The organism is Stenotrophomonas sp. TWI1151, assembly GCF_039673135.1.
Lineage (GTDB): Bacteria > Pseudomonadota > Gammaproteobacteria > Xanthomonadales > Xanthomonadaceae > Stenotrophomonas.
The window spans coordinates 57,672-114,072 of sequence record NZ_JBDJLA010000014.1 but is presented as its reverse complement, the minus strand read 5'-3'; the positions used below and the strand labels follow the sequence as shown (position 1 = coordinate 114,072).

Genomic DNA, 56,401 nt, shown 5'->3' with positions numbered 1-56,401 from the left:
AGCAGGCGCGGCGTGAACCTCGCCCATCGGCGCACGCCGGGGCCTTGTGCGGGGCGGGGGGCAATGCCATATCGTGGGGTGATGCCGCTGCAGCGGCCCCGTTGTCTGGAGATGCCTGTGACCCCCACCAACCCCCTGCTCGATTTTTCCGGCCTGCCGCGTTTCGATGCGATCCAGCCTGAGCACATCGCCCCGGCGATCGATGCCCTGCTGGCCGAGGCCGAGGCGGCGGTAAGGACCGCCGAGACCGTCACCCCGCTGACCTGGGCGACCTTCGCCGATCCGCTGGATGACGCCACCGAGCGCCTGTGGCGTGCGTGGGGGCAGGTGGGCCACCTGCAGGCTGTGGTGAATACCCCGGCACTGCGCGAGGCCTACAACGCCAACCTGCCCAAGGTGACGCGCTTTGGCAGCGCACTGGGCCAGAACCTGGCGCTTTACCAGCAGTACCGTGCCCTGGCCGCCGCGCCGGAAGCGGCGCAGTACGCTCCGGCACGCCGCAAGGTGCTGGAGAACGCCCTGCGTGATTTCCGCCTGGGCGGTGCTGAACTCGATGACGCCGGCAAGGCGCGCTACCGCGCGATCCGCGAAGAACTGTCCGCGCTCTCGGCGACGTTCTCGCAGAATGTGCTCGATGCGACCGATGCCTGGTCGCTGCATGTGGAAGACCGCGCCGAACTGGCTGGCCTGCCGGACGATGTGATCGCCGCTGCCCGCACGGCCGCAGAGAAGGATGGCCTGAACGGCTGGAAGCTGACGCTGCAGATGCCGTGCTATATCCCGGTGCAGACCTACGCCGAGCATCGCCCGCTGCGTGAGGCGCTGTATCGCGCCAACGCGGTCCGCGCCTCCGAATTCGGCGATGCCGCGCTGGACAACAGCGGCAACATCGATCGCGTGTTGGCCCTGCGTGCGGAGCTGGCGGCGCTGCTGGGCTTTGCCAACTACGCCGAGTATTCGATCGCCACCAAGATGGCCGAAGATGCGCCGCAGGTGCTGGGCTTCCTGCGCGATCTGGCCGCGCGTGCCAAACCGTATGCACAGCGCGACCGTGCCGAGCTGGAGGCCTTCGCGCGCGACGAACTGGGCCTGACCGCGCTGGACGCGTGGGACCTGGCCTTCGCGGCGGAGAAGCTGAAGCAGGCGCGCTACAGCTATTCCGAGCAGGACGTGAAGCAGTACTTCACCGAGCCGAAGGTGTTGGACGGCCTGTTCAGCGTGATCCGCAGCCTGTACGGGCTGGAGGTGCAGCCGGACAGCGCGCCGGTGTGGCACCCGGACGTGCGCTTCTTCCGGGTGGTCGATGCGCAGGGCGCGCTGGTGGGTCAGTTCTATCTGGACCTGTACGCGCGCGAAGGCAAGCGCGGTGGCGCGTGGATGGACGATTGCCGCAACCGCCGCGAGACCGCTGCCGGTGTGCAGACGCCGCTGGTGTACCTGGTCTGCAACTTCGGCAAGGGCGCCGCGGGGCAGCCGGCGACCTTCAGCCATAGCGATGTGACCACGCTGTTCCATGAAATGGGGCATGGGCTGCATCAGTTGCTGACCCGCATCGGCGAGCTTGGCGTGGCCGGCATCAACGGCGTGGAGTGGGACGCGGTGGAACTGCCAAGCCAGTTCATGGAGAACTTCTGCTGGGAATGGGAGCGCGTGCAGGCGATGACCGCACACGTAACCACAGGCGAGCCGCTGCCGCGTGCGCTGTTTGACCGCATGCTGGCGGCACGCAATTTCCAGAGCGGCATGTTCACCGTGCGCCAGCTGGAGTTCGCCCTGTTCGACATGCAGCTGCACAGCGATTTCGACCCGACCCAGGACAGCGTGCAGGCCCTGCTGGAGCGCGTGCGCGATGAGGTGGCGGTCAACCGGCCGCCGGCCTGGAATCGCTTCCCCAATCAGTTCAGCCACATTTTTGCTGGTGGCTATGCGGCGGGCTACTACAGCTACAAGTGGGCTGAAGTGCTCAGCGCCGATGCCTATGCCGCGTTCGAGGAAGCGCCGGACAAGGTGACCGAAACCGGTCAGCGGTTCCGCGATGAAGTGTTGTCGCGCGGCGGCAGCCGGAGTGCGGCAGAGAACTTCGCCGCGTTCCGTGGCCGCGCGCCGACCGTGGACGCGTTGCTGCGACACAACGGGATGGTGTGACCCCGGTTACGGTAGTGCCGGCCGCTGGCCGGCTCTGCATCCTGCCGCCAGGGGCGGAGTGTCATGCAACGTGAGGCGCCGGCCAGCGGCCGGCACTACCCGGCAGCGTGATCGGACCGGACGCGGCTCATTCGGCGTAGATCATCTTGCGGGTCATGCCGCCGTCGACGATGTGGTCCTGGCCGGTGATGAAACCGGCCAGGTCCGAGAGCAGGAAAACCGCCAGCGCGCCGATGTCCGGCGGCTGGCCAACCCGGCCGACCGGATGCTGCGCCTGATCGCGGCGCGAGAGCTTGGGCATGCGCCGGCGTGACGGTGCCTGCCAGGCATCGGTGGTGATCCAGCCGGGGCTGATGCTGTTGACCCGCACCGCCGGCCCTTCGCTCAACGCGAGTGCATGGGTGAAGGCGACCAGCCCGCCCTTGGCCGCGGCATAGGCTTCACTGTCCGGTTCGGACTGCCAGGCACGCGTCGAGGCGATGTTGAGGATGGCCCCGGCGTGTTCGCGCAGGGCGGGCAGGGCGTGTTTGCTGCACAGGAAGGCGCCATGCAGGCTGGAGAGGCGGCGTTGCCACTCGGCCAGCGGCATCTCCGCCAACGGCGTGCCATGGGCACTGGCGATGCCGGCATTGTTGACCAGGCCATCCATGCGGCCAAAGCGCTTCATCGTCGCCTTCATCAGCGCCTGCACACTGCGCTCGCTGGCCACATCCGCGCGCTGGAACGCCGCGCGCTCCGGCAGCGCCCATTCGGTCAAACAGGCCTTGCCGGCATCGGCATCCAGGTCGGCAATCATCACGCTGCCGCCGGCGCCGAGCACCGCCTGCGCGATGCCACGGCCCACCCCCTGCGCACCGCCGGTGATCACCACCACGCGATCGCGCAGCGGCTGTGCCGACCAGTCGAGGATGGACGGTGTCAGTGACACGGCGGCATGTCGTTGCGGCCCAGCAGGCGCGTCCAGCCTTCAATGCCGAGCTTGTCCAGCGTTTCGATGTTGCGCTCCACGATCACATCCGGATCCGGGAACGCGGCGACCGCCCGCTCGACGCTGTCTTCGCGCAGCAGGTGCAGGGTCGGGTAGGGCGCACGGTTGGTGTAGTTGCTCACGTCATCCGGCGCCGCGCCGGCGAACTGGTACTGCGGATGGAAGCTGGCCACCTGCAGGATGCCCTGCAGATCCAGTGCTTCGATCGCCGCATCGGCGTTGTCGAGGAAATCGTTGTAATCCAGGAAATCGGTCAGCACGTCCGGATGCACGATCAACGTGGTGTCGATCTGTTCGGCCGGCGTATCGCGCAGCAGGATCAGCTCTTCGGCCAGTTCCTCCACCAGCGCTTCCGGGGTGGTCGCATCGCTGAGCACGAACCGCACCTGATCCTTCACGTACACCGCTTTGGCGAACGGGCACAGGTTCAGGCCGATGACGATCTGCTCCAGCCATTTCCGGGTCTCGGCAATGGGGTCGTGGGTGGCAGTGAGGGAAGCATCGTTCATGGCGGGCGGTGTCGCTGGCTGGGCTGTTGATTGTACGGCGCGGCGGTGAAGCGGGCGGGTGATCGGCTCCACTGTCCATTAACTGGACACCGACCATGCTGATAAACCCTTATCCGGCAATCACTTGCAGTGATCGGGCCAACGGCCAATAGGCAGTGGTCCGCCGCAGGTATCCAATGGCCGGGTACACGACGCAAGGAGTTATCAGAGATGGCAACACACGCATTCCTGCCGACGGCCACGTGGTCCGGCAAGCTGTTCGAGGGTCAGTGGAGCCCGGGTGCCGGCACCCAGGATGTGGTCGAACCGGCCACCGGCGAACGCCTGGGCGAGATCGCGATGGCCGACCCGGCGCAGATCTCGCGCGCCGCCGCCACCGCCGCCAAGGCGCAGCGCGACTGGGCCAGCGCCCCGTATGACACCCGCGCGCAGGTCCTGCGCCGTGCCGCGCAGCTGGCCGAAGAGCACAACGACGAGATCGTGCAGTGGCTGGTTCGCGAAAGTGGCTCCACCCAGCTCAAGGCCGGCTTCGAGGCCAAGGTGAACACCAAGGCGTTGCATGAAGCGGCGGCATTGCCCTCGCGCAGCATCGGTGAAGTGCTGCCGTCCGAACCGGGCCGTCTGAATCTGGCGCGCCGCCGACCGCTCGGCGTGGTCGGCGTGATCGCGCCGTTCAACTTCCCGCTGTATCTGGCCATGCGCGCAGTCGCCCCGGCACTGGCGCTGGGCAATGCGGTGGTGCTCAAGCCCGATCCGCGCACCGCCGTGTGCGGTGGCTTCGTGATCGCACGCCTGTTCGAACTGGCTGGGCTGCCGGCCGGCCTGCTGCACGTGCTGCCCGGTGATGGCGCGGCCGGTGCGGCGCTGACCAGCGACCCGAACATCGCGATGATCCAGTTCACCGGCTCCACCGGTGCCGGGCGCAAGGTCGGTGAAGCGGCGGGCAAACACCTGAAGAAGGTGTCGCTGGAACTGGGCGGCAAGAACGCGCTGATCGTGCTCGACGATGCGGACATGGAGCTGGCCATCGCCAATACGGCGTGGGGCGTCTACCTGCACCAGGGCCAGATCTGCATGGCCACCGGCCGCGTGCTGGTCCAGCGCAGCATCCATGCGCGTTTCCTGGAAAAGCTGGTGGCCAAGGCGAAATCGCTCAAGGTCGGCAATCCGGCCGACGGCGAGGTGGCGATCGGGCCGTTGATCAATGCCCAGCAGCGTGACCACGCCGCGCGCATCGTCGCCGAGGCACAAGCCGCGGGCGCGACCCTGGCGACCGGTGGTGGCTACCAGGATCTGTTCTTCGAGCCGACCGTGCTCAGCGATGTGAGCCGCGACAACCCGGCGTTCCACGAAGAGATATTCGCGCCGGTCGCGGTAGTGGTGCCGTTCGATACCGATGATGAGGCGGTGGAGCTGGCCAACGACAGCGAATACGGCCTGTCGATGGCGATCGTATCCAGCAACGTGGGCCGCGCGCTGAAGCTGGGCGAACGGCTGCGCACCGGCCTGCTGCACATCAACGACCAGACGGTGAACGATGAGGTGATCAATCCGTTCGGTGGCGTGGGCGCCTCCGGCAACGGCACCAGCATCGGTGGCCCGTCCAACATCGACGAGTTCACCCAGTGGCAGTGGATGACCGTCAAGGGCGAAGCGCCCGCGTACCCGATCTGATCCAGGAGACCCTCATGACCGCAACAGCAGAACTGCGCGACATCACCGTGGCCGTGGTGCGCGAAAAAGAACAGCCCTTCACCATCGAGAAGGCGCGCATCCGTGGCCCGCAGGACGATGAGGTGCTGGTCCGCGTGGTCGCCACCGGCCTGTGCCATACCGATCTGATCGTGCGTGACCAGTACTACCCCGTGCCGCTGCCGGCCGTGCTCGGCCATGAAGGCGCGGGCATCGTCGAAGCGCTCGGCCCGGGCGTGAAAGATCTCAAGGTTGGCGACCATGTCGTGTTGACCTACGGCGCCTGCGGCCACTGCAATCCCTGCAGCGGCGGCCACGGCGCCTACTGCAAGGACTTCTTCGGCCTGAACTTCGGTGGCGGTGCGCTGGATGGCTCCACCGTGATCCAGGATCCGGACGGCAACCCGCTGCACGATCACTTCTTCGCGCAGTCCTCGTTCGCCACCTACGCACTGAGCCGCGAGAACAACGCGATCAAGGTGCCCGACGATGCGCCGATCGAACTGCTCGGCCCGCTGGGCTGCGGCATCCAGACCGGTGCCGGTGCGGTGATCAACTCGCTCAAGGTGACCGCCGGCAGCAGCTTCGCCAGCTTCGGCGCGGGCGCGGTGGGCCTGAGCGCGGTGATGGCCGCACGCGTGGCCGGTGCGACCACCATCATCGCCATCGATGTGGTGACGTCGCGGCTGGAACTGGCCAAGGAGCTGGGGGCCACGCACGTGATCAACAGCCGCGAGGTCGATGTGGTGGAAGCGGTGCGCGGGATCACCGGCGGCGGCGCGAACTTCGCACTGGAATCCACCGGTCGTCCGGAGGTGCTGGCGCAGGGCATCGAGGCCCTCGGCGGGTTGGGGATGATTGGCGTGGTCGGCGCGCCGAAGCTGGGCACCAAGGCCGAGTTCGACGTCAACAACCTGCTGCTCGGCGGGCGCAGCATCCGCGGCATCGTCGAAGGCGACAGCGTGCCCAAGGTGTTCATTCCGCAGCTGGTGCAGCTGTACCAGCAGGGCCGCTTCCCGTTCGACAAGCTGGTCAAGTTCTACCCGCTGGACCAGATCAACCAGGCCGCCGAGGACAGCACCCGCGGTGTCACCCTCAAGCCGATCCTGACCATCGGCGGGTGAAACGGTCCGTCGCAGGCCTGCATGCCTGCGACGACGTACCAGTCAGCTTTGCGGGAGTAGGCTGTCGGTCCGAGGTGGAGATCGACCGATGGCCGCGATGGTTCTGGAACAGCAGCAGGTATTGGCCGCCGCCCGTCAGCGTTTCGCCGAGGGCGGCGCGCTGATGGACAGCGTGGTCAGCCCGCCGGTGCAGCGCTCCTGGGAGCGCTCGCGCCAGGCCGGCGTACAGCCGCGGCAGGAGCCGTACTACGCGCCCCTTGCCGCTGCGGCCACGCGCCTCGACGACCCTGCCGACCGCCGCCTCGCACGCTGTGTGCGCGAGGACATGGACCACCTCTGGGCCGCCTTCGGCGGCCGCCAGTGGACCCTGTTCTGCGTCAACGCCGAGGGCCTGGTCATCGCCCAGCGCGAACATGGCCTGGCCGACGTCCCGGTACTGCGTCCGATCCAGATCGGTCGCCGCCTGCGCGAAATCGACATCGGCACCACCGCACCGGCCTGCAGCCTGGCCGAAGACGCGCCCGCCCTGGTGCGCGGCAATGAGCACTATCTCGACCGCTTCGCCACCGTGTTCTGCCTGAGCGTGCCGCTGCATGGGCTGGATGGCGAAGTGCTGGGTGCACTGGACATCACCGGCACTGGCGAGCGCGATGCCGAGCTGTTGCACGGCTACTTCCGCCAGGCCGCGCTGTCGGCCGAGAACCGCCTCATGCAGGACCACCGCCCCTGCCACCTGCTGGCGGTGCAACACGACACCCGATGGCTGCACTCGCCCCTGCAGGGCCTGCTGGCCATCGAAGAAGACGGCCAGGTGCGTGCCGCCAACCGCGTCGCCCGCCGCCTGTTCGGACTGCCGCGTCGCGGCCACTTGCCCGTTCTCACCCTGGACGGCCTGTTCGCCGGCGCCAGTACCCACCAGCGCCGCCGCCTGCTGCAGAGCGGCCCCGCCCACCGCGTCCGCCTGGATGACGACACCGCCGTTCACGTGCAGTACCTGCGCGGACCACTCGCACCGCATGCCAGCGTGAAACTCGACGCGCCGCGCGCCAACGCTGCACCTGCATCGCTGCGGACACACACCACACAGCACGTACGCGACGCCGTGGCCGCGCATCAAGGAAACGTCAGCGCCGCCGCACGCCAGCTCGGTATCTCACGCACCACGCTGTACAAGCTGATTCGCGCGTAACGAGCAGCATCCGGCGGCATACGCCGCGCGCGGAAGGGCTTCTCTTCGATCCTTTGCAACGAGGTTGCCGGCCAGCGGCCGGCACTACCGAGGGGACATCGCCTGATTGCCGGCCAGCGGCCGGCACTACCGAGGGGGCATCGCCTAATTGCCGGCCAGCGGCCGGCACTACCGAGGGGGCATCGCCTGATTGCCGGCCAGCGGCCGGCACTACCGCTTTGCTCGCCCATCCGCCGAGGAAGCGTCGGGCGGCGGGTAGGGCCGGGCCTTGCCTGGACCATGAGCGGCATGGATGCCGCGACATGAGCCCCCATGGATGGGTTCACGGCGGGTCCGGGCAAGGCCTGGCCCTACCCGCCGCAGCCCTCGCCAGTGAATCGCCAGCCTTTAGCGATGAGCTGCCAACGCCAAAGACAACGAAAGCCCATCAGCAACAAACAGCGGCGCCCTTCGCTGGCGCGGCTCGCTACAGCCCTTCGGCCAAGATCAATCGCGGAAATTATCGAACTGCAGCGGCACCTCGAACGTCTCCTTCCGCAACAGCGCCATCGCATCCTGCAGATCATCGCGCTTCTTGCCCGTCACCCGCAGCTTGTCGCCGTTGATCTGGCTGTCCACCTTCAACTTGGCCTCCTTGATCGTCGCCGCGATCTTCTTGGCCACCTTCTGCTCGATCCCCTGCTTCACGGTGATCTTCTGCCGTGCACCGGCCAGATTGGTTTCGATATCACCGAACTCCAGGCACGCCGCATCGATCTTCCGTGCCGTCAACCGCTGACGCAGGATGTCCGTCATCTGCTGCAGCTGGAAATCGCTCGGCGCGGACTGACTGATCACGCTGTCTTCCAGCACGTACTTGGCGTCCACCCCCTTGAAATCGAAACGCGTGGACAGCTCGCGGTTGGCCTGGTCGACCGCGTTGGTCAGCTCGTGGGTGTCGACTTCGGAAACAACGTCAAAAGAGGGCATGGGCAAACTCCAACGGGTGAATGTCCCCATTCTATCAAGCCACCATGGACGGGCCGGCCAAGCCGGCGATAATGGGCCATGAACACGCAGAAATCCCCCACCCGCGCCGTCGCCTGGATGCTGATGGCCGTCGCCTGCTTTTCGCTGATGGATGCCGGCATGAAGCAGCTGTCGGCCAGCTATCCCACCCTGCAGGTCACCTTCCTGCGCGGTGCGGCCTCGCTGCCGTTCGTACTGGTCTGGGTGCTGGCCACCGCCGGCCCGCGTTCGCTGGTGCCCAGGCGATGGGTCCTGCACCTGCTGCGCGGCGTGCTCGGCATGGTGATGATCGGCTGCTTCGTCTACGCCCTGCGCAGCCTGCCACTGTCCACCGCCTACACCATCTACTTCGTCGCCCCGCTGCTGATCGCCGCGCTCTCGGTGCCGCTGCTCGGCGAGCACGTGGGCCCGCGCCGCTGGATCGCCATCGGCATCGGCCTGGTCGGGGTACTGGTCGTGCTGCGCCCCGGCGTCGGCGGGATCATTTCCTTCCCGGGCCTGATGGTGCTGCTGGCCGCCACCGCCTATGCGCTGGCCGCGATCACGGTCAGCATGCTGACCCGCACCGACACCCCGCAGTCGATGGTGGTGTGGTTCCTGGTGATCATGGCTGTCGGCGCCGGCCTGCTGGCGATCCCGGACTGGCAGCCGCTGCAACTGGGCCATGCCGCGCTGATCGCCGGCATGGGCCTGGCCGGGGCAGGGGGGCAGGTCGCCCTGACCCGTGCTTTCCAGCTGGGGGAGGCCTCGATGATCGCGCCGCTGGAGTACACCGGGCTGGTCTGGGTGATCGGCTGGGACCTGCTGTTCTGGGGCGTGCTGCCCGACCAGGTGACCTGGCTGGGCGCGGCGATCATCGTCGCCTCGGGCCTGTACCTGCTGCACCGTGAGCGGGTGCGCCGGGTCCAGCCGCCCCGGCCGCTGGACCACCCCTGAGCCCGGCCGGCCCCCCCTGGCCGGCCGGATCACGGTCTCTTAGAACCAAACGGAATATCATTCCGCGCAACCGCACGGGCCAGGGCCGCCCCGCGCTGGTAGGCTGCACGCCCCCTCCCGTCGATGCCCGGTTGACCGCGAAGTGATCGAGTTCCAGCGCCTGCACAAATCCTATGCCGTCGGCGGCCGCGCGATTGCCGCGCTGCAGCCGCTGGACCTGACCATCGAGGCCGGCGAAGTGTTCGGCATCATCGGCCATTCCGGCGCGGGCAAATCGACCCTGATCCGGCTGATCAACCGGCTCGAGGAGCCGACCGGCGGCCGGCTGCTGATCAATGGCGAGGATGTCACCGCGCTCGATGCCGAAGGCCTGCGCGTGCTGCGCCGGAAGATCGGCATGATCTTCCAGCACTTCAACCTGCTCTCGTCGCGCACCGTGGCCGCCAACGTCGCCTTCCCGCTGGAGCTGGCCGGGACCCCGCGCGCGGAGATCGACGCGCGCGTGGACGAACTGCTGCATACCGTCGGCCTGGAAGCGCACGCCAACAAATACCCGGCGCAGCTGTCCGGCGGCCAGAAGCAGCGCGTGGGCATCGCCCGCGCCCTGGCGACCCGCCCGCAGATCCTGCTGTGCGATGAAGCCACCAGCGCGCTGGACCCGCAGACCACCGCTTCGGTGCTGAAGCTGCTGGGCAAGATCAACCGCGAGCTGGGCCTGACCATCGTGCTGATCACCCACGAGATGGACGTGATCCGCCGGGTCTGCGACCGCGTTGCCGTGCTCGATGCCGGCCACCTGGTCGAGACCGGTCCGGTCACCGAGGTATTCCTGCACCCGCAGCACCCGACCACGCGCCGCTTCGTGAGCGAATCGGAGCAGGTGGACGAGGGCGAGCTGCACAAGGATTTCGAGGCGGTCGCCGGGCGCATCGTGCGCCTGACCTTCCTCGGCGCCGACACCTACGAACCGCTGCTGGGGCGCATCGCCCGCGAGACCGGCGTGGACTACAACATCCTGTCCGGCCGTATCGACCGGATCAAGGACACCCCGTATGGCCAGTTGACCGTGTCGCTGGTCGGCGGCGACGTGCAGGCCGCGCAGGCGGGGTTCGTTGCCGCCGGTGTCCACCTTGAGGAGCTGCGCCGATGATCCTGGCCACTGCAGGCGGGTTCTTCCGCCATCTCGACGCCGGCAAATGGGCCGATATCGGCCAGGCCACGCTGGATACCCTGCTGATGCTCGGCGGCTCACTTCCGCTGACGCTGCTGATCGGCCTGCCGCTGGGCGTGCTGCTGTTCCTGACCGGCTCGCCGCAGCTGCACCGCAAGCCGGTGCTGTATGGCGCGCTCGCGCTGCTGGTGAACCTGCTGCGTTCGGTGCCCTTCATCATCCTGATGATCGTGCTGATCCCGCTCACGCTGTGGATGATGGGTACCTCGCTGGGCGTGCGCGGTGCGATCGTGCCGCTGGTGATCGGTGCGGCGCCGTTCTATGCGCGCCTGGTCGAAACCGCGCTGCGCGAAGTGGACCGTGGCGTGATCGAAGCGACCCAGGCGATGGGCGCCACCACCTGGCAGCTGGTCACCCGGGTGCTGCTGCCCGAAGCGCGGCCGGGCCTGATTGCCGGCGCCACGGTCACCGTGATCGCGCTGATCGGCTTCACCGCGATGGGCGGCGCGATCGGCTCGGGCGGCCTGGGCGACCTGGCCTTCCGCGATGGCTACCAGCGCTCGCACACCGACGTGGCCCTGGTCACCGTGGTGCTGCTGTTGGTGCTGGTGCAGATCCTGCAGATGATCGGCGACCGCCTGGTCTCGCACTACAGCCGGAAATAACCGGTAGGTACCGACCGTTGGTCGGTACGCCACGCTTACCGGACGTTCGGCACTTCAAAGCCCAGCCGGTCCACCTGCTCGGGGTGCTGCGGCACGCGCTTGAGCTTGTCGGTATTGACCCCGTAATCGTCACGCAGGCGGGTGGCGAGCTCCTTGTAGAGCTCTTTGTCCATGTCCGGCTGGCGCGCGAAGATCCAGGCCATCTCGCGGCCCGGGTAGCCCAGCATCGCCCATGAATAATCCGGCGCGACTTCCAGCACACGGGTGTGGGTCGGCACGATCTTGTAGAACCAGGTGCGCCAGTTGTGGTTGCCGCTCTTCTCGTCCACCGAGGCGCGGACGGTCAGTTCCTGCTGCGGCTCGGAGAAGCCATCGCGGTAGCGGTAGGTGATGGACACTTTCTGGTCGCCGCGCAGGCGGAACTGATTGACGCTGGCGACATGGCCACGCTCGATCGGGTTCGGCACGCGGCCGATCACATACCAGGTGCCCATGAACCGCTGCAGGTCGATCGGCGCATTGGCGCTGTCGACCGCGACCGGGGTCGGCGCGGGTTCCGGTTTGGTCTCATGGCGGAACGCACAGGCTGACAGCAATGCCAGCGAGGAGACCAACAGGACAGCGCGAAGCGGGCGGTTCGAAGACATGCGGCAGGTGGCTCCAGTGGCTGGCAGGGGCATGGTGGGTGGGACAGCGGAGAACGTCAATGGCGGCGCAGCGGTTGCGTGACCGATTCATGCAACCGCTCGCCGGACATCCCTTCTGTCGCCTCCCCGTACAAGGTCGCAGCCCTTGAGATGGCGGCGCGGCAAGGTGACGCATCACTTTCGCACGGAGCTGTGTCATGACCCTGTCGTCTTCCCCGCGTTCGTCCGACCGTCCCGATCCCCGCGTGCTGCGTTGCGTCAGGCAGGCCGTCCTTGCCGGGGTGGCCCTGGTCCTGGTCTGGCCCGCCGCGCGGGGGCATAGCGAGTGGATCGGCTGGCTACCGATGTGGCTGATCGGCATGCCGCTGATGGCCTGGTGGAGCCTGCTTCGCTTCCGCCTGCCGCTGGCCGGCCTGCTCAACCGCACCGCCCGCCGCCGCCGCGGGCCGCAGGCCCGGCGCCGGCGGCGCCCGTTGGAGCGTCCGGCGCGACCTGACCTTCGACACGTGAGCCGCGGCCAGCCGGTGTGATAGCGTCCCAAGGCTATGAACGCTTGGAGCTGCAATGTCACGATTCGCTTCCGCCTGCCTGGTGGCAGGTCTGATCTCCGCCGGTGCGGCGGGAACCGCCATGGCCGCTGACGCCCCCGCGGACCCGTACGCCTGGCTTGAAGACGTCACCGGCGACAAGCCGCTGGCGTGGGTCAAGGAACAGAACGCCAAGTCCGAAGGCCGTCTGGCTGCGACGCCGGCGTTCAAGCAGATGGAGACCAGCATCCGCGAGGTGCTCGATTCCGATGCCAAGATTCCCGGCGTGCAGAAAATCGGTGACTACTACTACAACTTCTGGAAGGACAAGCAGCACGAGCGCGGCCTGTGGCGCCGCACCACGCTGGCCGAGTACCGCAAGGCCTCGCCGCAGTGGGAAACCGTGCTGGATCTGGATGCACTGAACAAGGCCGAGGGCGAGAACTGGGTGTGGCACGGCGCTGACTGCCTGCGCCCGGATTACTCGCGCTGCCTGATCGCGCTGTCGCGCGGCGGCGCCGATGCCGATGTCACCCGCGAGTTCGACCTGGCCAACAAGACCTGGATCAAGGACGGCTTCTTCCGCCCCGAATCCAAGGGTGGCCTGAACTGGATCGACCGCGACACGGTGTTCGTCTACACCGATTTCGGCACCGGCACGATGACCACCTCCGGGTATCCGCGCGTGGCCAAGCTGTGGAAGCGCGGCACCCCGATGGCCTCGGCTTCGATGGTGTACGAGGGCAAGCCCGATGACATGTACATCGCGGCCATGCACGACGATACCCCCGGTTACGAGCGCAACCTGGTCAGCCGCACGCTGGCCTTCTACAACAACGAAATCTTCCTGCGCGCCGATGATGGCACGCTGACCAAGATCGATGCGCCGAACTCGGCCGAGAAGGGCCTGCGCAAACAGTGGCTGACCCTGGAGCTGCGTGAGCCATGGACCGTGGGCGGCAAGACCTACGCCGCCGGTTCGCTGCTGGCCACCAAGCTGGACGATTACCTCGCCGGCAAGCGTGTTTTCGACGTGCTGTTCGCGCCGACCGACACCACCTCGCTGGCCGGCACCAGCTGGACGAAGAACCACCTGATCCTGAACGTGCTGGACGACGTCAAAAGCCGCCTGAGCGTGCTGACGCCGGGCGACGGCGGCTGGAAGACGACGGCCTTCACCGGCGCGCCGTCGTTCGGCACCGTGGCCGTCAGTGCGGTCGATGCCGATGACAGCGATGCGGTGTGGATGACCGTCACCGATTACCTGACCCCGACCACCCTGGCCATTGCCGAGATCGGCAAGCAGCCTGAGGTGCTCAAGACCATGCCGACGTTCTTCAACGCCGATGGCAAGGTGATCGAGCAGCACTTCGCCACCAGCAAGGATGGCACCCGGGTGCCGTACTTCGTGGTGCACCGCAAAGACATGAAGCTGGATGGCTCCAATCCGACCCTGCTGTACGGCTACGGTGGCTTCGAGATCTCGCTGACCCCGTCGTACTCGGGCGGCATGGGCCGCGCGTGGCTGGAGAAGGGCGGTGTATACGTGGTCGCCAACATCCGTGGCGGTGGCGAGTACGGCCCGCGCTGGCACCAGGCGGCGTTGAAGCAGAACCGCCACAAGGCCTATGAAGACATGGCCGCGGTCGCCCGCGACCTGGTGAGCCGCAAGATCACCTCGGCCAGGCACCTGGGCGTGCAGGGCGGCAGCAACGGTGGTCTGCTTACCGGCAACATGCTCACCCAGTACCCGGAGCTGTTCGGGGCGGTGGTGGTGCAGGTGCCGCTGCTGGACATGAAGCGTTACAGCCACCTGTTGGCCGGCGCGTCGTGGATGGCCGAATACGGCAATCCGGATACGGCCGATTGGGAATTCATCAAGACCTTCTCGCCGTACCACCTGTTCGACGCCAGCAAGACCTACCCGCCGGTGCTGTTCACCACCTCCACCCGCGATGACCGTGTGCATCCGGCCCATGCCCGCAAGATGGCGGCCAAGATGATCGACGCCGGCAAGGACGTGACCTACTACGAGAACATCGAAGGCGGTCACGGCGGCGCGGCGAACAACGCGCAGGCCGCGCATATGTCGGCGTTGGCCTACAGCTTCCTGTGGGAGCAGCTCTCCAAGTAAGCTCGGGGTGCTCGACGGCCAGGGGCGGTCGAGCAGCCGGCAGGGAGTGAGCCTGCCGCGGACGTTATAGCCCCCTGGCGTAGACTCCGGGTGGTGGGGCGTCAGGTTGGCTCCACCCCATTTTGAGCGCCACGCAGCGATGCGTGGCGTTTTTTTTATGGGCGGCTCAGCGCACCCATGTCTCCAGTCCGCGCGCGATCCGGCGCACCGCGTCTTCCAGGCGCGGCACGTCCTGCGTGTAGGCCAGGCGCACATGCTCGTTCGCACGGTGGTGCCCGAAGTCCAGGCCCGGCGTGAACGCCACATGCTCGGTCTCCAGGAAATGCGCGCAGAACGCCTGCGCATCATCGGTGAACGCACTCACGTCGGCGTACAGATAGAACGCGCCTTCCGGTTCCACTTCGATGCAGAAACCGAGCGCGCGCAGTGCCGGCAGCAGGTAATCGCGACGCTCGCGGAACGCCGCACGACGCTGCTCGAAGATCGCGATCGATTCCGGCTCGAAACAGGCCAGCGCCGCATGCTGGGCGATGCTCGAGGCGCTGATGTACAGATTCTGCGCCAGCTTCTCCAGCTCCCGCACCGCCTGCGGTGGCGCGACCAGCCAACCCAGGCGCCAGCCGGTCATCCCGTAGTACTTCGAGAAGCTGTTGAGCACGAAGGCTTCGTCATCCACCTGCAGCACGCTGGCCGCGTCCATGCCGTAGGTAAGGCCGTGGTAGATCTCATCCACCACCAGGTGCCCGCCGCGCGCCTTCAACGACTGCGACAGCGCTGCCAGCTGCGCCGCCGAGAGCACGGTGCCGGTCGGGTTGGCCGGGGAGGCGACCAGCGCACCAACACTGTCGGCGTTCCACTGCTGTGCCACCAGGTCCGGCGTCAGCTGGTAGGCCGTCTCCGGGCCGACCGGCACCAGCTGCGCGGCGCCTTCCACCAGCCGCAGGAAGTGCCGGTTGCACGGATAGCCCGGATCGGCCAGCAACCAATGCCTGCCCGGGTCCACCAGCAGGCTGCTGGCCAGCAACAAGGCACCTGAGCCGCCTGGGGTCACCAGGATGCGCTCCGGATCGATCTGCACCTGGTAGCGATCCTGGTAGAAGCCTGCAATCGCCTCGCGCAGCGCGGGCAGGCCGCGGGCCGCGGTGTAGCGCGTGTGGCCGGCCGCCAGCGCGGCCTGGCCGGCGCGCACGATCGGAGCGGCGGTGGTGAAGTCCGGCTCGCCGATCTCCAGGTGGATCACATCGTGGCCAGCCTGCTCCAGCGCCTGCGCGCGGGCCAGTAGCGACATCACGTGGAAGGGTTCGATGTCCTGGCTGCGGCGGCTGTAGCCGGTGCCGGTCGGGGGCGTGCGGGAAGTATCCATGGCCTGATGATAGGCGCAGTGACCAACGACAGGCTTGCTGCTGGCCCACCCGCCAGCACAGACTGCACGGACACGGACGCCATTGCATTCCCCCGCCAGGAGCCTTATCTCGTGAAACCCGCCCTTTGTTTACTGGTTGCCAGCCTCATGACCTCCAACGTGCACGCCGCCCCCGCGCTGACCCCGCCCGACGCCGAGAAGCACCCGCACACGGTGAAGGCTCCCTTTGGCGCGACCCGCAGCGACGATTACTACTGGCTGCGCGACGACAAGCGCGAAGACACGAAGATGCTGGCCTACCTGAATGCGGAGAACGCCTACACCGACCAGGTGGTGGCCCCGCTCAAGCCGCTGGAAGACACCCTGTACAAGGAGATCGTCGCCCGCATCAAGCAGGACGATGCCAGCGTGCCCTCGCGTGACCGCGGTTACTGGTATTACACCCGCTTCGAAACCGGCAAGGACTACCCGATCCAGGCGCGCCGCAAGGGCAGCATGGAGGCGCCGGAAGAAATCCTGCTCGACATCAACACGATGGCCGAGGGCAAGGGCTACTTCAACGTGGGCGATGCCGATGTCAGCCAGGACAACCACCTGCTGGCCTGGGCCGAAGACGACGTCGGCCGCCGCCAGTACGTGATCCGCTTCAAGGACCTGCGCACCGGTGAGGTGCTGCCGGATCGCATCGAGAACGTCTCGCCCAATGTGGTCTGGGCCGATGACAACCGCACCCTGTTCTATGTCGAGAATGATCCGGAAACCCTGCTCACCGTGCGCGTCAAGAAGCACGTGCTGGGCACCCCGGCCAGCAGCGACGTGCTCGTGTATGAAGAGAAGGACGACAGCTTCTACATGGGCGTTGGCCGCACCCGCGATGATCGTTTCCTGACCATCGAGCTGCACAGCACGGTGAGCTCGGAAACGCGCTACGCCCCGGCTGCCGACCCGCAGGCGTTCAAGGTACTGGCGCCGCGTGCGCGCGATGTGGAATACGACGCCGACCACTTCAACGGCCGTTGGGTGATCCGCACCAACGCGGCGGACGCGAAGAACTTCAAGATCGTCACCGCGCCCAGCGATGCCACCGCGCGCAGCCAATGGAAAGACTGGGTCGCGCACGATGACGCCGTGCTGATCGAAGGCTTCGAACTGTTCGACGGCTTCACCGCGATCGCCGAGCGCTCCAATGGCCTGGAACGCGTGCGCCTGCTGTTCCCGGATGGCCGCCAGGATTACGTCAAGGCGGATGAGCCCGCCTACTCGATGGGGTTGGCTGCCAACAGCGAGCACGACACCCCGTGGCTGCGTTACGCCTACAACTCGCTGACCACGCCGACCACCACCTACGAGCTCAATACCGTCACCGGTGAACGCCGCCAGCTCAAGCAGCAGCCGGTGATCGGCTATGACCCGTCGCAGTACACCACCGAGCGCGTGTGGGTGACGGCCCGCGATGGCGTCAAGGTGCCGGTGTCGCTGGTCTACCGCAACGGTTTCAAGAAGGACGGCACCGGCGCGCTGTACCAGTACGCCTACGGCAGCTACGGCATGTCGATGGATCCGGGCTTCAACCAGACCGTGGTCAGCCTGCTCGATCGCGGCGTGGTGTATGCCATCGCCCACATCCGCGGCGGCCAGGAAATGGGCCGTGCGTGGTATGAGGACGGCAAGCTGCTCAAGAAGCAGAACACGTTCAACGATTTCGTCGATGTCACCCGCGAGCTGGTCCGCCAGGGCTATGCCGCCAAGGATCGCGTCGCCGCCTCCGGTGGCAGCGCCGGTGGTCTGCTGATGGGCGCGGTGGCCAACCAGGCGCCGCAGGACTATCGCGTGATGGTCGCCCAGGTGCCGTTCGTCGATGTGGTCACCACCATGCTCGACGCCAGCATCCCGCTGACCACCAACGAGTATGACGAGTGGGGCAACCCGGAGCAGCGCGAGTATTACGACTACATGCTCACGTACTCGCCCTACGACAACGTCAGCAGGCAGGCGTACCCGGCCCTGTTCGTCGGCACCGGCCTGTGGGATTCGCAGGTGCAGTACTGGGAGCCGGCCAAGTGGGTGGCCAAGCTGCGCGATGACAACACCGGCCACTTCCCGATCGTGTTCCGTACCAACATGGAAGCCGGCCACGGCGGCAAATCCGGCCGCTTCCAGCGTTACCACGAGCTGGCCGAGTCGTATGCGTTCGTGCTCGACCAGCTCGGCGTGACCACCTCCCGGTAATGCCGGCCGGCGGCCGGTCACCTCGGTTGGCCGGCGATTTCCGTTGACCGACGACCTCGTGTCGTCGGCCAATGCAGTGAGGCCGCCATGCGGCGGCCCGTCCGGGTCGCTATGCTGGCACCATGTCCCGGCCCGAACGCCCTGTGGTTTCCGAAGCGCCGGCTGTCCGGCGACGGGTGCGTTTTCGCTGGGCGTGGTGGCTGCTGGCCTATGTCAGCTTGGGCACCGGCATCGTGGGCATTTTCGTGCCGGGCCTGCCCACCACCGTGTTCATCCTGATCTCGGCCTGGGCCGCCTCGCGCGGGTCCGAGCGCCTGCACAACCGCCTGCTGGCGCACCCGCAGTTCGGCCCGGCGATCCGCAACTGGCAGGCGCATGGCGCGGTCAGCCGCCGCGGGAAATGGATGGCGACCCTGACCATGGCGGTGTGCGCGGGCATCATGCTGTGGTGCGTGCCGATCGCCTGGGTGAAGTGGCTCTCCATCGGCAGCATGACCTGCGTGGCGCTGTGGCTGTGGTGTCGGCCGCTGCCGCCGGAGGATGGGCTCCGGTAGTGGCCGCCGCGGGGCGGCACGACCAGGGTGCCTCCAAGGGCGTGATTTTTAGCGCTGCCCGTTCATCCAGCCGGCACCCAAGCGCCCAAACACCGCGGCTATACTCGGAGGATGAAGACATCCCCCCGTACCCTCATCTCCCTGACGCTGGCCGCCTCGGCGCTGCTGGTGCTGTCGGCCTGTGGCAACAAGGGCCCGCTGGTCCTGCCGCAGAAGCCGGTCCCGGTCGAAGAACAGCTGGTTGAACCGGCCGCCGACGACGCCACGCCGCCGGCCGCCGATGCCGATACCGATTCCCCGGTGGTTCCCGATCCCGTTGAAGCGCCGGCGCTGAAGGCCAATGACGGGAATGAGTAAGTCGAACACCTCCGCGGCGCTGCGCTTCACCAAGATGCATGGCGCCGGCAATGATTTCGTGGTGTTGGACCTGCGCGATGGCAGCGCACCGCCGGATGCTGCGCTGGCCGCGCGGCTGGCCGATCGCCACACCGGCGTGGGGTGCGACCAGATCCTGACCATCGAGCCGCCCAAGGCGGAAGGCTCGGTCGCCTCGTATCGGATCTGGAATGCCGATGGCAGCCGTTCCGAGCAATGTGGCAACGGTGCGCGCTGCGTGGCGGCCTGGCTGGTGCGTGATGGCGCGGCTACCGGCAGCACCTTCGCGATCGATAGCCCGGTCACCACCCATGCAGTCGAACGGCTGGGCGAAGACCAGTACGCCGTGGCCATGGGCGTGCCGCGTTTCGAGCCGGAGAACGTGCCGCTGATCGGCTTCGCCCGCGCCCGCGAGGAATACCTGCTGCCGCTGCAGGGCGACACGGTGCGCTTCGGCGCGGTCTCGATGGGCAACCCGCATGCCGTGATCGAAGTGGGCCTGGTCGATGCCGCGCCGGTCGAACGTTTGGGGCCGCTGCTGCAGCAGCACGCCTCGTTCCCGAAATCGGTCAACGTCGGTTTCGTGCAGGTGCTCAGTCCGCAGCATGCGCGCCTGCGCGTGTATGAGCGCGGCGCCGGCGAAACCCTGGCCTGCGGCAGTGGCGCGTGCGCCGCGGCTGTAGTGATGATGCAGCGCGGCCGCCTGCAGCGCGATGCCACGATGTCGCTGCCCGGCGGTGACCTGCGCATCCGCTGGCCGGCCGATGATGCACAGATCGTGATGTCCGGACCCGCAGCCTTCGTCTTTGATGGGGAGTGGAACGCATGAGCGAGACCGCCGAGAAAATCGGGTCGCACGAAGTAGCCGCCTGGCTGCGTCGGCATCCGACCTTCCTGAAGCAGTTCCCGGATCTGGCCCTGACCCTGGTGGTGCCGCGCGATGACGGCCCCACCGCGTCACTGGCCAGCTACCAGCTGGAGGTGCTGCGCGACAAGAACCGTGAGCTGTCGCGACGGCTGGCCGATCTGGCCGCCAACGCACAGATCAACGAGCGCTTGGCCGTGCGCACGCACCAGCTGACCCTGGCACTGATGAAACAGGACTCGGCGGCGGACACCCTGCGGGCGATGGCCGCCTCGCTGGAAGAGGATTTCGCCGGGGATCTGGTGCGGCTGATCGTGCTGCATCCGGTTTCCGGGCTGGAACAGGCGCCGTGGCTGCAGGTGATCGAGGAGAGCAGCCCGCTGCTGGGTGTGTTCCGCGATTGCCTCAAGGACGGCGAACCGATCTGCGGCCGCCTGCAGCCGGAAAAGAGCACCGTGCTGTACGCCGGGCGCGCCGAGGAAGTGCAGTCCAGCGCGCTGCTGCCGCTGCCGGGTGTCGGCCTGATCGCGGTCGGCAGCCACGACGGCAATCGGTTCTACCCGGGCATGGGCACGCTGTTCCTGCGCATGATGGGCGAATCGCTGGTTGTAGCGCTGCAGCGCTTCGCCTCGCCCTGACGTTCCTTCGAGGGGAGTCGCCGTGAGTACCGCGCAGGACTTCCTGTCGCACCTGCAGGTGGAGCGCCGCATGTCGGCGCACACGCTGGATGCCTACCGTCGCGACCTGGACGCACTCGCGGCGTGGGCTGAGGGGCAGGGTGCGGTGATCGACACGCTCGACAGTGCGCAGCTGCGCCAGTTCATTGCTGCCGAACACCGCCGTGGGCTGTCACCGACGTCGCTGCAGCGCCGACTCTCTGCCTGCCGCAGTTTTTATGCCTGGTTGCTCAAGCACCATCGCATCGAGGCCAATCCCGCGACCGGCCTGAAAGCACCCAAGGCACCACGCAAACTGCCGCAGGTGCTCGACGCCGATGAAGCCGTGCAGCTGGTGGAACTGCCCACCGATGCACCGCTCGGCCTGCGCGATCGCGCGCTGCTGGAGCTGTTCTATTCCTCCGGGCTGCGCCTGAGCGAACTGTGCGCGCTGATCTGGCGCGACCTGGATTTCGACACCGGGCTGGTCAACGTACTGGGCAAGGGCAACCGCGAGCGCCGCGTGCCGTTCGGTTCGCATGCACGCACCGCGCTGCAGGGCTGGCGCGCCGACAGCGGCGGCGCGGCAACCGCACCGGTATTTCCCGGGCGCAAGGGCGGGCCCATCACCCAGCGCGCCGTGCAGATCCGCATCCGCCAGCTCGCCCAGCGCCAGGGCCTGTTCAAGCACGTGCACCCGCATATGCTGCGGCACAGCTTCGCCAGCCACATCCTGGAGTCCTCCGGTGATCTGCGCGGTGTGCAGGAGTTGCTTGGGCATGCCGATATCGCCACCACACAGATCTATACCCATCTGGATTTCCAGCATCTGGCCAAGGTCTACGACGCTGCGCACCCGCGTGCCAAGCGGCGCAAGAGCGGCAACGAAAGCTGAATCGATCCGCTGCGGCGTCCGGGCGCAGGGCAGGACGGGTTGAAGCGTCGGGCAGAGACCCCACCTCAGTCTTTGTCACCCCGGAGGCTCCATGGACCCCAGTCAGAACCCCAACGTATTTCATGCCACCACCATCATCTCGGTGCGGCGCAACGGGCATGTCGCCGTCGCCGGCGATGGTCAGGTCACGCTCGGCCACACGGTGATGAAGGGCAACGCCCGCAAGGTGCGCCGTCTGGGTCGGGAGGGCCAGGTGCTGGCCGGTTTCGCCGGTGCCGCCGCCGATGCCTTCACCCTGTTCGAGCTGTTCGAGGCCAAGCTGGAAAAGCACGGTCAGCTGCAGCGCGCCGCAGTGGAACTGGCCAAGGATTGGCGCACCGAGCGCCGCCTGGGCAAGCTCGAAGCGCTGCTCGCCGTCGCCGACAAGGACACCTCGCTGATCATCAGCGGCACCGGTGATGTGATCGAGCCGGAAGACGGCATCATCGCGATCGGTTCCGGTGGCTCCTATGCCCTGTCTGCCGCCCGCGCGCTGATGGCACATACCGAACTGGATGCCCGCACGATCGCCACCGAGTCGATCAACATCGCCGGTGACATCTGCATCTACACCAATCGCAACGTGGTGGTCGAAGAGCTTTGACACGGAGGGTCAACGCTCGGTAGCGCCACGCCATGCGTGGCTGCGGTATCCGGTCAGCCACGCATGGCGTGGCTCTACATCAGCGTTACGTCGCTGCCAGGCAGGCCGGTGATACGTCATTCCACCCCATATCCTCGTGAGCACACCCATGCCGCACAAGATTGAAGTTTCTTCCGCCACCATGACCCCGCGCGAGATCGTGCAGGAACTGGACCGGCACATCGTCGGCCAGCACGACGCCAAGCGCGCGGTCGCCATCGCGCTGCGCAACCGCTGGCGCCGCATGCAGCTGCCGGCCGAGCTGCGCAACGAAGTCATGCCCAAGAACATCCTGATGATCGGCCCGACCGGCGTCGGCAAGACCGAGATCGCGCGTCGCCTGGCCACGCTGGCCAATGCGCCGTTCGTCAAGGTTGAAGCCACTCGGTTTACCGAGGTCGGCTATGTCGGCAAGGACGTGGAGCAGATCATCCGCGACCTGGCCGACACCGCGGTCAAGCTGTATCGCGAGCAGGCCAAGGTCCGCGTGCGCACCCAGGCCGAAGAGCGCGCCGAAGACCGCATCCTGGATGCATTGCTGCCGCGCCGCAGCACCGGTATCGGTTTCGATGCCGAAGCCGCGCGCAACGAACCGTCCGCACAGGACAACGAGACCCGCATCAAGTTCCGCCGCATGCTGCGCAACGGTGAACTGGACGAGCGCGAGATCGAACTGGAAGTCTCGGCCAATGTCAGCATGGACATCATGACCCCGCCAGGCATGGAGGAAATGGGGCAGCAGCTGCGCCAGATGTTCTCCAGCATGGGCGGTGCGAAGGCGCAGAAGCGCACGCTGTCGATCAAGGCCGCGCGTCCGCTGCTGATCGAGGAAGAGGCCGGCAAGCTGGTCAACGAAGACGATATCCGCAGCGCGGCGATCGAAGCCTGCGAGCAGCACGGCATCGTGTTCATCGATGAGATCGACAAGGTCGCCAAGCGCGGTGACAACGTCGGCGGCGGCGATGTGTCGCGCGAAGGCGTCCAGCGCGATCTGCTGCCGCTGGTGGAAGGCTCCAACGTGTCCACCAAGTACGGCACCATCAAGACCGACCACATCCTGTTCATCGCCTCCGGTGCGTTCCACCTGGCCAAGCCCAGCGATCTGATCCCGGAACTGCAGGGTCGTTTCCCGATCCGCGTGGAACTGGGCGCGCTGAGCAAGCAGGACTTCGTGCGCATCCTGACCGAGCCGAAGGCCGCGCTGACCAAGCAGTACGAAGCGCTGCTGCAGACTGAAGGCGTCTCGATGAAGTTCACGGTCGATGCGGTGGACCGCTTGGCCGAGATCGCCTTCCAGGTGAACGAGCGCCAGGAAAACATCGGCGCGCGCCGCCTGCACACGGTGCTGGAGCGCTTGCTGGATACGCTGAGCTATGAAGCCCCGGACCGCGATGGCGAGACCATCAGCATCGACCAGGCTTACGTCGACGCGCACCTGGGTGAGCTGGTGCAGGATCCGGACTTGAGCCGCTACATCCTGTAACGGCACGCAACGATCGGGTGGTAGGAAGAACGGCGGCACTTCGGTGTCGCCGTTTTTTTCTCAGGCGTCGTCGTCGGTTGGCAGGGCGGTCGGCGGTGCGCCCGGGGTGAATACACCCGGCTGCACGAATGCGCTGAGGATCGCATCCAGCGTCTGCGCGCCATCGCGCTGGATCTCGAACAGCTCCGGTTCCAGCATCGCGCTATACAGCACCCCGGTCAGGCTGGTGCTCACGATGCGTGCCACCGTGTCCACGTCCACCCCCTCGCGCAGCTGCCCCAACTCGCGCGCGCGCTGGAACGCGGCCGCGAAGATACCCAGCTCCTCGCGCGATGCCTCCAGCTGCAGCACCTGCATCGCCTGGCTTTCCACCGACAGATCATTGCGCAGCATGATTTCCATCATGTTGCGCAGGCGTTCGTCTTCGGCCAGCTCCCGGAAGGAGACCAGCAGTGCCGAGCGCAGGTCCAGGATCGGTGTAGTGCGCTTGGCCGAGGTGGTGCGTCGCAGCCGCTCGATGAACGGGACGCGCTCGCGATCGATCATCGCGGTCAGCACTTCGGTCTTGTTCTTGAAATGCCAGTACACCGCGCCGCGGGTGAATCCGGCGCGCGCCCCGATCATCGCCAGGCTGGTGCCGGCGACCCCGTATTCATGGAAACAGACCTGGGCCGCATCGAGGATGCCCTCGCGGGTGGCCTGCGCCTCTTCTTTGGTTTTTCTGGCCATTGCGCTGTGCAGTTGCTGGATGAAACCGGCCTGAATTGTACCGCTTTACAAACAAACATGCATGTATGTATATTTGCGCCCCACTGATCCTCAGCGAGGACTGCCTGCGCATGCCGGCGGGTCTCGTTTCGGATATTTGCCGTCATTTGCTGCCTGTTTGTCGTCATTCTTCGCTTTTATCGGAAGTTTGGCTGCAGGCGCGCCCTTTTCCGTCTGCGAGCCCCTACCGCCATGTCCAGAACCCCGTACCGTCTTCTCGCGCTGTCCCTCGCGATCGCCCTGACCGTGTCTGCCTGTGGCGGTGGTGAGCAGGAGGGTCCGCAGGGCGGCCCCGGCCAGGTGACCGTGGCCACCCTGAAAGCCGAACAGGTCGGGCTGACCCGCGAGCTGCCGGGCCGCACCAATGCCTTCCTGGTGGCCGAAGTGCGCCCGCAGGTCAACGGCATCGTGGCCAAGCGGTTGTTCACCGAAGGCGGCCTGGTCACTGCCGGGCAGCCGCTGTATCAGCTCGATGACGCCAGCTATCGCGCCCAGGCCAACAGCGCCCGTGCCCAGCTGGCGCGCGCCGAAGCCACCGCCAATGCCGCACGCCTGAGCGCCAAGCGCATCGGCGAGCTGGCCAAGGTCGAGGCGGTCAGCACCCAGGACAACGAAAACGCGATCGCCGCGCTGAAGCAGGCCGAAGCCGATGTCGGCGCCGCGCGTGCCTCGCTGGACGCGGCCAACGTGACGCTGGGGTATGCGCGCATCACCGCGCCGATCAGCGGCCGCATCGGCAAGTCCTCGGTTACCCAGGGCGCGCTGGTCAGTGCCGGTCAGGCCGAAGCGCTGGCCACCGTGCAGCAGTTGAACCCGATCTATGTCGATCTGACCCAGTCCGCCAGCGAGCTGCTGCAGCTGCGCCGCGAACTGGCCAGCGGCCGCCTGCAGGACAACCAGACCCTGCCGGTGACGATCCTGCTCGATGACGGCACCGAGTTCGACCACAAGGGCACGCTGGAATTCTCCGAAGTCAGCGTGGATCCGACCACCGGCAGCTACGCGCTGCGGGTCAAGGTCGAGAACCCGGACCAGGTGCTGATGCCGGGCATGTACGTGCGTGCGCAGGTGGGCAGCGGCGTGCGCGACAACGCGATCCTGGTGCCGATGCAGGGCATCGCCCGCGATCCCAAGGGCGATACCAGCGCCATGGTGGTCGGCAAGGACGACAAGGTCGAAGTGCGGCAGGTCAAGGTCAGCCGTTCGCTCGGCGACAAGTGGCTGGTCGAAGACGGGTTGAAGGCGGGTGACAAGGTCATCGTCGAAGGCCTGCAGAAGATCCAGCCGGGCATGCCCGTGCAGGCCACCGAAATGGGCGCGGCCCCGGCCAAGCCGGCCGCCGCGCCGGCGGCTCCCGCCGCCCAGCAGTAACCGGAGAATTCCATGGCACGTTTCTTCATTGATCGCCCCATCTTCGCGTGGGTGATTGCGATCATCATCATGCTCGCCGGCGGCCTGGCGGTGCTCAAGCTGCCGGTGTCGATGTATCCGGAAGTGGCACCGCCGGCCGTCGAGATCAGCGCCAGCTACCCGGGTGCATCGGCCAAGGTGGTCGAGGACTCGGTGACGCAGATCATCGAGCAGAACATGAAAGGCCTGGATGGCCTCATCTACTTCTCGTCCAACAGCTCGGCCAACGGCCAGGCGACCATCACCCTCACCTTCGAGAGCGGGACCAACCCGGATATCGCGCAGGTGCAAGTGCAGAACAAGCTGCAGCTGGCCATGCCGCTGCTGCCGCAGGAAGTGCAGCGCCAGGGCATCAACGTCGCGAAGTCGAGCAGTGGCTTCCTGCAGGTGCTCGGCTTCGTCTCTGAAGACGGCAGCATGGATGCCAACGACATCTCCGATTACGTCGGCTCCAACATCGTCGATCCGCTGAGCCGCGTGCCAGGCGTGGGCAACATCCAGGTGTTCGGTGGCAAGTACGCCATGCGTATCTGGCTGGACCCCAACAAGCTGCACACCTACAAGCTGTCCACTGCCGAAGTGATCGCCGCGATCACCGCGCAGAACGCGCAGGTCGCCATCGGTCAGCTCGGCGGCGCGCCGTCGATCAAAGGCCAGCAGCTCAACGCGACCATCAACGCGCAGGACCGCCTGCAGACGCCGGAGCAGTTCCGCAACATCATCGTGCGCAGCGCGCAGGACGGTGCTGAACTGCGCCTCTCAGATGTTGCCCGCGTCGAGTTGGGTGCGGAGTCGTACGACTTCGTGACCCGTTACAACGGCAAGCCGTCATCGGGTATCGCGATCACGCTGGCGACCGGCGCCAATGCGCTGGACACCGCCAATGGCGTGCGTGCGGCGCTGGATGAGATGGAGCCGAACTTCCCGGCCGGCCTGAAGGCCGTGGTGCCGTATGACACCACGCCGTTCGTGCAGGTCTCGATCAAGGGCGTCATCAAGACCCTGATCGAAGCCATCGTGCTGGTGTTCCTGGTGATGTACCTGTTCCTGCAGAACTTCCGCGCGACCCTGATCCCCACGATCGCGGTGCCGGTGGTGCTGCTGGGCACGTTCGGCATCCTGGCCGCGCTGGGCTTCTCGGTGAACATGTTGACCATGTTCGCGATGGTGCTGGCGATCGGCCTGCTGGTCGATGACGCGATCGTGGTGGTGGAGAACGTCGAGCGGATCATGTCCGAAGAGGGCCTGTCACCGCTGGAAGCGACACGCAAATCGATGACCCAGATCACCGGCGCACTGGTCGGCATCGGCCTGGTGCTGTCGGCGGTGTTCGTGCCGATGGCCTTCATGAGCGGCGCCACCGGCGTCATCTACCGCCAGTTCTCGGCCACGATCGTCTCGGCGATGGCGCTGTCGGTGCTGGTCGCGATCGTACTGACCCCGGCGCTGTGCGCCACCATGCTCAAGCCGCTCAAGAAGGGCGAGCACCACGTGGCCCACAAGGGCTGGTCGGGGCGTTTCTTCAACGCGTTCAACCGCGGTTTCGACCGTTCCAGCAATGGCTATCAGCGTGGCGTGCGCGGCATTCTCGGCCGTCCGTGGCGTTTCATGGGCGTGTTCGCCGCGCTGGCGCTGGTGATGGGCCTGCTGTTCATGCGCCTGCCCAGCTCGTTCCTGCCCAACGAAGACCAGGGCATCCTGATGGCGCTGGTGCAGACCCCGGTCGGGGCCACCCAGGAGCGCACCCTGGAATCGATCGACAAGCTCGAAAAGCACTTCATGGAGAACGAGGCCGACGCGATCGAGTCGATCTTCTCGGTGCAGGGCTTCAGCTTCGCCGGCATGGGCCAGAACGCGGGCATGGCCTTCGTCAAGCTCAAGGACTGGAAGGACCGTGATGCCGATCAGGGTGCGATGCCGGTGACCGGTCGCGCGATGGCGGCGCTGGGCGGGATCAAGGATGCCTTCATCTTCGCCTTCCCGCCGCCGGCGATGCCGGAACTGGGTATCGGCTCGGGTTACACCTTCTTCCTGAAGGACACCAGCGGAGCTGGTCACCAGGCGCTGCTGGACGCACGCAACCAGCTGCTCGGCATGGCAGGGCAGAGCAAGCTGCTGGCCAACGTGCGCCCCAACGGCCAGGAAGACACCCCGCAGCTGCGCATCGACATCGACGTCGGCAAGGCCAGTGCGCTGGGCCTGTCGCTGGAGGCGGTCAACACCACGCTCGCTGCGGCCTGGGGCAGCAGCTACATCGATGACTTCATCGACCGTGGCCGGGTCAAGCGCGTGTACGTGCAGTCCGATGCGCCGTTCCGCATGAACCCGGAAGACTTCAACCTGTGGTCGGTCAAGAACACCGCCGGTGAGATGGTGCCGTTCTCGGCCTTCGCCAGCCAGCGCTGGGACTACGGTTCGCCGCGCCTGGAGCGCTACAACGGTGTGTCCGCCATGGAAATCCAGGGTGAGCCGGCACCGGGCGTGGCCTCGGGCGATGCGATGAACGAAGTGGAGAAGCTCGCCAAGCAGTTGCCGGCCGGTTTTGACATCGAGTGGACCGCGCTGTCCTACCAGGAGCGCCAGGCCGGTTCGCAGACGCCGCTGCTGTACACGCTGTCGCTGCTGATCGTGTTCCTGTGCCTGGCCGCGCTGTATGAAAGCTGGAGCGTGCCGACCTCGGTGCTGCTGGTGGCCCCGCTGGGCATCCTCGGCGCGGTGCTGGCCAACACCATGCGTGGCATGGAGCGCGATATCTACTTCCAGGTGGCGATGCTGACCACGGTCGGTTTGACCAGTAAGAACGCGATCCTGATCGTGGAGTTCGCCAAGGAAAACCTGGAGAAGGGCGCCGGCCTGATCGAGGCGACGATGCACGCCGTGCGTGACCGTCTGCGCCCGATCATCATGACTTCGCTGGCCTTCGGCCTGGGCGTGCTGCCGCTGGCGATCGCCTCCGGTGCCGGTTCCGGCGCACAGCAGGCCATCGGTACCGGCGTGCTGGGGGGCATGGTGGTCGGCACGCTGCTGGGCGTGTTCTTCATCCCGCTGTTCTTCGTGGTGGTGCAGCGCGTGTTCAATCGCAAGAAGTACGGCAAGAACGCCGGAGGTTCCGATGCGTAAGCCCTTGATGGCCAGCCTGGCGCTGGCCGTGAGCCTGGTGGTGTCCGGCTGCTCGACGCTGGAGCCGCGCAGCACCGAAGTCGCCCCGGCGATTCCCGCGCAGTGGCCGGGCACGGCCACCGCAGGGGCGGTGACCACCGCACCGATGGAGGTGGCCGACATCGGCTGGCGCGATTTCTTCGTCGATCCGCGCCTGCAGACGGTGATCACCCACGCCCTGGAGAACAACCGCGACCTGCGCGTGGCCGTGCTCAATGTCGAGCGTGCCCGGGCGCAGTACCGCATCCAGCGCGCTGACCGCGTGCCGGCGGTCGGTGTGCAGGGGCAGATGACCCGCAGTGGCGGCGATGCCCCGGTGACCGAGCAGTTCAGTGCCAACCTCGGCGTGGTCGAGTTCGAACTGGATCTGTTCGGCCGCGTGCGCAACCTCAGCCAGGCGGCGCTGCAGCAGTACTTCGCAGAAGCGGCCAACCGCCGCAGTGCGCAGCTGTCGCTGGTGGCCGAGGTGGCCAATGCGTGGCTGACCCTGGGCGCGGACAACGAGCAGCTGCGGATCGCGCAGGCGACGTTGGCGACCTATGAGGATTCGCTGCGCCTGACCGAGGCCCGCCGTCAGCTCGGTGGCGCCTCGGCGCTGGAACTGAGCCAGACCCGTACCCTGGTGGAAACCGCGCGCACCGATGTGGCGCGCTTTGCCGGGCAGGTCGCGCAGGATCGCAACGCGCTGGTGCTGCTGGCCGGTGGGCCGATCGATGCCTCGCTGCTGCCGCAGGCGGAGGTGACCGAGGTCGCCAGCGTGCGGCCGCTGCCGGCCGGGATGCCGGGCGATGTGCTTCTGCAGCGGCCGGACGTGATGGCGGCCGAGCACGTGTTGCTCTCGGCCAACGCCAACATCGGTGCGGCGCGCGCGGCGTTCTTCCCGTCGATCAGCCTGACCGGCAACATCGGGTCGGCCTCGTCGGAGCTGTCGGGGCTGTTCGACGGCGGCACGCGCGTGTGGAGCTTCATTCCCAAGCTCAACCTGCCCATCTTCCAGGGCGGCAAGCTGCGCGCCAATCTGGGCATGGCCACGGCGGATCGCGATATCGCGCTGGCGCAGTATGAGAAGGCGATCCAGGTCGGTTTCCGCGAGGCGGCCGATGCACTGGCGCTCAACGAGAGTCTGGATGCGCAGTTGTCGTCGCAGCAGGCGCTGGTGGCGGCGGCGGAGCAGGCGCAGCGGTTGTCGCAGGCACGCTATGACGCCGGCCTGGACAGCTTCCTGACCCTGCTGGATGCACGCCGTACGGCGTACACCGCACGGCAGTCGCTGGTCAGCACGCAGCTGGCCCGGCAATCCAATCAGGTCGCGTTGTACAAGGTGCTCGGCGGCGGTTGGCACGAGCGCGGGTGAATGATCCACGCGGGTGCGGCCACGTTGCCGCACCTGCGCCGCTCAGGGATCGTCTGCCCGGCCATCGCCGTGGCAGCGGCGCGCGCGATCCAATGCGCTGCCTGCTTCGCGGGCCATCCGTTCGTATTCGCGGCGGATTTCTTCCAGGCGCTCTTCGTCCAGCTCTTCGAGATCGAGCAGTTCGTTGTTGGCCTCTTTCGTCGCGCGGATCAGCTCATCGAGCTTGATCTGGATCGCAGCGGTATCCGCGTTCTGGCTGTGCTGGATCAGGAACACCATCAGGAAGGTGATGATGGTGGTGCCGGTGTTGATCACCAGCTGCCAGGTGTCGTTGAACCGGAAGATCGGGCCGCTCAAGGCCCAGATGACCACGATCGTCACCGCCGCCAGGAAGGTCCACGGCGTTCCTGCCGCATAGGACGCCTTCTTGGCGACAAGATTGAAGAGACTGCGCAGTTTCATGAGGCACGACAGGTAGGAGCCGAGGTGCCTGCATCATTGGTGGGGCGCCGTGCAGGCGCTGTGCAGCCGGCGCAGGTCAGACGCGGGCATGCAGCCGCGGGCGCGATGCCTGGTCCTGGCGACCGGCGAGGTAAACGTGTTCCCAGCACTGGTCAACGAACTGACGGGCCTGGTCTTCGGACAGGCGCGGCATGATCTGCAGCGCGTAATGAGTCTGGAACATTTCATCGCGCTCCTCATCACTGGCACGCGGTTGCGTGATCAGCGAATCGCAGGCGAATTTGATCCACGGCACGTAATGGCCGAATGAGCCCGTCCCGAGGTTGCCGTCGGCGTGACGCTGGCGCCAGTAGCTGACTTCGGCGTCGACATCGATGACGGCAGGGATGGAGATCTGGGCGGAGGACATGGTCACTTCAATATGGGAAGAAGGGAATCTGGATGATGGCGTAGGGCGCGGTGCATGTGATGTCATGGCGATGTGGAGCCGGTGTGGCGGCGTTCGCCCCGTTGTTCGCCCAGCAGATGCGCGTGGTGGACCACCCCCAGGCGTTCGGCCAGCGTCGCCAGCCGGTTGCAGACGGCGACGCGATGATGAGGATGGGACCGCGTCAACTCTTCCTGGATGGCCTGGTAGGCATCCCAGAAAGGCGCGGCGTTTTGGTGGCGTGCGTAGTGCACCTGCAGTCTTTCCCACGCGTCCATCAACGCAGGTTCGACGGAGGAGGTGCGGCGGGTTTGGGCATGCATGACGTCTCCTCGACGATGGTGCCCCCTGTGCAACCACCTTAAGACGTTCATGCAGCGCGGTTGTTAGTGCGGCGTGTTCGCGATGTCCCACGGCGGTGTGCGGCGCGTGAGGGTGTCACGTGCATACACCCATGGCACAGGGCATTGCGTGCCGCCTTGCTCACTGAAGCATTCAGAACGTTGCAGCACCCGCGCGCTGCGTATTGGCATCACGCGGGCAGGTTCCGCGCGCATCCGCGCGGAACGGTGGTGTTTCTTATTCGCCGATGTCTTCGTTCCAGACCTCGGGATGGGCGCTGATGAAGCCGCCAAGCAGGTCGATGCATGCCTGGCTCTGCATGTCGATCACCTTGACCCCGTTCTCGCGCAGCCACTCGATGCCGCCCTGGAAGGTGACCGACTCGCCCACCACCACGGTGCCGATGTTGAACTGGCGCACCAGCCCGCTGCAGTACCAGCACGGGGCCAGGGTGGTGACCATGATGGTGTCCTGGTAGCGGCGCTGGCGGCCGGCCTTGCGGAAGGCATCGGTTTCGCCGTGCACCGAGGGGTCGCCTTCCTGGACGCGGCGGTTGTGGCCGCAGCCGAGCAGGCGGCCGTCGTTGTGGTACAGCGCGGCGCCGATCGGGATGCCGCCTTCGGCCAGGCCCTGGCGGGCTTCGGCGATGGCGGTTTCGAGCAGGGCGGCGTAGTCGGGGGTGGTGATCATGCGCAATCCAGGAACGTGAAGGCCCCCATGATAGTGGGCGGCCTGCCGCAACGGCGCCGGCGGTGCGATAATCGTCCCCATGAGCGAATCCCCCTACAAGACTGGCACCACCCATTTCGGCTTCCGCGATGTCGCTGCGAAGGACAAGCAGAAGCTGGTGGGCGAAGTGTTCACCTCGGTCGCGCGCAGCTACGACCTGATGAACGATCTGATGAGCCTGGGCATCCACCGGGCGTGGAAGCGCTACTACGTGGCCACCGCGCAGGTGAAGCCGGGCGACCGCGTGCTGGATCTGGCCGGCGGCACCGGCGATATCGCCGCGCTGATCAAGGAGCGGGTGGGTGACGAGGGTGAAGTGGTGCTGGGCGATATCAACGCCGGCATGCTCTCCGTCGGCCGTGACCGGCTGACCAACCGCGGCCTGGTCGCGGGCCTGAACTACGTGCAGTGCAACGCCGAGGCGCTGCCGTTCCCGGATGCGAGCTTCGATCTGGTCACGATCGCCTTCGGGCTGCGCAACGTCACCGACAAGGAAGCCGGCCTGCGCGAGATGCATCGCGTGCTCAAGGTGGGCGGCCAGGCGCGCGTGCTGGAGTTCTCGGAAGTCACCGCCGACTGGTTCAAGCCGATCTACGATTTCCACTCGTTCAAGATCCTGCCCACGCTGGGCCAGCTGTTCGCGCGTGATGGCGACAGCTACCAGTACCTGGCCGAGAGCATCCGCAAGCATCCGCCGCAGGAGCAGCTCAAAACCATGATGGCCGAGGCCGGTTTCGAGCGCTGCCATTACAAGAACCTGACTGGCGGCATCGTTTCGATTCACTCCGGCTACAAACTTTGAGACAGAGGTCCGGTTCCCGCTGAGGGAGCTCGGCCACACTGCAGGCAGGCTGTCGAAGAGGGCCTGCCATGCGTCTGTACCGCGGGCTTGCCCGTGTGTTTCCCCGCTCGTTCACCGCCAAGCTGATGGCGGTGGTCTTCCTTGGCCTGCACGTGCCGCTGCTGGTCCTGCTGGTGTGGATGGCCGCCACCGGCCATTACGCGCGCGGCGTGATGTGGACCGTGGTCGGCGTGGTCCTGCTGGCCACGCTGCTCGGCACGGCGATCGCGATGATGGCGCTGTACCGCCTGATGGCGCCGCTGCGCCAGGCCGCCGATGCGCTGGAGGCCTACTACGACGAGCAGCGCCTGCCGCATCTGCCCGATTTGGGCCACGATGAGATCGGCCGGCTGCTGCGCAGCATCAACCGCAACCTGCATGGCGTGGACGCCGGCCTGCGTGACCTGCGTCGCAGTGTGCTGCTCGATCCGCTCACCCAGGCCCTGAACCGGCGCGGCTGCGAGCAGGCGCTGGCCGATTCCGCCGCCTGGGCCAGCGAGAAGGCCCGTCCGCTGACCCTGTTCGTGGTCGATCTGGACAACCTCAAGCCGATCAACGACGCCCACGGCCATCTGGCCGGCGACCAGGTGCTGGTGCGGCTGGTGGAGACCGCGCGACAGTGGCTGCGCGGCCCGGACTGGATCGGGCGCTGGGGCGGCGATGAGTTCCTGCTGGCCGTACACGCCGATGCCAACGAGGCCGGCGAGCGGGTGACGCGTTGGCTGGCGCAGCTGGCCGCGCCCGCGCGTGCCGGCGACCCGCCGGTACGCGCCAGCGCCGGCGCGGCCGCGTATCGCCCCGGCGATGACCTGCGCGAGGCCTACCGGCGTGCCGATGCGGCGATGTACCGGGCCAAGTACGCCGGGGGCGGGCGCCTGTTGCGCGCCGAGGACTGAATGCGCGAACCGCCACGCATGGCCTGCGCGGGCGTCGGGGACAGGGGGTAAACTGGTCGTTTCACCCTGATCGGTCCCGTTCATGCGATCTCCGTTCCTGTTGATTCCCCTGGCCGTCGCCCTGGCGTCCGGCTGTTCCAAAGAACCGGCGGCTCCGACCGTCGATCCCACTGCCACCGCCCCGGCGAGCACTGCCATGAAAGCCGACAGCCGCAGCCACGATGAAAGTTCGTACGCCGAGCCGGACAAGGTCGTCGTCAAGGACATCGCGCTGGACCTGAAGCTGGATTTCGACAGCAAGCAGATCGGCGGCACCGCGACCTACACGCTGGAGTGGAAGGACAAGGCCGCCAAGCAGCTGGTGCTGGACACCCGCGAGCTGACCGTGGAGAAGGTTGAGGCGATCGCCGCCGACGGCAAGGCTGCACCGCTGCCGTTCGTGCTGGCACCGGCCGACAAGGTGTTCGGCAGCAAGCTGAGCATCGAGACGCCGGATCAGCCGGCCAAGGTCGTGATCACCTATCACACCGCACCGACCGCCTCGGGCCTGCAGTGGCTGGAGCCGTCGATGACCGAGGGCAAGAAGCTGCCCTTCATGTTCAGCCAGTCCCAGGCCATCCACGCCCGTTCCTGGGTGCCGCTGCAGGACACGCCGAGCGTGCGCTTCACCTACAGCGCGCATGTCACCTCGCGCCCGGACGTGATGGTGCTGATGAGCGCCGACAACGATCCCAAGGCCGCGCGTGATGGTGATTACACCTTCAAGATGCCGCAGCCGATCCCGTCCTACCTGCTGGCCATCGCCGCCGGCGACCTGGTGTTCGAGCCGATCTCCGGCCGCTCCGGCGTGTGGGCCGAACCGACCATGGTCGGCAAGGCCGCCAAGGAGTTCGAAGACACCGAGAAGATGATCGGCGCTGCCGAGAAGCTCTACGGCGAATACCGTTGGGGCCGCTACGACATGCTGGTGCTGCCGCCGTCGTTCCCGTTCGGTGGCATGGAAAACCCGCGCCTGACCTTCGCTACCCCGACCGTGATCGTCGGCGACAAGTCGCTGGTCTCGCTGGTGGCCCACGAACTGGCACACAGCTGGTCGGGCAACCTGGTGACCAACGCCAGCTGGAAGGACATCTGGCTCAACGAGGGCTTCACCACCTACGTGCAGGGCCGCATCACCGAGGCGCTGTACGGCCAGGAAATGGCCGAGATGGAGCGCGAGATCGACCAGAACGATCTGCTCGCCGAAGTGAAGGACATGAGCGCGGCCGACCAGGCCCTCGCCCTGCCGCCGCTGAGCGAGCGTGACCCGGACGAGGCATTGAGCCAGGTCGCCTACGTCAAGGGCGCCTGGTTCCTGCAGTTCCTGGAACAGCGCTTCGGCCGCGAAACCTTCGATCCGTTCCTGCGGGGCTGGTTCGATGACCATGCCTTCCAGAGCGCGAACACCGACCAGTTCGTCGAGTACCTGAAGAAGAACCTGCTGTCCAAGAAGCCCGGCGCCGTCAGCGACGCCGAGCTGAAGGCATGGCTGGACGAGCCGGGCATTCCGTCGTTCGCGACCAAGGCCCGCTCGCGCAACTTCTCCATCGTCGATACCGCCCGCATCGCCTGGCAGGGCAGCAACACGCTGCCCAACGCGCAGATCACCGGCGAGTGGGGCACCCAGGAATGGGTGCACTTCATCGACGGCCTGGGCAAGACCCTGCCGGTGGAGAAGCTGGCCGCGCTGGACAAGGCCTACCACTTCACCGGTACCGCCAACGGCGAGATCGCGATGCGCTGGTATCCGTTGACGATCCGCAGCGGCTACAGCGAAGCGAACGAAGCCGCCGGTGCGTTCATCGAGCGCGTCGGCCGTCGCAAGCTGATCATGCCGATCTACGCCGAACTGGTGAAGACACCGGAAGGCCTGGCCTTCGCCAAGGCCGCCTTCGCCAAGGCCAAGCCGGGCTACCACCCGATCACCACGGGCTCGGTGCAGGACATGCTGGACAAGGCCGAGGCGGGCACGGCCAAGCCGTAATCGCCAGACGCATCGGTTGAACGAAAAACGGCGGGGAAACCCGCCGTTTTTTTATGCCTGGGCGCCGGCGCTCACACCGCGCGGACCGCCAGGAACATGTCCACGCAGTCGTGCATCACCTGCTGCTGCTGTGCCGGCGTGAGCGGTGGCTGGCCGAAGGTGATCTGCGGCCAGAACGCAAAGGCCTTGAGCATCGCCTGCAACTGGTGCGCGGCGTCGGCCGGCGGCATGTCCGTGCGCAGCCGGCCATCGGCCTGGGCCGCGCGGATCCAGCCGGTCAGGCCTTCTTCCTTCTCGGCCAGCTTGTCCATCATCGCGCGCGCGCGCTCGGGGGCATGGACCAGTTCGGCCATCGCGACCCGGGACAGATCGATGAAGCCTGGGTCGTCGAGCAGGTGCATCTTGCGCGCCGCGAACAGCAACAGTTGATCGCGCAGCGGCCGTGCCGGGTCGTAGGGCACGACAGCCAGCGCCTGGCTGGCCTCGAACAGCTGCCACAGGATGGCGGTGAACAACTCGTCCTTGCTGGCGAAGTGGTTGTACACGGTGCGCTTGGACACCTCGGCCGTGGCCGCGATGCGATCCATGCTGGTGCCGGCAAAGCCGAATTCGCGGAACTCTGCCACCGCGGCGCGGAGGATGGCCTCGCGTTTACGGTCGGTGAGGCGGCTGGGACGGTCGGGGGCGCTCATGCGGATTATTTTACACCGTTCAGTTTACTTTTCGGAAAAGGCAAGTAAACTCGCCGGTGTACTTTCCAGGGCAAGCCCCGCATGAAACGTCGCCTGCCTCGATTCCTCCTCCTTCTGACGGTGTTGATCGCCATGTCCATTGGCCTGTTGACCTGCGGTGCCCGCCCGGCGGCCGCCTATGACCAGTCGCCGCAATTCGGCGACGGGCACTTCCACAATCCCGCAGGCAAGAGCGCGCTGGGCTTCGTCGGCACGCTGGGCGTGATGTGGAAAATGCTGTTCGAAAAGCCCGCCGACGCCACTCCGCTGGCCCCGATTCCGGTGCAGGCGCTGAGCCGCCAGGCCCTGCTCGACGCGCCCGACGACAGCCTGTGGCGACTGGGTCACTCGACGATGCTGATGAAGCTGGACGGCCATTTCTGGCTGACCGACCCGGTCTTCGCCGAACGTGCCTCGCCGATGTCGTTCATGGGCCCCAAGCGCTTCCATGCGCCGCCGCTCACCATCGACGAACTGCCGCCCATCACCGGCGTGATCATCTCCCACGACCACTACGATCACCTCGACCACGATGCCATCCTCGCGCTCGCGCCCAAGGTGCAGCACTTCGTCACCGCGCTCGGCGTTGGCGACCGCCTGATCGGGTGGGGCGTACCGGCCGCGAAGGTCGTGCAGCTGGACTGGTGGCAGGACACCCGCGTGGAGGGCCTGAAAATCGTCGCGACCCCGGCCCAGCACTTCTCCGGCCGCACCCTCGCCGACGGCAACCGCACGCTGTGGGCGTCGTGGGTGATCGACACCGGGCGTACCCGGATCTTCTTCAGCGGCGACACCGGCTACTTCGACGGCTTTGCCCGCATCGGCGAGCGCTACGGCCCGTTCGACCTGACCATGATCGAGACCGGTGCCTACGATGCGCAGTGGCCGGATGTGCACATGCAGCCCGAACAGAGCCTGCAGGCGCATCTGGACGTGCGTGGCAAGGTAATGATGCCGATCCACAACGGTACCTTCGACCTCGCGTTGCATCCGTGGACCGAACCGTTCGAACGCATCACCGCGCTGGCGCAGGAACAGGGCGTGGCGCTGACTGCGCCGCACATGGGCGAACGCCTGGATATCCGCACGCCGGCACCGTCGACCCAGTGGTGGCGCGAAGGACAGCCGACAACGAAGTGAGATCGGCACCGTGCGGCTCCGCACCGGCATGACGCGCTTGGCGATAAAGTAGGCTCAGGCGCCCGGCGCGTCATCGTCCAACACGGAGCACGCAATGAAACGACTGATCCTGGTAGCGGCCTGCGCCTTCGCGCTGGCGGCCTGCAGCAACCCCGAGGCCGAGCGCCAGGCGCAGGAAGCCGCCGCGGCTGCCGCCAAGGCGCAGCAGGAAGAAAAGGCCGAAGGCGTAGCCAAGCAGTACGACATGGCGGTCGCCGCGCAGGATTGGGAGCGTGCCCGCATCCACGGTGGCTCGCTGCTGGACCAGTACAAGGACACCGACGTCGCCGCCCGGATCGAACCGGGCTATGCCGAGGTCAAGGCCAAGGCCGAGGCCGCGCGCGAGACGCGCCGTCTGCAGGCCCTGTGGCAGTACAACCAGATCCCGGTGGGCACCAAGGGCATCCAGTCCTCGGCGCAGATCTACAGCAAGGAGCGCGTGGACGTGGATGGCAGCGGTGCCAAGCCGGTGCAGCTCGTGTTCCGCGATCATCCCGAATGGAAGCGCCATGCGTACCTCGTGCTGCAGGCCGGCGATTTCCGCTGCCCGAAGTGCCAGGTCAAGGTGACCGTCGACGATGGCAAGCCGGTGTCCATGGCCGCCTGGCGGCCGGATACAGATGAAGCGATCGCGATGTTCATCACCGACCAGAAAGCGCTGTGGAACCTGGCGCGCAAGGCCAAGGTGATCAGCATCGAGTTCCCGGTCAAGGCCGGTGGCACGCGCACGGCCGTGTTCGAAACCGGTGGTGTGGATGCCAGCCGCATGCCGCAGTGGTGGAAGTGAGCGGCCTGCCGGCGATCCGTCACTGGGTGTTCGACATGGACGGTACGCTGACCGTGGCGGTACACGATTTCCAGCGCATCAAACGTGACCTTGCGATTCCCCCGGACGACGACATCCTCACCCATCTGGCCGCGCTGCCGGCCGAGGAGGCCGCGGCCAAGCATGCGTGGTTGCTCGCACACGAACGTGCGCTGGCCGGGGCGGCGCAGCCCGCCCCCGGCGCCGTCGCCCTGATCCGCGCGCTGCACGCCGCGGGCTGCCGGCTGGGCATCCTGACCCGCAACGCACGCGAACTCGCCGAGGTGACCCTGCAGGCGATCGGTGTCGGGGACGTGTTCGCCCGAGAGGACATCATCGGCCGCGACGAAGCCGAGCCCAAACCGTCACCGGCGGGCCTGCGCTATTTCGTTGAGCGTTGGCAGGTGGATCCTGCCCAGGTGGTGATGGTCGGCGACTACCGCTTCGACCTGGAATGCGGCCGTGCCGCCGGCACCCGCACCGTGCTGGTCAACACCCCGGACAACCCCTGGCCGGGCATGGCCTGCTGGCACCTGGCCGATTGCGGGCAGGTGCTGGCGGCATGGGAAGGCAATCAGATGTCGGCCTGACCGCGCCGGACAAGTTCCTGCCCATGATCGGCAGGCGGTGGACCCGGAAAGCAGCCAGGCATGGCCTGGCTCTACCCTCATCCCCCCCCGATTCCCGTCTGGTGGAGAGCCCCCTTGATGTTCAAGGGGGCGCGCCGAAGGCGCGGGGATAAGGTGGTATGCAATTGGGACTCGCGATTCGCTACGGCGAATCGTGGGCCGCGTTTGATCGCACTGCGATCAAACGTTCAACGCGTAACCAAACTGCTGCTTGAACTGCTCATTGAACTCATCGAACGTGAAGCGCTGGTTCTGGGTGCCCGGGTGCTCGACCTTCAGCGCGCCCATCAGGTTGCCCATGCGGCCGATGGTCAGCCAGTCGTAGCCCTTCTCGATGCCGTAGATCAGGCCGGCGCGGAACGCATCGCCGCAGCCGGTCGGATCGATCACGCGGCGCTCGTGCGCCGGCGGGATGTCATAGGTCTTTTCCGGGGTGTGGATGACCGCGCCCTTGGGGCCACGGGTGGTGATGTAGGCCTTGACCCGGCTCACGATCGCCTGTTCATCCCAGCCGGTGCGCTCCTGCAGCAGGTTGGACTCGTAGTCGTTGACGACGACGTAGTCGGCCTGCTCGATGAAGGTGCGCAGCTCCGGGCCGTTGAACAGCGGCATGGCCTGGCCCGGGTCGAAGATGAACGGCACGCCGGCCTCGAAGAATTCCTGCGAGTTCTGGATCATGCCCTCGCGCCCATCCGGGCCGACCAGGCCCAGGGTTACGCCCGGCACGTCTTTCACGTGGTTCTCGTAGGACCGCATCATCGCGCCCGGGTGGAAGGCGGTGATCTGGTTGTTGTCGTGATCGGTGGTGATGAACGCCTGCGGGGTGAACAGCTCATCGATCACCTTGACCCGGCTCAGGTCGATGCCCAGGCCCTGGAAGTACTCGCGGTACGGGCCGAAATCCGAACCCACCGTGCCCATCGGGATCGGCTCGCCACCCAGCAGGTACAGGTTGTAGGCGATGTTGCCGGCGCAACCGCCGAATTCACGACGCATGCGCGGCACCAGGAACGACACATTCAGGATGTGCACCTTGTCCGGCAGGATGTGATTCTTGAACTGGTCCGGGAACACCATGATGGTGTCGAAGGCAAGAGAACCACAGATCAAAGCGGACATCGAGTAAGGCCTATGCGGAAGGGGGTTTGAGGCCCGTTGGGCGGGCAACGAAACGGCGCCCTGCGGCGCCCTGCGGCGCAAAGGTTAACGGGTAGGGCGGCTTTGGGCCAGAACCCGGGCTGTCCGGATTGGCCTGAATGGCCGTGAAGGCTGGCTTTCGGCCAGATTTGTCCTTGCTCGCGCACAGGGGGATTGCTAGGCTTGTCGGCCTCGAATTCTGCCCATTTTTTCGCCATCCCGCGTTGGGCGCGACACCCCTCAGGATCAACTCCCAGATGTTCAAGAAACTGCGTGGCATGTTCTCCAATGACCTGTCCATCGACCTGGGCACGGCCAACACCCTCATCTACGTGCGTGGGCAGGGGATCGTGCTGAACGAGCCGTCGGTCGTGGCCGTGCGCCAGGACCGTGCCATCGGTGGTACCCGTTCCGTGGCTGCCGTGGGCGCCGAGGCCAAGCAGATGCTGGGCCGTACCCCGGGTCATATCACCACCATCCGCCCGATGAAGGATGGCGTCATCGCCGACTTCACCTACACCGAGGCGATGCTCAAGCACTTCATCAAGAAGGTCCACAAGTCGCGCTTCCTGCGCCCGAGCCCGCGCGTGCTGGTCTGCGTGCCGGCCGGCTCGACCCAGGTCGAGCGCCGCGCGATCAAGGAATCGGCCGAAGAGGCCGGTGCGCGTGATGTGTTCCTGATCGAAGAGCCCATGGCCGCTGCGATCGGCGCCGGCATGCCGGTCACCGAGGCGCGCGGCTCGATGGTCATCGACATCGGCGGCGGCACCACCGAAGTGGCCGTGATCTCCCTCAACGGCATCGTCTACTCGGCCTCCGTGCGTATCGGCGGCGACCGCTTCGACGAATCGATCACCAACTACGTGCGCCGCAACCACGGCATGCTGATTGGTGAAGCGACCGCCGAGCGGATCAAGGTCGAGCTGGGCTGCGCCTACCCGCAGGCGGAAGTGATCGAGATGGAAATCTCCGGCCGCAACCTCGCCGAGGGCGTGCCGAAGATGATCAAGATCAACTCCAACGAAGTGCTTGAAGCCCTGCATGAGCCGCTCTCGGGCATCGTCAGCGCGGTCAAGCTGGCGCTGGAGCAGACCCCGCCGGAACTGTGTGCCGACGTCGCCGAGCGCGGCATCGTGCTGACCGGTGGTGGCGCCCTGCTGCGCGACATGGACCGCCTGATCTCCGAGGAAACCGGCCTGCACGTGCAGGTGGCCGATGACCCGCTGACCTGCGTGGCCCGCGGTGGTGGTCGTGCGCTGGAGCTGGTGGACATGCACGGCAACGAGTTCTTTGCGCCGGAGTGAGCCGTACCGGCCGTGTATCGTAGACGCGCCTCTGCGGCGTGATGCCTCCGGCAAGCGTCGCTTGCCGGGCGTCACCTCGCCGGGGCGTTGTCGCATGCTGTTCCCGCTGCGCTCTTGTTCCGCGCGCTTCATCCACATTATTTCCAGTCGACGCCTGTGCCGCCTTACGCCGGTCCTCCCGTAGCCTCCCGCCAGGGCGATGCCGCCAGTCCGCTGCGCCTGCTCGCTTACCTGGCGTTGGCCATCACCTTGATCGTGCTCGATGACCAGGCGGGCTGGCTGTCGCGCCTGCGCGCGCAGGCCAACGTGCTGGTGCAGCCGGTATGGGCGCTGGCCGGCCTGCCGGGGCGCCTGGGTACGCAGGTCAAGGACAACGCCGCCAGCCACGGCCAGCTCGTCACCGAGAACCGCGAACTGCGCAACCAGTTGCTGATCGCCAATGCGCGGTTGACCCGCCTGCAGACCGCCGCGCTGGACAACGCCCAGCTGCGCGAGCTGCTCAACGTGGCCGAACGCAGCGGACTGGACGTACAGCTCGCCCCGATCCTGGATATCGACCTGGACCCGGTGCGCCAGCGGCTGGTGCTGGCCGCCGGCACCCGCGATGGCGTGCATGTCGGCCAGGCGGTGATCGATGCCGGTGGCCTGATGGGCCAGGTGATCGCCACCACCGGCAACAGCGCGACCGTGCTGCTGCTCACCGACCCCGACCATGCCGTGCCGGTTACCGTGGCCCGCAACGGCGTGCGTCTGATCGTCTACGGTCGCGGCGACACCCTGGAGCTGCGCGACATTCCGCTCAGTGCCGGGGTGGAAGTGGGCGATGAGATCGTGACCTCAGGGCTGGGTGGGCGCTTCCCGGCCGGGTTCCCGGTCGGCAGCATCACCGCGCTGCGGCCGGATGACACGCATGCCTTCCTGGTCGGCGAGCTGAAGCCGGCCGCCCAGCTCGACCGCGGTCGCGACGTGTTGCTGCTGCGCCCGGGCGAGGCGATCCGCATTCCGCCGAACCTGCGTCGCGACGCGGGCGAGGCCGGTGGCCCGGCTGCGGCGCCGCTGAGTTCATCCCCGGCCACCACGGCACCTGCGACGGCGCCCGCCAATGCACCGCAGGCCAACCGGCCCGGTCCGTCCGCGCCGGTACCGGTGACGCCGCGTCGTGCCGCAGCCGCGCCTGCGCCCGCGCCCGCGCCCGAAACCGGCACCGCGCCGCCGGAGGAACAACGATGAGCCGCCTGCGCGACAAACCCTGGGTGCTGCCGGTGAGTCTGGTCGTGGCGCTGCTGCTGGGCCTGTTGCCGTTGCCGGCGCTGCTGCAGCCGCTGCGTCCGTATTGGCTGGCACTGGTGCTGGCGTACTGGGTGATCGAGACACCGGACCGGGTCGGGCTGGGCATCGCCTTCGCGAGCGGCGTCATCGCCGATCTGCTCTATGGCGGCGTGCTCGGCGAGCAGGCGCTGCGGCTGGTGATCCTGACCTTCATCCTGCAGCGCTTCCGCGCGCGGATCCGCTTCTTCCCGATGTCCCAGCAGATCCTGGCGATCGGCGGCCTGCTGTTCAACGACCGCATCGTCAGCGCGGTGGTGCACATCGTGGTCGGCGAGCCGACCCTGCCGTGGTCGTACTGGTGGGCGCCGCTGCTGGGCATGGCGCTGTGGCCGCTGGTGTTCGTGCTGCTGGACGCGCTGCGCTTCGGGCGACGCGGGCGCTGACATGTACATGCGCCGCCAGGCCAAGAATCCGCATGCCGAGGCAGAACAGTTCCGGCGCCGTGCCGCGCTGGGCTTCCTTGGCGTGCTGGTGTGCCTGTTCGGCCTGGGGGGGTGGTACTTCAAGCTGCAGGTGATGGACCACGACATCTACGCCACGCGCTCGGAGGCCAACCGGATCAAGCCGCGGCCGGTGGTGCCGGGGCGCGGGATGATCTACGACCGCAACGGCCGGCTGCTGGCCGAGAACGTGCCGGCGTTCCGCCTGGACATCACCCCGGACAAGGTCAAGGACATGGACGCCACCCTGGCGGGCCTGTCGAAGATCCTCGCGCTGAGCCCGGAAGACATCGAGACCTTCAACAAGTCGCGCAAGGCCCGTCGCAGTTTCCTGCCGGTCACCCTGAAGCTGCGTGTCACCGATGAGGAGATGGCGCGCTTCGCGGTGGACCGCTGGCGCTTCCCCGGCGTGGAGCTGGAGCCGTACCTGACCCGTCGCTATCCGTACGGCGATCTGTTCGCGCACATCATCGGCTACGTCGGCCGGGTCGATGACAAGGATCTGGAGATGCTGGGCGAGGGCAATGCGGCGCTGACCCACATCGGCAAGTCCGGGCTGGAGCGCTATTACGAGCAGCAGCTGCGCGGCAAGGTCGGCTACGAGCAGGTCGAGACCAACGTGCAGGGCCGGGCGATCCGCACCATCGGCCGGGTCGCGGCGCAGTCGGGCAGCGATCTTCGCCTGTCCATCGATGCCGATCTGCAGCGCGCGATGGTCGCCGCCTTCGGCGAGTTCGAAGGGGCGGCGGTGGCGATGGACCCGCGCACCGGCGAAGTGCTGGCGATGGTCAGCCTGCCGTCCTACGACCCCAACCTGTTCGTCAACGGCATCTCGCATGCCGATTTCAAGGCGCTCAACGACAACCCCTCGCGGCCGCAGTTCAACCGCCTGGTGCTGGGCGGCGTCGCGCCCGGTTCGACGATCAAGCCGCTGATCGGCCTGGCCGGCCTGGACAGTGGCGTGCGCAGACCGGAAGACAAGATCCTGTCCACCGGCATGTTCTATCTGCCGGGCACCTCCCGCGGTTGGGGCGATGCCAACCGTGGTGGGCATGGCTGGACCGATCTGCGCAAGTCGATCACCCAGTCGGTCAACACGTACTACTACAAGCTGGCGTTGGATCTGGGCATCGATCGCTTCGACCACTACATGGGCTACTACGGGTTCGGCGCACCGACCGGCATCGATCTGACCGGCGAGATCGGCGGCATCCTGCCCTCGCCGGCGGCCAAGTTCAAGGCACGCAAAGAGCGCTGGTATCCCGGTGATACGGTCAACGTCAGCATCGGCCAGGGCGACTGGAAGGTCACCCCGCTGCAGCTGGTGCACGGCGTGGCCGGCATCGCCGATGGCCAGCTGCGCCAGCCGCATCTGGTGATGCAGCAGCGCGCCGGTTTCGATGCGGACTGGACGGCCACGCCGCCGGGCGAGAGCAAGCCGATCAGCCCCACGCCGAGCAATCTGCAGGCGGTGCGCGAGGGCATGATGGGCACCATGCAGCCCGGCGGCAGCGGCGCGCGTGCGGCCGCAGGCGCGCCGTACGTGATGGCGGGCAAGACCGGTACGGCACAGGTGATCAGCCGGCGCGGTACGGCAGCGGTCAACCCGCGCAGCCTGCCACTGCATCTGCGCCATCGCGCGCTGTTCGTGGGTTTCGCGCCGGCCGACCATCCAGTGATCGCCGTGGCGATCGCGGTCGAGGGCGGCGGCTACGGCGGCTCCGCCGCGGCGCCCATCGCACGCAAGATTTTCGACGCCTGGCTGCTCGGCAAAATGCCCGATGGCCTGGAGCCGCTGGACAGCGAGCGCGGCACGACCGCGATCGGGATCACCGCCTTCGATGGCGGCGATGGCGCCGTGCGCGAGGCGGGCGACGCCGCCGTGGCTGCGCTGGAGCTGATGCCGGTGGTGGTGGGCCTGCCTGCGCCCGCGCCCGCGCCCGCGCCGGACCCCGGTGCACCCGTTCCCAGTGCCACCCCACCCCCGACCGCACCGGAGCGGCCACGATGAAGGTCTTCCTGCGCTGGGCGGTCGACATGGCCGTCCGCTTCAGCAGCTCGCTGGACTGGGTGCTGTGCCTGGCCCTGGCCGCGCTGATGCTGATGGGCCTGGCCGTGCTCAAGAGCGCTGGAGGTGACGGCCTGGTGTTCGCCCAAGGGGCGCGCTTCGCGGTTGGCCTGGGCGCGATGTGGGCGATTTCGCGGATCTCGATCCTGCGCATCCGTTCGGCCACGCCGCTGATCTATGCAGTCTCCATGATCCCGCTGCTGGCCGTGTTCGTGCTGGGCACCGGCAAGTACGGCCGCCAGTGGCTGGATCTGAAGCTGTTCTACCTGCAGCCGGCCGAGCTGCTCAAGGTCAGCCTGCCGATGATGGTGGCCTGGTATCTGCATCGCATGCCGCTGCCGCCGCGCTTCTCCACCGTGCTGACCAGTGCGGTGATCATCGGCGTGCCGACCGGGTTGGTGATGCTGCAGCCGGACTTCGGCACCGGTGTGCTGATCGCTGCCAGCGGCGCGTTCGTGCTGCTGCTGGCCGGCCTGCCCTGGTGGTGGGTAGGTGTGGCGGTCGGCGGTGTGGCTGCGGCCGCGCCGGTGGCCTGGTTCTGGCTGCTGCGGCCGTACCAGAAAGACCGCATCATGATGTTCATGGACCCGGAAAGCGATGCGCTCGGCGCCGGCTGGAACATCATCCAGTCCAAGATCGCGATCGGCTCGGGCGGCTTCGATGGCAAGGGTTGGGGGCAGGGCTCGCAGTCGCACCTGAACTTCATTCCCGAGCAGACCACCGATTTCGCCTTCTCGGTGCTGAGCGAAGAATTCGGCTGGATCGGCGTGGCGATCGTGCTCGCGTTGTACCTGGTGGTGATCGGGCGTTGCCTGTGGATCGCCTCGCAGTCGCGCGATACCTATTCGCGGCTGCTGGCCGGCGCGACCGGGCTGGCGTTCTTCGTCTATGTGCTGGTCAACGGCGGCATGATTTCCGGCCTGCTGCCGGTGGTCGGTGTGCCGATGCCGTTGATCAGTTACGGCGGTACCTCGGCGGTCTCGCTGTTGGCCGGCTTCGGGCTGGTGATGGCGGTGCGTCGCCACAATCCGGTGCACGGCGGCTACGGCTGAGCAGACGCGATGCGTGCGCCGTGGCCCGGCGGTACGCATCGGCTAAGGATTGCGGCGCCCGCGCGTGTTACGGTCCTGCGCTCGCGCCGGCCTGCCTGACGGGGCCGCTTTCTGTTCGCCGTGTCGCCTCCCGCTGTGCGTCGCGTCATCCACAGGAGTCGTCCGCATGGTCGAACTACTGCAGCGCGCACGCGCCGTGTTCCATTTCTTTTTCCGCACCCTGGATCTGCCCCTGGTGGGCGCGCTGTGCCTGCTGATGGTGGCCGGCCTGGCCGTCCTGCACAGCGTGGACGGGCCCGTGCATGCACAGGCGATGCGCTACGGCGCCGGGCTTGCCGCACTGTGGGGGCTGTCGCGGCTGCCGGTGGTGACGCTGCGCGCGTGGTCACCCTGGATCTACACGTTGTCCTTGCTGCCACTGCTGGCCGTCTATGTGGTCGGCACCGGCAAGTACGGCCAGCGCTGGTTGAACCTGGGCGTGTTCTACCTGCAGCCTTCCGAGCTGCTCAAGCTCAGTCTGCCGATGATGATGGCCTGGTACCTGCACAAGCAGCCGTTGCCACCACGGCCGCGCGCGGTGCTGACCGCCGCGTTGCTGATCGGTGGCCCGGCGGTGCTGATCCTGCTGCAGCCCAACCTGGGCACGGCCACGCTGGTGACTGCCAGCGGGGTATTCGCGCTGTTGCTGGCCGGCCTGCGCTGGTGGTGGATGGCCGTCGCGCTGGGTGGGTTGTCGGTGGCCGCGCCGCTGGCCTGGTTCGGCCTGCTGCGGCAATACCAGAAGGATCGCGTGCTGACCTTCCTGTATCCGGAGAACGATCCGCTGGGCACCGGCTGGAACATCATCCAGTCCAAGATCGCGATCGGCTCGGGCGGCATGCATGGCAAAGGCTGGGGGCAGGGCACCCAGGCCACGCTGGATTTCCTGCCCGAATACACCACGGATTTCGCCTTCTCGGTGCTGGCCGAGGAATTCGGCTGGGTCGGCGTGGCGGTGGTGCTCAGCCTGTTCCTGTTCGTCACCGCGCGCTGCCTGTGGATCGCCAGCCAGTCGCGTTGTGGTTATTCGCGCCTGCTGGTGGGCACCACCGGCCTGGTCTTCTTCGTCTATGTGCTGGTCAACGGCGGCATGATCTCCGGCCTGTTGCCGGTGGTGGGCGTGCCAATGCCGCTGATCAGTTATGGCGGCACTTCGGCGGTCTCACTGCTGGCCAGCTTCGGGCTGGTGATGGCGGCGCGGCAGCATCAGCCCGTCCATGCGACATGAGCTGTCGGCGCGACCGCGATTGCGCATGCCCAGCACACGAAAACGGTTTCAGGTGCAAACGTTGTCAACGCCTGGAGATAAAAGTGAGAAGTGGCGCACAGATATGGAGTGACTTGATCTCGATCAATGGACTTGTCGTAAACGGCCTGCACAATGGCGGCCCGCCAACAACGACGCGCTGAGCCAAGCATCGCGGATGGGGAGTCTGGCGGGGAGTAGTTGACCCAACAGGCAGAAGGGCGAGGCGCGCGCTGGGGAGATGCGCGCCGCGCCGCTGCCGATCGGGTCCGGTTTGGCCGGTTGCGTCTGCGGGGATGGGGACGCAACCGGCGAACCTCTTGTGCCTTCTGCATCTTTCTCAAAAGTGAGACGTGCGTTGCTCGATGGCCCTTCGCCGGGCGGCTGCGGTGAGCCGGACATGCGCCTGGCCGCATTGCCGCGCGTTCGAGACGGCGACGGCGTCTTCGTCAGACTATGAATGGGCGGGGGAGGCAGGGCCTGTCTACACACGGGCTTAACGGCCGCAAAGAAACTCAGGCAATCCGTTGAGATTCATGGTCTTAGGGGTTTTAATTCATCCATGACCTGCTAACCTGCCGCGATGATTCGACGCTCCCTGGCCTGCATGCTCACGCTCGGTTTGGTCGCTTGTGCGACCCAGCCGCAGACTCCTTCACCGACGCCGCAGGCCTCGGGTGTCCCGGTCACGCCGGCCGCCGGCAACAAGGGGCCCGCCGAAGCCGCCCCCGAAGCCGCCGGTGCCAATGCCGCCCCGGTCGATCTGACCCCGGTGCCCTTCGAGGTGGCCCGCGCCAACTTCGTGCGTGACACCGCCGCCCGCTACGGGATTCCCGCCGCGCAGATCCAGGCAACCCTGGCCCAGGCGCAGATCCGTGATCCGATCATCGCCGCGATGTCGCGCCCGGCCGAGCGGGTCAAACCGTGGAACGAATACCGGCCGATGTTCATCAGCCAGGCGCGGATCGAGGGGGGAAAGAAATTCCTCGCCCAGCACCGCGAGGAGCTGATGCGCGTGCAGCAGCGCACCGGCGTGCCGGCCGAAGTGATCGTGGCGATCATCGGCGTGGAAACCAGCTACGGCGGCAACACCGGTAGTTACCGCGTGCTCGATGCGCTGTACACGCTGGCCTTCAAATACCCGCGCAGCGGCGATCCGGCCAAGCTGGAGCGCGAAGTGCGCCGTGAGCTGTTCTTCCGCGACGAGTTGGCGCGCCTGTTCGCGCTGACCCGCGACGAGAAGCTCGACATCACCGCGATCAAGGGCAGCTACGCCGGCGCGATGGGCATGGGCCAGTTCATGCCGTCCAGCTATCTCGACTATGCGGTGGATGGCAACGGCGATGGCCGTCGCGATCTGTTCAACAGCTACGATGACGTCTTCTCGTCGATCGCCAATTACTTCGTCAAGAAGGGCGGTTGGGTGCGCGGTGGCCCGGTCGCCGTGCCGGCCACGCTGCAGGCCGGTCGCGAAGAATTCAATCCGACCGAATGGGCACCGACCTGGACCTTGTCCCAGTTGGCCCAGCGCGGTTACCAGCCCAGCGTCCCGGTCGCGGCCGGCCTGACCGCCACCCCGATCACGCTGGAAGGCAGCACCGGCAAGCAGTACTGGCTGGGCTTCCAGAATTACTACGCCATTACCCGCTACAACCTCTCGAAAATGTACGCGATGGCCGTGTACCAGTTGTCCCAGGCCATCGCCGGACAGGAGTTGCCGCCGGCATGAACACGATCGCACGCTCCAGATGGCTGATCCCGGGTCTGTTGATACTGGCACTGGCCGCCTGCAGTAGTGCGCCGAAAAAACCGGGTGGCAGCACTGCCGGCAGCAGCAAACCGTCCGGCGCGGTGGTGCAGGGCAAGGGCGGACGCCCGGCGCATTGTCCTGACGGGTCGCCCTACAAGGCGGCGGCGGAAGATCCGAGCACGCGCGGTGACTACCGCGCCGGCGGCCTGTACAAGCCCGGCGTGAATGACAGCACCCCCACCTACATCCCCAACGTGGCCTGCATCCCGGAGCCGGAAGTGGTCGATCTGCCGCGCTCGGCGATCGGCAACAAATCGCCGTACGTGGTGCTGGGCAAGCAGTACCAGGTGATGGACAAGACCCGCGGCTATGCCGAGAAGGGCACGGCCTCGTATTACGGCGCCAAGTTCCATGGGCGCCTGACCTCCAACCGCGAGGTGTACGACATGTACGCCTTCACCGCCGCGCACAAGACGCTGCCGTTGCCGAGCTTCGCCCGCGTCACCAACCTGGACAACGGCGAATCGGTGATCGTGCGGGTCAACGATCGTGGCCCGTTCCACGATGGCCGCGTGGTCGACCTCAGTTATGCCGCCGCGGTGCGCCTGGGCATCACCCAGCGCGGCACCGGCAACGTGGAAGTACGCGCGCTGGCCCCGGGGGATGACAACCTGCTGGCCGACAAGCCCAGCCGTCGCGAGCGCCGCGAGGTTGCCGCCGCTGCGGCGGCCGCCACCACGGCCAGCGCTGCCGCGGCACGCCGCGCCAGCGACATGGATGCCCTGGTCGGCAAGCTGCCGGCCGCCACGGCCACGGCAGCCGCCGCCAAGCCGGCCGGCGAGCAGTACCGCTACCGCGTGGCCGACTCGGCCAAGCCGGGCAACGCCGACAACTTCGATCACTGGATGCGCGACAACGGCGTGCGCGTGGCGACCGGCAAGCCCGCCACCACCCAGGCCGCCAGCGTCAACAGCGCCCCGGTCGCGGTGGCCGCGTTGCCCGCCGCCGCACCTGCAGCGCGCCCGGCACCGGCGCCCAGCGCGACGCTCTCCCAGCAGGTGCTCGGCAGCGTGCTGCTGCAGGTCGCCAGCTTTGCCAGCCGCGACAACGCCACCCGTGCGCTCGGCCAGTTGTCCTCGGCGGGGATCGCCGGGGCCAGCATCAGTGACATCGTCAGTGGCGGGCGCACCCTGTGGCGCCTGCGCGTGCCGGCCCCCGACCATGCCAGTGCCTCGGAACTTGCCGGCCGGATTGCCGGTCTGGGCTTCGGGGCGCCGCAGATCGTGAAGGACTGAGCCTTCCGCTGCCCGCGGCACGCCAGCGCGTGCCGCCGCTCCTTGGGCCTACAATGCCCCTTATCCCTCATCCCCCCTTGGCGCCCTCCAGGAGCTTGCTGTCCGATGAAATTCCGCTTTGCCGCCGCTGCCATGGCCACGACCCTGTTCGTGGGCATGGTTTCCGCCCAGACCCCCTTGCCGACCCCGGCACCGGCGCCTGCTCCCGCCGCCGCCGCACCGGCCACCGTGGCCACGCCGCCGGCCCCGAAGCCCAGCGTCTCCAAGGCCTGGATCCTGATGGATTACGCCACCGGGCAGGTCCTGGCCGGTGAAAACGTGCACGAACAACTGGCCCCGGCCAGCATCACCAAGGTGATGACCTCGTATGTCGTGGCCGCCGAGGTCAAGAACGGCAAGGTCCGTACCGACGACCAGGTGATGATGAGCGAGCGCGCCTGGCGCGAGGGCGGCGCCGGTACCGACGGCAGCTACAGCGGCTTCCCGGTCAACCAGACCGCGCGCCTGGAAGACATGGAAAAGGGCATGGCGATCCAGTCCGGCAACGATGCCGCGATCGCCCTGGCCGAGCACGTCGCCGGCAGCGAAGAAGCCTTCGCCTCGCTGATGAACAGCTACGCCGCCAAGATCGGCATGAAGGACTCCCACTTCGTCAACGCCCATGGTCTGAGCGCCCCGGGCCACCACACCACCGCCTATGACCTGGCGCTGCTGGGCCGCGCGATGGTGCGTGACTACCCGGAGACCTACGCCTACAACAAGGTGAAGGAATTCACCGTGGGCAACATCACCCAGCCCAACCGCAACCTGCTGCTGTGGCGCGACCAGAGCGTGGACGGCATCAAGACCGGCCATACCTCCGAAGCCGGCTACTGCCTGATGAGTTCGGCCCAGCGCGGCGACCAGCGTCTGGTGGCGGTGGTCCTCGGTGGCGGTTCGGAAAAGCAGCGCGCCGATGACAGCCTGGCGCTGCTCAACTGGGGCTTCCGCTTCTTCGAAACCCACCGCATGTACGAGCCGGGCACGGTCGTGGCCGAGCACAAGGTGTGGAAGGGCAAGACCGCCACGCTGCAGCTGGGCGTGGCCCAGCCGATGCTGGTCAGCGTCCCGCGCGGCCGCTACAACGATCTCAAGCCGAGCATCGATGTTCCCAAGACCCTCGAGGCCCCGTTCACCGCTGGCCAGCAGGTCGGCACGCTGAAGGTGATGCTGGACAACCAGGTCGTCGCCCAGGCGCCGCTGGTGGCCGTGGCCGCCGTGGAAGAAGCCGGCTTCTTCAAGCGTCTGTGGGACAGCTTCTGGATGTGGTGGGAATCGGAGTAATCCGGTTCGACCGCAGTGAAAAAAGACCGGCGCATGCCGGTCTTTTTTTGGGGTGGGCGATGGGCCGTGTGGGGGTGTGCCGACCAATGGTCGGCAGCTACCAGGTGAACCGGTGCGGATCCGGGTAGTGCCGGCCGCTGGCCGGCTCCTCGCACTTACAGCGACCGGCTGATCGTGAAGCTGCCAAACACCGGCGCCTCGCGCTGCCCATCGAACTCGCGCGTGCTGTGGTAGCGCGCCAGCGCGAACTTCCAGCGCCCACGCATCACCGCCAGCCCGTACCCGGCCTGGCCGACCACATGTCGCTTGTCGACACTGTGGCTGTTGCGGAACGTGTTGCCGTCCAGCGTGATATCGCGGATCACCCACGCCGCATCGGTCGTGGCGAACAGATGCCACGACCACCCGCTCGGCTTGCCACCGCGCGTCGGCGCCGTGTTCTCACCGGCCGGGCGCAGGGGGGTACTGCCGAAATCGTCCGGCAGCTTCCAGCCGAAGCGCACTTCGCCACCGGCATTGAGGTGCGTGGCCAGGTTGCCCACCGCGCCACCGTAATGGCTGATCGCATCCCAGCCCCAGCCGCCCAGGTTCTCCGTGGCATCGGCCGGCCACCGGCGCATCCGCTCGTGGGTCAGCATGAACACCGGCTCGTTGTGCAGCTGGTTGTCCCAGCCCTGGAACTTCTCATCGCCCAGCAGCTCGTGCACCGCGTTCTGCACTTCTTCGCCCTGTGCCCAGGGCCCGACCACGCCCAACGCCAGCTGCGTTGTCTGCAGCCGGTCGCCGCGGCGCGCGTTGTACCCGAAGCTGCCGATCAGCACGCCCGCATACGGGCGGTCATCTTCGATCAGGTCCTTCCGGGTGAAATCGGTCGGGGTGAAAATTCCCTGGGCCAGGCTGAAGATCATGTTCTGCTGTTCGAACTCGCCCGGGTGCAGCCGCTCCAGGTGGCTGTTGACCCAGCGCGCCAGGCGCGGCAGGCATGGGTCGTCGGTGTAGTCGACCAGATTCGGCGACACGAAGGTGATCTGGGCCCCGTTGGTATAGCCCTGATCCTGGTCCTTGCCGCCGAACAGATCGTTGTCAACGCGGAAATTGACCTGCGGCGGATGCTCGCGCATCGCATCGGGCCCGCATTGGGAGGCAGCCTGGGCGGCAGGCGCCGCCAGGGCGAGGACACCGGCAAGCGCGGCCGGCAGCGCGAAGGGCTTCAAGGACATGGGATACCAGACAGGGATTTATTCTTTCTTAAGCTGGTACAGCGTAGTCAGAGCGTGATCCTGTGAACAGGGCTGCGCACGCACTGCTGCGTATCAGTGGCGATACAGGCGTTTTCACGTGCCGTTCGGTACCGCTGTGCGCACGATCAAGCAGTGCTTGGGTTCGGGCGCGGGCATCCCCATAATCCGGGTCATGGAGATCAAGTCTGACAACCCCGACCACGGCTTCCAGTTCCCCGGCCAGTTCGAACTCAGCGCCATGGGCGCGGCCGGCAACGACCTGGAACGCGAACTGCCGCGCCTGCTCGAGCTCGCCGGCCTGGAAGTGCTGACCGAACGGGTCAGCTGGAAACACTCGTCCAACGGCAAGTACGTGTCCGTGCGACTGGTGTTCAAGGCCGACAACCGCGAACAGTACGATGCCGCCCACAACGCGCTGCGCGACCACCCGGAAGTGAAGTGGACGCTGTAGCCAGCTGCGCCACTGCCGCGGCCCCGGGCGACCGGGCGCCGCAACCGGCCCTCGTGCGTGACCTCGGCCGCCAGCCCTATGCCCCGGTCTGGCACGCCATGCAGCGTTTCACCGATGCCCGCACCGATGCCACCCGCGATGAACTGTGGGTGGTCGAGCACGACCCGGTGTTCACCCTGGGCCAGGCCGGCAAGGACGAGCACGTGCTCGCCCCGGGCGATATTCCCGTTCTGCATGTCGACCGTGGCGGCCAGGTGACCTACCACGGCCCCGGCCAGCTGGTGATCTACCCGCTGCTGCAGTTGCGGCGACTGGGGATCGGCGTGCGCGACTACGTGTGCCGGATCGAACAGGCCATCATCGACACCCTGGGCGACTGGAACATCGGCGCCGAGCGCCTGGATGGCGCGCCCGGGGTCTACGTGGGCGGGGCCAAGGTGGCCGCGCTCGGCATCCGCGTCCGCCGCGGCTGCACTTTCCATGGCCTGTCCTTCAATGTGGCCATGGACCTGGAACCGTTCCGCCGGATCAACCCCTGTGGCTATCAAGGGCTGCAGGTGACCTCGGTGGTAGACTTGGGGGGACCGTCCGGCATGGCGGCCGTCACGCCGGTGCTGCTGGGCCATCTGGCCCGCCAGTTCGGCCTGGACCTCGAGCCGGCCGCTGAACTACCCGATTTGACTGACGCGGCGTGAACGCCGCCGACCAAGGCCATGACTGAAACCACCGCTCGCCTCATTCCCCTGCAGGTTGTGCAGGGCGACACGCCGTCCGCCGCCCCGTTGCAGACCGGCGTCAAACAGATCGGCGGTGACAAGATCGGCCGCTCGCCGGTGCAGTTCGCCGACGTGCCGGTGCTGCGCAAGCCGTCGTGGATCCGCGTGCGGATTCCCTCCGGCAACGCCGTGCAGAACCTCAAGGCCAAGCTGCGTGAGAACCGCCTCGTCACGGTCTGCGAGGAAGCCAGCTGCCCCAACATCCACGAGTGCTTCAGCCACGGCACCGCGACTTTCATGATCCTCGGCGAGGTCTGCACCCGTCGTTGCTCGTTCTGCGACGTCGCCCACGGCCGGCCCAAGCCGCCGGACGCCAATGAACCGGCCAGCCTGTCCCAGACCGTGGCCGACATGGGCCTGAAGTATGTGGTGGTGACCAGCGTCGATCGCGATGACCTGCGCGACGGCGGTGCCCAGCACTTCGCCGACTGCATCGGTGCCATCCGTGCCAGGTCGCCCAAGACCAAGATCGAAGTGCTGACCCCGGATTTCCGTGGCAAGGGCCGCATGGAGCGCGCGCTGGAGATCCTGGCGACCAACCCGCCGGATGTGTTCAACCACAACATCGAAACCGTGCCGGACCTGTACCGCAACGTGCGCCCGGGCGCGGATTACCAGTGGTCGCTGACCCTGCTCAAGAAGTTCAAGGCCCAGCACCCGGAGATCGCCACCAAGTCCGGCATCATGCTCGGCCTCGGCGAGACCCTGGAGCAGGTGCAGGCCACGCTGCGCGACCTGCGCGAGCACGACGTGGACATGATCACGATCGGCCAGTACCTGCAGCCGACCGCGCATCACCACCCGGTGCTGCGTTACTGGACCCCCGAGGAGTACAAGGCGCTGGAGGAGTACGGCAATGCGCTGGGCTTCAGCCACGTCGCTTCCGGGCCGATGGTGCGTTCGTCCTACCATGCCGACCGCCAGGCGGCCGACGCCGGCGTCGCCGGTTGATCCCGCGGGCCCTTCGGGGCCCGTTCTGCCAATCCCCACTCGTCTTTCCCCGGCCGCGGCCCTGAACCGCGGATGGCCGCAGGCCTGTGCCTGCCCGCCGTTCTCCCCGGTATTCACAAATTTCTCCAACGGCCTCGGTAGGCTGAAGGCCCCGGTGACAAACGCGGCAACTTTCGGCACTGTCGTGGTGTCTGTAATGCACGCAGTCTCTCCCTTGGCAAGGTGCCACGAGCTAGTCCATGAAATTCAAAGCCCCCGCATTCCTGATGGCCCTGGCGCTCACCGCGCCGATGGCACTGGCCGCCTACGCCGATTCGCCCGCGCTGCCTTCGGCTGCCACGGCCGACCAGGTGACCACCTCCAAGCTGGTCTACGGACTGCTCTCGGACAGCCGATACGCCTACCGG

At 66.9% G+C, this 56,401-nt stretch carries 52 protein-coding genes (1 of these 52 running past the window's edge); 39 read left to right on the top strand and 13 right to left on the bottom strand.

Going from position 1 to position 56,401, the window contains the following annotated elements; all coding sequences use genetic code 11:
- Nucleotides 1-111 precede the first annotated feature (111 nt).
- A complete protein-coding gene (locus ABE422_RS15960; protein ID WP_346483310.1) occupies nt 112-2,145 on the top strand; it encodes a M3 family metallopeptidase in 2,034 nt (677 codons plus the stop codon).
- 127 nt (nt 2,146-2,272) lie between these two features.
- On the opposite strand, the gene ABE422_RS15955 is transcribed toward ABE422_RS15960, so the two are convergent.
- Together ABE422_RS15955 and ABE422_RS15950 are read right to left on the bottom strand one after the other, a co-directional pair.
- Entirely contained in the window at nt 2,273-3,073 is an 801-nt protein-coding gene (locus ABE422_RS15955; RefSeq protein ID WP_346483309.1) for an SDR family oxidoreductase, read from the bottom strand.
- Nucleotides 3,064-3,642 (bottom strand): DUF1415 domain-containing protein, encoded by a 579-nt coding sequence (locus tag ABE422_RS15950; RefSeq protein WP_123730129.1) that lies wholly within the window; start codon nt 3,640-3,642, stop codon nt 3,064-3,066. The genes ABE422_RS15955 and ABE422_RS15950 overlap by 10 nt, the downstream gene beginning before the upstream one ends.
- A 210-nt stretch (nt 3,643-3,852) precedes the next feature.
- Here ABE422_RS15950 and ABE422_RS15945 point away from each other — a divergent pair, with 210 nt between their 5' ends.
- The 3 genes from ABE422_RS15945 to ABE422_RS15935 all read left to right on the top strand — a co-directional run bounded on the left by ABE422_RS15945 (nt 3,853) and on the right by ABE422_RS15935 (nt 7,647).
- Entirely contained in the window at nt 3,853-5,316 is a 1,464-nt protein-coding gene (locus ABE422_RS15945; RefSeq protein WP_346483308.1) for a benzaldehyde dehydrogenase, read from the top strand.
- A gap of 14 nt (nt 5,317-5,330) precedes the next feature.
- Complete coding sequence (locus tag ABE422_RS15940; RefSeq protein WP_346483307.1) at nt 5,331-6,458, top strand: NAD(P)-dependent alcohol dehydrogenase; 1,128 nt, start codon at nt 5,331-5,333, stop codon at nt 6,456-6,458.
- Nucleotides 6,459-6,546: 88 nt separating this feature from the next.
- A complete protein-coding gene (locus tag ABE422_RS15935) occupies nt 6,547-7,647 on the top strand; it encodes a helix-turn-helix domain-containing protein (RefSeq protein ID WP_346483306.1) in 1,101 nt (366 codons plus the stop codon).
- Between the two features lie 486 nt (nt 7,648-8,133).
- Here ABE422_RS15935 and ABE422_RS15930 read toward each other — a convergent pair whose 3' ends face one another.
- The gene (locus ABE422_RS15930) at nt 8,134-8,616 is read right to left on the bottom strand and encodes a YajQ family cyclic di-GMP-binding protein (protein ID WP_313212414.1); all 483 of its coding nucleotides are present in this window, start codon (nt 8,614-8,616) and stop codon (nt 8,134-8,136) included.
- A gap of 78 nt (nt 8,617-8,694) precedes the next feature.
- Between ABE422_RS15930 and ABE422_RS15925 the strand changes: the two genes are divergently transcribed.
- The 3 genes from ABE422_RS15925 to ABE422_RS15915 all read left to right on the top strand — a co-directional run bounded on the left by ABE422_RS15925 (nt 8,695) and on the right by ABE422_RS15915 (nt 11,427).
- The gene (locus ABE422_RS15925; RefSeq protein ID WP_313219553.1) at nt 8,695-9,591 is read left to right on the top strand and encodes a DMT family transporter; all 897 of its coding nucleotides are present in this window, start codon (nt 8,695-8,697) and stop codon (nt 9,589-9,591) included.
- Nucleotides 9,592-9,733: 142 nt separating this feature from the next.
- The gene (locus tag ABE422_RS15920; RefSeq protein ID WP_346483305.1) at nt 9,734-10,741 is read left to right on the top strand and encodes a methionine ABC transporter ATP-binding protein; all 1,008 of its coding nucleotides are present in this window, start codon (nt 9,734-9,736) and stop codon (nt 10,739-10,741) included.
- A complete protein-coding gene (locus tag ABE422_RS15915; protein ID WP_121039992.1) occupies nt 10,738-11,427 on the top strand; it encodes a methionine ABC transporter permease in 690 nt (229 codons plus the stop codon). The genes ABE422_RS15920 and ABE422_RS15915 overlap by 4 nt, the downstream gene beginning before the upstream one ends.
- A gap of 35 nt (nt 11,428-11,462) precedes the next feature.
- Here the strand turns inward: ABE422_RS15915 and ABE422_RS15910 are convergent, their stop codons facing one another.
- On the bottom strand, nt 11,463-12,074 hold the full coding sequence (locus tag ABE422_RS15910) for a lipocalin family protein (protein WP_088433799.1): 612 nt from the start codon (nt 12,072-12,074) through the stop codon (nt 11,463-11,465).
- 203 nt (nt 12,075-12,277) lie between these two features.
- Between ABE422_RS15910 and ABE422_RS15905 the strand changes: the two genes are divergently transcribed.
- Together ABE422_RS15905 and ABE422_RS15900 are read left to right on the top strand one after the other, a co-directional pair.
- Nucleotides 12,278-12,604 carry a hypothetical protein gene (locus tag ABE422_RS15905; protein WP_346483317.1) on the top strand — a complete coding sequence of 109 codons (327 nt, stop codon included), beginning with the start codon at nt 12,278-12,280 and terminating at the stop codon, nt 12,602-12,604.
- 34 nt (nt 12,605-12,638) lie between these two features.
- A complete protein-coding gene (locus tag ABE422_RS15900) occupies nt 12,639-14,735 on the top strand; it encodes a prolyl oligopeptidase family serine peptidase (protein WP_346483304.1) in 2,097 nt (698 codons plus the stop codon).
- 166 nt (nt 14,736-14,901) lie between these two features.
- Here ABE422_RS15900 and ABE422_RS15895 read toward each other — a convergent pair whose 3' ends face one another.
- The gene (locus ABE422_RS15895; RefSeq protein WP_346483303.1) at nt 14,902-16,098 is read right to left on the bottom strand and encodes a pyridoxal phosphate-dependent aminotransferase; all 1,197 of its coding nucleotides are present in this window, start codon (nt 16,096-16,098) and stop codon (nt 14,902-14,904) included.
- Between the two features lie 111 nt (nt 16,099-16,209).
- On the opposite strand from ABE422_RS15895, the gene ABE422_RS15890 reads away from it, so the two are divergent.
- From ABE422_RS15890 to hslU, 8 genes are all read left to right on the top strand, one after another.
- Entirely contained in the window at nt 16,210-18,327 is a 2,118-nt protein-coding gene (locus tag ABE422_RS15890) for a S9 family peptidase (RefSeq protein WP_346483302.1), read from the top strand.
- Nucleotides 18,328-18,449: 122 nt separating this feature from the next.
- On the top strand, nt 18,450-18,881 hold the full coding sequence (locus ABE422_RS15885) for a YbaN family protein (RefSeq protein ID WP_346483301.1): 432 nt from the start codon (nt 18,450-18,452) through the stop codon (nt 18,879-18,881).
- 111 nt (nt 18,882-18,992) lie between these two features.
- Entirely contained in the window at nt 18,993-19,238 is a 246-nt protein-coding gene (locus tag ABE422_RS15880; protein WP_019183672.1) for a lipoprotein, read from the top strand.
- Nucleotides 19,231-20,085, top strand: a complete 855-nt coding sequence (gene dapF / locus ABE422_RS15875) for a diaminopimelate epimerase (protein ID WP_346481615.1) — start codon at nt 19,231-19,233, stop codon at nt 20,083-20,085. Before ABE422_RS15880 ends, dapF begins: the two co-directional genes overlap by 8 nt.
- A complete protein-coding gene (locus ABE422_RS15870; protein WP_313219557.1) occupies nt 20,082-20,759 on the top strand; it encodes a DUF484 family protein in 678 nt (225 codons plus the stop codon). The genes dapF and ABE422_RS15870 overlap by 4 nt, the downstream gene beginning before the upstream one ends.
- A 22-nt stretch (nt 20,760-20,781) precedes the next feature.
- On the top strand, nt 20,782-21,672 hold the full coding sequence (gene xerC / locus ABE422_RS15865) for a tyrosine recombinase XerC (RefSeq protein WP_313219558.1): 891 nt from the start codon (nt 20,782-20,784) through the stop codon (nt 21,670-21,672).
- A 91-nt stretch (nt 21,673-21,763) separates the two neighbouring features.
- Complete coding sequence (gene hslV / locus ABE422_RS15860) at nt 21,764-22,315, top strand: ATP-dependent protease subunit HslV (protein ID WP_019183676.1); 552 nt, start codon at nt 21,764-21,766, stop codon at nt 22,313-22,315.
- A 148-nt stretch (nt 22,316-22,463) separates the two neighbouring features.
- Nucleotides 22,464-23,837 (top strand): ATP-dependent protease ATPase subunit HslU, encoded by a 1,374-nt coding sequence (hslU, locus tag ABE422_RS15855; protein ID WP_121039962.1) that lies wholly within the window; start codon nt 22,464-22,466, stop codon nt 23,835-23,837.
- Between the two features lie 60 nt (nt 23,838-23,897).
- Here the strand turns inward: hslU and ABE422_RS15850 are convergent, their stop codons facing one another.
- The gene (locus ABE422_RS15850) at nt 23,898-24,566 is read right to left on the bottom strand and encodes a TetR family transcriptional regulator (RefSeq protein ID WP_313212404.1); all 669 of its coding nucleotides are present in this window, start codon (nt 24,564-24,566) and stop codon (nt 23,898-23,900) included.
- 231 nt (nt 24,567-24,797) lie between these two features.
- On the opposite strand from ABE422_RS15850, the gene smeD reads away from it, so the two are divergent.
- The 3 genes from smeD to ABE422_RS15835 are packed head-to-tail and all read left to right on the top strand — an operon-like array spanning nt 24,798 to nt 30,528.
- The gene (gene smeD / locus ABE422_RS15845; RefSeq protein WP_123730148.1) at nt 24,798-25,976 is read left to right on the top strand and encodes a multidrug efflux RND transporter periplasmic adaptor subunit SmeD; all 1,179 of its coding nucleotides are present in this window, start codon (nt 24,798-24,800) and stop codon (nt 25,974-25,976) included.
- Nucleotides 25,977-25,988: 12 nt separating this feature from the next.
- Entirely contained in the window at nt 25,989-29,135 is a 3,147-nt protein-coding gene (gene smeE, locus ABE422_RS15840) for a multidrug efflux RND transporter permease subunit SmeE (protein WP_346483300.1), read from the top strand.
- Nucleotides 29,128-30,528 (top strand): efflux transporter outer membrane subunit, encoded by a 1,401-nt coding sequence (locus ABE422_RS15835; protein ID WP_346483299.1) that lies wholly within the window; start codon nt 29,128-29,130, stop codon nt 30,526-30,528. Before smeE ends, ABE422_RS15835 begins: the two co-directional genes overlap by 8 nt.
- Before the next feature lie 42 nt (nt 30,529-30,570).
- On the opposite strand, the gene ABE422_RS15830 is transcribed toward ABE422_RS15835, so the two are convergent.
- From ABE422_RS15830 to ABE422_RS15815, 4 genes are all read right to left on the bottom strand, one after another.
- Nucleotides 30,571-30,990 carry a low affinity iron permease family protein gene (locus ABE422_RS15830; protein ID WP_313212401.1) on the bottom strand — a complete coding sequence of 140 codons (420 nt, stop codon included), beginning with the start codon at nt 30,988-30,990 and terminating at the stop codon, nt 30,571-30,573.
- 76 nt (nt 30,991-31,066) lie between these two features.
- Nucleotides 31,067-31,399 (bottom strand): hypothetical protein, encoded by a 333-nt coding sequence (locus tag ABE422_RS15825; protein WP_313212400.1) that lies wholly within the window; start codon nt 31,397-31,399, stop codon nt 31,067-31,069.
- A 62-nt stretch (nt 31,400-31,461) separates the two neighbouring features.
- Complete coding sequence (locus tag ABE422_RS15820) at nt 31,462-31,740, bottom strand: hypothetical protein (protein WP_313212399.1); 279 nt, start codon at nt 31,738-31,740, stop codon at nt 31,462-31,464.
- Between the two features lie 256 nt (nt 31,741-31,996).
- Nucleotides 31,997-32,449, bottom strand: a complete 453-nt coding sequence (locus tag ABE422_RS15815) for a nucleoside deaminase (RefSeq protein ID WP_019186053.1) — start codon at nt 32,447-32,449, stop codon at nt 31,997-31,999.
- Between the two features lie 79 nt (nt 32,450-32,528).
- Between ABE422_RS15815 and ubiE the strand changes: the two genes are divergently transcribed.
- From ubiE to ABE422_RS15800, 3 genes are all read left to right on the top strand, one after another.
- Nucleotides 32,529-33,290: a bifunctional demethylmenaquinone methyltransferase/2-methoxy-6-polyprenyl-1,4-benzoquinol methylase UbiE gene (gene ubiE / locus ABE422_RS15810; RefSeq protein WP_346483298.1), complete on the top strand. Its 762-nt coding sequence runs from the start codon at nt 32,529-32,531 to the stop codon at nt 33,288-33,290.
- Nucleotides 33,291-33,358: 68 nt separating this feature from the next.
- Complete coding sequence (locus tag ABE422_RS15805; RefSeq protein ID WP_313219564.1) at nt 33,359-34,225, top strand: GGDEF domain-containing protein; 867 nt, start codon at nt 33,359-33,361, stop codon at nt 34,223-34,225.
- 82 nt (nt 34,226-34,307) lie between these two features.
- Entirely contained in the window at nt 34,308-36,248 is a 1,941-nt protein-coding gene (locus ABE422_RS15800; protein WP_313219565.1) for a M1 family metallopeptidase, read from the top strand.
- Nucleotides 36,249-36,319: 71 nt separating this feature from the next.
- Here ABE422_RS15800 and ABE422_RS15795 read toward each other — a convergent pair whose 3' ends face one another.
- Nucleotides 36,320-36,940, bottom strand: a complete 621-nt coding sequence (locus ABE422_RS15795) for a TetR/AcrR family transcriptional regulator (protein WP_313219566.1) — start codon at nt 36,938-36,940, stop codon at nt 36,320-36,322.
- A gap of 132 nt (nt 36,941-37,072) precedes the next feature.
- On the opposite strand from ABE422_RS15795, the gene ABE422_RS15790 reads away from it, so the two are divergent.
- From ABE422_RS15790 to ABE422_RS15780, 3 genes are all read left to right on the top strand, one after another.
- Nucleotides 37,073-38,119: an MBL fold metallo-hydrolase gene (locus ABE422_RS15790; protein ID WP_346483297.1), complete on the top strand. Its 1,047-nt coding sequence runs from the start codon at nt 37,073-37,075 to the stop codon at nt 38,117-38,119.
- Between the two features lie 94 nt (nt 38,120-38,213).
- Nucleotides 38,214-38,945 carry a hypothetical protein gene (locus ABE422_RS15785; RefSeq protein WP_313212991.1) on the top strand — a complete coding sequence of 244 codons (732 nt, stop codon included), beginning with the start codon at nt 38,214-38,216 and terminating at the stop codon, nt 38,943-38,945.
- Nucleotides 38,933-39,553 (top strand): HAD family hydrolase, encoded by a 621-nt coding sequence (locus ABE422_RS15780; RefSeq protein WP_313219569.1) that lies wholly within the window; start codon nt 38,933-38,935, stop codon nt 39,551-39,553. Before ABE422_RS15785 ends, ABE422_RS15780 begins: the two co-directional genes overlap by 13 nt.
- Before the next feature lie 219 nt (nt 39,554-39,772).
- On the opposite strand, the gene ABE422_RS15775 is transcribed toward ABE422_RS15780, so the two are convergent.
- The gene (locus tag ABE422_RS15775; protein WP_346483296.1) at nt 39,773-40,711 is read right to left on the bottom strand and encodes a carbohydrate kinase family protein; all 939 of its coding nucleotides are present in this window, start codon (nt 40,709-40,711) and stop codon (nt 39,773-39,775) included.
- Nucleotides 40,712-40,986: 275 nt separating this feature from the next.
- Between ABE422_RS15775 and ABE422_RS15770 the strand changes: the two genes are divergently transcribed.
- The 9 genes from ABE422_RS15770 to ABE422_RS15730 all read left to right on the top strand — a co-directional run bounded on the left by ABE422_RS15770 (nt 40,987) and on the right by ABE422_RS15730 (nt 52,575).
- The gene (locus ABE422_RS15770) at nt 40,987-42,033 is read left to right on the top strand and encodes a rod shape-determining protein (RefSeq protein ID WP_019186044.1); all 1,047 of its coding nucleotides are present in this window, start codon (nt 40,987-40,989) and stop codon (nt 42,031-42,033) included.
- Between the two features lie 156 nt (nt 42,034-42,189).
- Nucleotides 42,190-43,263, top strand: coding sequence for a rod shape-determining protein MreC (mreC, locus tag ABE422_RS15765; protein ID WP_346483295.1), 1,074 nt, complete (start codon nt 42,190-42,192; stop codon nt 43,261-43,263).
- Nucleotides 43,260-43,745, top strand: coding sequence for a rod shape-determining protein MreD (gene mreD, locus ABE422_RS15760; protein WP_019186042.1), 486 nt, complete (start codon nt 43,260-43,262; stop codon nt 43,743-43,745). The genes mreC and mreD overlap by 4 nt, the downstream gene beginning before the upstream one ends.
- A gap of 1 nt (nt 43,746) precedes the next feature.
- Entirely contained in the window at nt 43,747-45,813 is a 2,067-nt protein-coding gene (gene mrdA / locus ABE422_RS15755) for a penicillin-binding protein 2 (RefSeq protein ID WP_346483294.1), read from the top strand.
- A complete protein-coding gene (gene rodA, locus ABE422_RS15750) occupies nt 45,810-46,922 on the top strand; it encodes a rod shape-determining protein RodA (RefSeq protein WP_313213001.1) in 1,113 nt (370 codons plus the stop codon). The genes mrdA and rodA (ABE422_RS15750) overlap by 4 nt, the downstream gene beginning before the upstream one ends.
- Before the next feature lie 166 nt (nt 46,923-47,088).
- Nucleotides 47,089-48,189 carry a rod shape-determining protein RodA gene (gene rodA, locus ABE422_RS15745; RefSeq protein WP_313219570.1) on the top strand — a complete coding sequence of 367 codons (1,101 nt, stop codon included), beginning with the start codon at nt 47,089-47,091 and terminating at the stop codon, nt 48,187-48,189.
- Nucleotides 48,190-48,790: 601 nt separating this feature from the next.
- Nucleotides 48,791-49,936 carry a lytic murein transglycosylase B gene (mltB, locus tag ABE422_RS15740; RefSeq protein ID WP_346463484.1) on the top strand — a complete coding sequence of 382 codons (1,146 nt, stop codon included), beginning with the start codon at nt 48,791-48,793 and terminating at the stop codon, nt 49,934-49,936.
- Nucleotides 49,933-51,252 (top strand): septal ring lytic transglycosylase RlpA family protein, encoded by a 1,320-nt coding sequence (locus ABE422_RS15735; protein WP_313219571.1) that lies wholly within the window; start codon nt 49,933-49,935, stop codon nt 51,250-51,252. The genes mltB and ABE422_RS15735 overlap by 4 nt, the downstream gene beginning before the upstream one ends.
- Nucleotides 51,253-51,357: 105 nt before the next feature.
- Entirely contained in the window at nt 51,358-52,575 is a 1,218-nt protein-coding gene (locus ABE422_RS15730) for a D-alanyl-D-alanine carboxypeptidase family protein (protein WP_346483293.1), read from the top strand.
- Between the two features lie 155 nt (nt 52,576-52,730).
- Here ABE422_RS15730 and ABE422_RS15725 read toward each other — a convergent pair whose 3' ends face one another.
- The gene (locus ABE422_RS15725; protein WP_176988173.1) at nt 52,731-53,795 is read right to left on the bottom strand and encodes a lipid A deacylase LpxR family protein; all 1,065 of its coding nucleotides are present in this window, start codon (nt 53,793-53,795) and stop codon (nt 52,731-52,733) included.
- A 193-nt stretch (nt 53,796-53,988) separates the two neighbouring features.
- On the opposite strand from ABE422_RS15725, the gene ABE422_RS15720 reads away from it, so the two are divergent.
- From ABE422_RS15720 to ABE422_RS15705, 4 genes are all read left to right on the top strand, one after another.
- The gene (locus ABE422_RS15720; protein ID WP_121041243.1) at nt 53,989-54,267 is read left to right on the top strand and encodes a DUF493 family protein; all 279 of its coding nucleotides are present in this window, start codon (nt 53,989-53,991) and stop codon (nt 54,265-54,267) included.
- Nucleotides 54,255-54,962, top strand: a complete 708-nt coding sequence (gene lipB / locus ABE422_RS15715; RefSeq protein ID WP_313211595.1) for a lipoyl(octanoyl) transferase LipB — start codon at nt 54,255-54,257, stop codon at nt 54,960-54,962. The genes ABE422_RS15720 and lipB overlap by 13 nt, the downstream gene beginning before the upstream one ends.
- An 18-nt stretch (nt 54,963-54,980) precedes the next feature.
- On the top strand, nt 54,981-55,994 hold the full coding sequence (gene lipA, locus ABE422_RS15710) for a lipoyl synthase (RefSeq protein ID WP_313211596.1): 1,014 nt from the start codon (nt 54,981-54,983) through the stop codon (nt 55,992-55,994).
- 239 nt (nt 55,995-56,233) lie between these two features.
- On the top strand, nt 56,234-56,401 hold the 5' end (the start) of the coding sequence (locus ABE422_RS15705) for a carboxy terminal-processing peptidase (protein WP_313211597.1). The gene runs 2,010 nt beyond the window's last position; only the first 168 of its 2,178 coding nucleotides appear in the window; its start codon is at nt 56,234-56,236; its stop codon lies off the right edge, out of view.

What these genes read in the sequence shown, in the direction of transcription:
- ABE422_RS15915 (WP_121039992.1), top strand. Translation starts at nt 10,738, where the DNA reads ATGATCCTGGCCACTGCAGGCGGGTTCTTCCGCCATCTCGACGCCGGC.
- rodA (WP_313219570.1), top strand. Translation starts at nt 47,089, where the DNA reads ATGGTCGAACTACTGCAGCGCGCACGCGCCGTGTTCCATTTCTTTTTC.
- ABE422_RS15770 (WP_019186044.1), top strand. Translation starts at nt 40,987, where the DNA reads ATGTTCAAGAAACTGCGTGGCATGTTCTCCAATGACCTGTCCATCGAC.
- mltB (WP_346463484.1), top strand. Translation starts at nt 48,791, where the DNA reads ATGATTCGACGCTCCCTGGCCTGCATGCTCACGCTCGGTTTGGTCGCT.
- ABE422_RS15850 (WP_313212404.1), bottom strand. Translation starts at nt 24,566, where the DNA reads ATGGCCAGAAAAACCAAAGAAGAGGCGCAGGCCACCCGCGAGGGCATC.
- dapF (WP_346481615.1), top strand. Translation starts at nt 19,231, where the DNA reads ATGAGTAAGTCGAACACCTCCGCGGCGCTGCGCTTCACCAAGATGCAT.
- ABE422_RS15950 (WP_123730129.1), bottom strand. Translation starts at nt 3,642, where the DNA reads ATGAACGATGCTTCCCTCACTGCCACCCACGACCCCATTGCCGAGACC.
- ABE422_RS15835 (WP_346483299.1), top strand. Translation starts at nt 29,128, where the DNA reads ATGCGTAAGCCCTTGATGGCCAGCCTGGCGCTGGCCGTGAGCCTGGTG.
- ABE422_RS15885 (WP_346483301.1), top strand. Translation starts at nt 18,450, where the DNA reads ATGTCCCGGCCCGAACGCCCTGTGGTTTCCGAAGCGCCGGCTGTCCGG.
- ABE422_RS15935 (WP_346483306.1), top strand. Translation starts at nt 6,547, where the DNA reads ATGGCCGCGATGGTTCTGGAACAGCAGCAGGTATTGGCCGCCGCCCGT.
- ABE422_RS15960 (WP_346483310.1), top strand. Translation starts at nt 112, where the DNA reads ATGCCTGTGACCCCCACCAACCCCCTGCTCGATTTTTCCGGCCTGCCG.
- ABE422_RS15870 (WP_313219557.1), top strand. Translation starts at nt 20,082, where the DNA reads ATGAGCGAGACCGCCGAGAAAATCGGGTCGCACGAAGTAGCCGCCTGG.
- ABE422_RS15785 (WP_313212991.1), top strand. Translation starts at nt 38,214, where the DNA reads ATGAAACGACTGATCCTGGTAGCGGCCTGCGCCTTCGCGCTGGCGGCC.
- hslU (WP_121039962.1), top strand. Translation starts at nt 22,464, where the DNA reads ATGCCGCACAAGATTGAAGTTTCTTCCGCCACCATGACCCCGCGCGAG.
- ABE422_RS15830 (WP_313212401.1), bottom strand. Translation starts at nt 30,990, where the DNA reads ATGAAACTGCGCAGTCTCTTCAATCTTGTCGCCAAGAAGGCGTCCTAT.
- smeE (WP_346483300.1), top strand. Translation starts at nt 25,989, where the DNA reads ATGGCACGTTTCTTCATTGATCGCCCCATCTTCGCGTGGGTGATTGCG.
- ABE422_RS15910 (WP_088433799.1), bottom strand. Translation starts at nt 12,074, where the DNA reads ATGTCTTCGAACCGCCCGCTTCGCGCTGTCCTGTTGGTCTCCTCGCTG.
- rodA (WP_313213001.1), top strand. Translation starts at nt 45,810, where the DNA reads ATGAAGGTCTTCCTGCGCTGGGCGGTCGACATGGCCGTCCGCTTCAGC.
- ABE422_RS15735 (WP_313219571.1), top strand. Translation starts at nt 49,933, where the DNA reads ATGAACACGATCGCACGCTCCAGATGGCTGATCCCGGGTCTGTTGATA.
- ABE422_RS15900 (WP_346483304.1), top strand. Translation starts at nt 12,639, where the DNA reads ATGTCACGATTCGCTTCCGCCTGCCTGGTGGCAGGTCTGATCTCCGCC.
- ABE422_RS15730 (WP_346483293.1), top strand. Translation starts at nt 51,358, where the DNA reads ATGAAATTCCGCTTTGCCGCCGCTGCCATGGCCACGACCCTGTTCGTG.
- ubiE (WP_346483298.1), top strand. Translation starts at nt 32,529, where the DNA reads ATGAGCGAATCCCCCTACAAGACTGGCACCACCCATTTCGGCTTCCGC.
- ABE422_RS15940 (WP_346483307.1), top strand. Translation starts at nt 5,331, where the DNA reads ATGACCGCAACAGCAGAACTGCGCGACATCACCGTGGCCGTGGTGCGC.
- mrdA (WP_346483294.1), top strand. Translation starts at nt 43,747, where the DNA reads ATGTACATGCGCCGCCAGGCCAAGAATCCGCATGCCGAGGCAGAACAG.
- ABE422_RS15880 (WP_019183672.1), top strand. Translation starts at nt 18,993, where the DNA reads ATGAAGACATCCCCCCGTACCCTCATCTCCCTGACGCTGGCCGCCTCG.
- smeD (WP_123730148.1), top strand. Translation starts at nt 24,798, where the DNA reads ATGTCCAGAACCCCGTACCGTCTTCTCGCGCTGTCCCTCGCGATCGCC.
- ABE422_RS15895 (WP_346483303.1), bottom strand. Translation starts at nt 16,098, where the DNA reads ATGGATACTTCCCGCACGCCCCCGACCGGCACCGGCTACAGCCGCCGC.
- ABE422_RS15790 (WP_346483297.1), top strand. Translation starts at nt 37,073, where the DNA reads ATGTCCATTGGCCTGTTGACCTGCGGTGCCCGCCCGGCGGCCGCCTAT.
- ABE422_RS15815 (WP_019186053.1), bottom strand. Translation starts at nt 32,449, where the DNA reads ATGATCACCACCCCCGACTACGCCGCCCTGCTCGAAACCGCCATCGCC.
- ABE422_RS15805 (WP_313219564.1), top strand. Translation starts at nt 33,359, where the DNA reads ATGCGTCTGTACCGCGGGCTTGCCCGTGTGTTTCCCCGCTCGTTCACC.
- mreD (WP_019186042.1), top strand. Translation starts at nt 43,260, where the DNA reads ATGAGCCGCCTGCGCGACAAACCCTGGGTGCTGCCGGTGAGTCTGGTC.
- ABE422_RS15820 (WP_313212399.1), bottom strand. Translation starts at nt 31,740, where the DNA reads ATGCATGCCCAAACCCGCCGCACCTCCTCCGTCGAACCTGCGTTGATG.
- ABE422_RS15825 (WP_313212400.1), bottom strand. Translation starts at nt 31,399, where the DNA reads ATGTCCTCCGCCCAGATCTCCATCCCTGCCGTCATCGATGTCGACGCC.
- ABE422_RS15800 (WP_313219565.1), top strand. Translation starts at nt 34,308, where the DNA reads ATGCGATCTCCGTTCCTGTTGATTCCCCTGGCCGTCGCCCTGGCGTCC.
- ABE422_RS15725 (WP_176988173.1), bottom strand. Translation starts at nt 53,795, where the DNA reads ATGTCCTTGAAGCCCTTCGCGCTGCCGGCCGCGCTTGCCGGTGTCCTC.
- ABE422_RS15795 (WP_313219566.1), bottom strand. Translation starts at nt 36,940, where the DNA reads ATGAGCGCCCCCGACCGTCCCAGCCGCCTCACCGACCGTAAACGCGAG.
- hslV (WP_019183676.1), top strand. Translation starts at nt 21,764, where the DNA reads ATGGACCCCAGTCAGAACCCCAACGTATTTCATGCCACCACCATCATC.
- ABE422_RS15925 (WP_313219553.1), top strand. Translation starts at nt 8,695, where the DNA reads ATGAACACGCAGAAATCCCCCACCCGCGCCGTCGCCTGGATGCTGATG.
- ABE422_RS15945 (WP_346483308.1), top strand. Translation starts at nt 3,853, where the DNA reads ATGGCAACACACGCATTCCTGCCGACGGCCACGTGGTCCGGCAAGCTG.
- ABE422_RS15775 (WP_346483296.1), bottom strand. Translation starts at nt 40,711, where the DNA reads ATGTCCGCTTTGATCTGTGGTTCTCTTGCCTTCGACACCATCATGGTG.
- ABE422_RS15930 (WP_313212414.1), bottom strand. Translation starts at nt 8,616, where the DNA reads ATGCCCTCTTTTGACGTTGTTTCCGAAGTCGACACCCACGAGCTGACC.
- ABE422_RS15720 (WP_121041243.1), top strand. Translation starts at nt 53,989, where the DNA reads ATGGAGATCAAGTCTGACAACCCCGACCACGGCTTCCAGTTCCCCGGC.
- lipA (WP_313211596.1), top strand. Translation starts at nt 54,981, where the DNA reads ATGACTGAAACCACCGCTCGCCTCATTCCCCTGCAGGTTGTGCAGGGC.